The sequence below is a fragment of the Desemzia sp. FAM 23990 genome, assembly GCF_045528485.1.
Classification (GTDB): domain Bacteria; phylum Bacillota; class Bacilli; order Lactobacillales; family Carnobacteriaceae; genus Desemzia.
The window spans coordinates 1-57671 of the sequence record NZ_JBGQQW010000016.1; the positions used below are offsets into that span (position 1 = coordinate 1).

The 57671-nt window shown below is 38.0% G+C and carries 47 protein-coding genes, 1 pseudogene, 1 riboswitch and 1 other annotated feature (1 of these 50 running past the window's edge); of the genes and pseudogenes, 10 read left to right on the plus strand and 38 right to left on the minus strand.

The window, feature by feature from the left end; genetic code table 11:
* Window positions 1-839 precede the first annotated feature (839 nt).
* The 4 genes from ACEN4I_RS07570 to ACEN4I_RS07585 all read right to left on the minus strand — a co-directional run bounded on the left by ACEN4I_RS07570 (window position 840) and on the right by ACEN4I_RS07585 (window position 4986).
* A complete protein-coding gene (locus ACEN4I_RS07570) occupies window positions 840-1664 on the minus strand; it encodes a metallophosphoesterase (protein WP_407097243.1) in 825 nt (274 codons plus the stop codon).
* 26 nt (window positions 1665-1690) lie between these two features.
* Window positions 1691-3208 (minus strand): ABC transporter permease/substrate-binding protein, encoded by a 1518-nt coding sequence (locus ACEN4I_RS07575; RefSeq protein WP_407102632.1) that lies wholly within the window; start codon window positions 3206-3208, stop codon window positions 1691-1693.
* Window positions 3208-4179: an ABC transporter ATP-binding protein gene (locus ACEN4I_RS07580; RefSeq protein WP_407102631.1), complete on the minus strand. Its 972-nt coding sequence runs from the start codon at window positions 4177-4179 to the stop codon at window positions 3208-3210. Before ACEN4I_RS07580 ends, ACEN4I_RS07575 begins: the two co-directional genes overlap by 1 nt.
* 78 nt (window positions 4180-4257) lie before the next feature.
* Window positions 4258-4986 (minus strand): metallophosphoesterase, encoded by a 729-nt coding sequence (locus ACEN4I_RS07585; protein WP_407102630.1) that lies wholly within the window; start codon window positions 4984-4986, stop codon window positions 4258-4260.
* Window positions 4987-5166: 180 nt separating this feature from the next.
* On the opposite strand from ACEN4I_RS07585, the gene ACEN4I_RS07590 reads away from it, so the two are divergent.
* From ACEN4I_RS07590 to ACEN4I_RS07600, 3 genes are read left to right on the plus strand one after another with little or no spacing between them, the layout of a single operon-like run.
* On the plus strand, window positions 5167-6033 hold the full coding sequence (locus tag ACEN4I_RS07590; RefSeq protein ID WP_407102629.1) for an HlyD family efflux transporter periplasmic adaptor subunit: 867 nt from the start codon (window positions 5167-5169) through the stop codon (window positions 6031-6033).
* Window positions 6034-6046: 13 nt separating this feature from the next.
* The gene (locus ACEN4I_RS07595; RefSeq protein WP_407102628.1) at window positions 6047-6736 is read left to right on the plus strand and encodes an ABC transporter ATP-binding protein; all 690 of its coding nucleotides are present in this window, start codon (window positions 6047-6049) and stop codon (window positions 6734-6736) included.
* A 17-nt stretch (window positions 6737-6753) separates the two neighbouring features.
* Entirely contained in the window at window positions 6754-7980 is a 1227-nt protein-coding gene (locus ACEN4I_RS07600; protein ID WP_407097249.1) for an ABC transporter permease, read from the plus strand.
* Window positions 7981-8270: 290 nt separating this feature from the next.
* On the opposite strand, the gene ACEN4I_RS07605 is transcribed toward ACEN4I_RS07600, so the two are convergent.
* The 5 genes from ACEN4I_RS07605 to ACEN4I_RS07625 form a co-directional block, all read right to left on the minus strand.
* Window positions 8271-9662 (minus strand): L-cystine transporter, encoded by a 1392-nt coding sequence (locus ACEN4I_RS07605; RefSeq protein WP_407097250.1) that lies wholly within the window; start codon window positions 9660-9662, stop codon window positions 8271-8273.
* A 217-nt stretch (window positions 9663-9879) separates the two neighbouring features.
* Window positions 9880-12543: a cation-translocating P-type ATPase gene (locus ACEN4I_RS07610; RefSeq protein WP_407102627.1), complete on the minus strand. Its 2664-nt coding sequence runs from the start codon at window positions 12541-12543 to the stop codon at window positions 9880-9882.
* A 156-nt stretch (window positions 12544-12699) separates the two neighbouring features.
* A complete protein-coding gene (locus ACEN4I_RS07615) occupies window positions 12700-14163 on the minus strand; it encodes an NCS2 family permease (protein ID WP_407097252.1) in 1464 nt (487 codons plus the stop codon).
* 186 nt (window positions 14164-14349) lie between these two features.
* Window positions 14350-14449, minus strand: a riboswitch (purine riboswitch).
* An 892-nt stretch (window positions 14450-15341) separates the two neighbouring features.
* Complete coding sequence (gene gor, locus ACEN4I_RS07620; protein WP_407102626.1) at window positions 15342-16694, minus strand: glutathione-disulfide reductase; 1353 nt, start codon at window positions 16692-16694, stop codon at window positions 15342-15344.
* A 31-nt stretch (window positions 16695-16725) separates the two neighbouring features.
* Entirely contained in the window at window positions 16726-17577 is an 852-nt protein-coding gene (locus ACEN4I_RS07625; RefSeq protein ID WP_407102625.1) for a glycosyltransferase family 8 protein, read from the minus strand.
* Window positions 17578-17821: 244 nt separating this feature from the next.
* Here ACEN4I_RS07625 and ACEN4I_RS07630 point away from each other — a divergent pair, with 244 nt between their 5' ends.
* Window positions 17822-18394 (plus strand): chromate transporter, encoded by a 573-nt coding sequence (locus ACEN4I_RS07630; RefSeq protein ID WP_407102623.1) that lies wholly within the window; start codon window positions 17822-17824, stop codon window positions 18392-18394.
* A 3-nt stretch (window positions 18395-18397) separates the two neighbouring features.
* Entirely contained in the window at window positions 18398-18964 is a 567-nt protein-coding gene (locus ACEN4I_RS07635; protein WP_407097256.1) for a chromate transporter, read from the plus strand.
* Between the two features lie 206 nt (window positions 18965-19170).
* Here ACEN4I_RS07635 and ACEN4I_RS07640 read toward each other — a convergent pair whose 3' ends face one another.
* The 3 genes from ACEN4I_RS07640 to ACEN4I_RS07650 are packed head-to-tail and all read right to left on the minus strand — an operon-like array spanning window position 19171 to window position 22761.
* The gene (locus tag ACEN4I_RS07640; protein WP_407102622.1) at window positions 19171-21072 is read right to left on the minus strand and encodes a fructose-specific PTS transporter subunit EIIC; all 1902 of its coding nucleotides are present in this window, start codon (window positions 21070-21072) and stop codon (window positions 19171-19173) included.
* A 26-nt stretch (window positions 21073-21098) separates the two neighbouring features.
* The gene (gene pfkB / locus ACEN4I_RS07645) at window positions 21099-22013 is read right to left on the minus strand and encodes a 1-phosphofructokinase (protein ID WP_407102621.1); all 915 of its coding nucleotides are present in this window, start codon (window positions 22011-22013) and stop codon (window positions 21099-21101) included.
* Complete coding sequence (locus tag ACEN4I_RS07650; RefSeq protein WP_407102619.1) at window positions 21979-22761, minus strand: DeoR/GlpR family DNA-binding transcription regulator; 783 nt, start codon at window positions 22759-22761, stop codon at window positions 21979-21981. Before ACEN4I_RS07650 ends, pfkB begins: the two co-directional genes overlap by 35 nt.
* A 208-nt stretch (window positions 22762-22969) precedes the next feature.
* On the opposite strand from ACEN4I_RS07650, the gene ACEN4I_RS07655 reads away from it, so the two are divergent.
* The gene (locus tag ACEN4I_RS07655; RefSeq protein WP_407097260.1) at window positions 22970-23674 is read left to right on the plus strand and encodes an MgtC/SapB family protein; all 705 of its coding nucleotides are present in this window, start codon (window positions 22970-22972) and stop codon (window positions 23672-23674) included.
* Window positions 23675-24088: 414 nt separating this feature from the next.
* Here the strand turns inward: ACEN4I_RS07655 and ACEN4I_RS07660 are convergent, their stop codons facing one another.
* The 6 genes from ACEN4I_RS07660 to ACEN4I_RS07685 all read right to left on the minus strand — a co-directional run bounded on the left by ACEN4I_RS07660 (window position 24089) and on the right by ACEN4I_RS07685 (window position 31851).
* On the minus strand, window positions 24089-26848 hold the full coding sequence (locus tag ACEN4I_RS07660) for a YfhO family protein (protein ID WP_407102635.1): 2760 nt from the start codon (window positions 26846-26848) through the stop codon (window positions 24089-24091).
* A 25-nt stretch (window positions 26849-26873) separates the two neighbouring features.
* Window positions 26874-27296, minus strand: coding sequence for a GtrA family protein (locus ACEN4I_RS07665; RefSeq protein ID WP_407102633.1), 423 nt, complete (start codon window positions 27294-27296; stop codon window positions 26874-26876).
* A gap of 23 nt (window positions 27297-27319) precedes the next feature.
* Entirely contained in the window at window positions 27320-28297 is a 978-nt protein-coding gene (locus ACEN4I_RS07670; protein ID WP_407097261.1) for a glycosyltransferase family 2 protein, read from the minus strand.
* Window positions 28298-28465: 168 nt separating this feature from the next.
* A complete protein-coding gene (locus ACEN4I_RS07675; RefSeq protein WP_407097262.1) occupies window positions 28466-29371 on the minus strand; it encodes a magnesium transporter CorA family protein in 906 nt (301 codons plus the stop codon).
* 143 nt (window positions 29372-29514) lie between these two features.
* Window positions 29515-30255, minus strand: a complete 741-nt coding sequence (gene truA, locus ACEN4I_RS07680; RefSeq protein WP_407097502.1) for a tRNA pseudouridine(38-40) synthase TruA — start codon at window positions 30253-30255, stop codon at window positions 29515-29517.
* A gap of 162 nt (window positions 30256-30417) precedes the next feature.
* Window positions 30418-31851 (minus strand): SulP family inorganic anion transporter, encoded by a 1434-nt coding sequence (locus tag ACEN4I_RS07685; RefSeq protein ID WP_407102618.1) that lies wholly within the window; start codon window positions 31849-31851, stop codon window positions 30418-30420.
* A 189-nt stretch (window positions 31852-32040) separates the two neighbouring features.
* Between ACEN4I_RS07685 and ACEN4I_RS07690 the strand changes: the two genes are divergently transcribed.
* Window positions 32041-32292, plus strand: a complete 252-nt coding sequence (locus ACEN4I_RS07690; RefSeq protein WP_407097504.1) for a helix-turn-helix domain-containing protein — start codon at window positions 32041-32043, stop codon at window positions 32290-32292.
* Window positions 32293-33055: 763 nt separating this feature from the next.
* Here the strand turns inward: ACEN4I_RS07690 and pcp are convergent.
* From pcp to ACEN4I_RS07740, 10 genes and pseudogenes are all read right to left on the minus strand, one after another.
* Complete coding sequence (gene pcp / locus ACEN4I_RS07695; protein WP_407102617.1) at window positions 33056-33703, minus strand: pyroglutamyl-peptidase I; 648 nt, start codon at window positions 33701-33703, stop codon at window positions 33056-33058.
* A gap of 315 nt (window positions 33704-34018) precedes the next feature.
* Window positions 34019-34942: a DUF979 domain-containing protein gene (locus ACEN4I_RS07700; protein ID WP_407097506.1), complete on the minus strand. Its 924-nt coding sequence runs from the start codon at window positions 34940-34942 to the stop codon at window positions 34019-34021.
* Window positions 34943-34945: 3 nt separating this feature from the next.
* The gene (locus tag ACEN4I_RS07705) at window positions 34946-35650 is read right to left on the minus strand and encodes a DUF969 domain-containing protein (protein ID WP_407097507.1); all 705 of its coding nucleotides are present in this window, start codon (window positions 35648-35650) and stop codon (window positions 34946-34948) included.
* A gap of 158 nt (window positions 35651-35808) precedes the next feature.
* A complete protein-coding gene (locus ACEN4I_RS07710) occupies window positions 35809-35952 on the minus strand; it encodes a hypothetical protein (RefSeq protein ID WP_407097508.1) in 144 nt (47 codons plus the stop codon).
* A 144-nt stretch (window positions 35953-36096) separates the two neighbouring features.
* Window positions 36097-37518, minus strand: coding sequence for a glycoside hydrolase family 1 protein (locus ACEN4I_RS07715; RefSeq protein WP_407102616.1), 1422 nt, complete (start codon window positions 37516-37518; stop codon window positions 36097-36099).
* Between the two features lie 87 nt (window positions 37519-37605).
* Entirely contained in the window at window positions 37606-39552 is a 1947-nt protein-coding gene (locus ACEN4I_RS07720) for a beta-glucoside-specific PTS transporter subunit IIABC (RefSeq protein ID WP_407097510.1), read from the minus strand.
* 162 nt (window positions 39553-39714) lie between these two features.
* Window positions 39715-40554, minus strand: a complete 840-nt coding sequence (licT, locus tag ACEN4I_RS07725) for a BglG family transcription antiterminator LicT (RefSeq protein ID WP_407097511.1) — start codon at window positions 40552-40554, stop codon at window positions 39715-39717.
* 177 nt (window positions 40555-40731) lie between these two features.
* Window positions 40732-41112, minus strand: coding sequence for a VOC family protein (locus ACEN4I_RS07730; RefSeq protein WP_407097512.1), 381 nt, complete (start codon window positions 41110-41112; stop codon window positions 40732-40734).
* A 157-nt stretch (window positions 41113-41269) separates the two neighbouring features.
* Window positions 41270-42187: an ABC transporter ATP-binding protein gene (locus ACEN4I_RS07735; protein ID WP_407097529.1), complete on the minus strand. Its 918-nt coding sequence runs from the start codon at window positions 42185-42187 to the stop codon at window positions 41270-41272.
* Window positions 42188-43015 (minus strand): annotated as a pseudogene (locus tag ACEN4I_RS07740) (ABC transporter ATP-binding protein); the annotation flags it as partial.
* A 224-nt stretch (window positions 43016-43239) separates the two neighbouring features.
* Window positions 43240-43523 (plus strand) — a binding site (T-box leader).
* A 108-nt stretch (window positions 43524-43631) separates the two neighbouring features.
* On the opposite strand from ACEN4I_RS07740, the gene ACEN4I_RS07745 reads away from it, so the two are divergent.
* The 3 genes from ACEN4I_RS07745 to ACEN4I_RS07755 are packed head-to-tail and all read left to right on the plus strand — an operon-like array spanning window position 43632 to window position 48423.
* Window positions 43632-45062 carry an ABC transporter permease gene (locus ACEN4I_RS07745; protein ID WP_407097513.1) on the plus strand — a complete coding sequence of 477 codons (1431 nt, stop codon included), beginning with the start codon at window positions 43632-43634 and terminating at the stop codon, window positions 45060-45062.
* A 17-nt stretch (window positions 45063-45079) separates the two neighbouring features.
* A complete protein-coding gene (locus ACEN4I_RS07750; protein ID WP_407097514.1) occupies window positions 45080-46543 on the plus strand; it encodes an ABC transporter permease in 1464 nt (487 codons plus the stop codon).
* A 56-nt stretch (window positions 46544-46599) separates the two neighbouring features.
* Window positions 46600-48423: an ABC transporter substrate-binding protein gene (locus tag ACEN4I_RS07755; RefSeq protein WP_407097515.1), complete on the plus strand. Its 1824-nt coding sequence runs from the start codon at window positions 46600-46602 to the stop codon at window positions 48421-48423.
* 201 nt (window positions 48424-48624) lie between these two features.
* Here ACEN4I_RS07755 and ACEN4I_RS07760 read toward each other — a convergent pair whose 3' ends face one another.
* The 10 genes from ACEN4I_RS07760 to ACEN4I_RS07805 form a co-directional block, all read right to left on the minus strand.
* On the minus strand, window positions 48625-49005 hold the full coding sequence (locus tag ACEN4I_RS07760; protein WP_407097516.1) for a VOC family protein: 381 nt from the start codon (window positions 49003-49005) through the stop codon (window positions 48625-48627).
* Between the two features lie 110 nt (window positions 49006-49115).
* Entirely contained in the window at window positions 49116-49364 is a 249-nt protein-coding gene (locus ACEN4I_RS07765) for a hypothetical protein (protein WP_407102615.1), read from the minus strand.
* A gap of 68 nt (window positions 49365-49432) precedes the next feature.
* Complete coding sequence (locus ACEN4I_RS07770; RefSeq protein ID WP_407127697.1) at window positions 49433-50227, minus strand: sugar phosphate isomerase/epimerase family protein; 795 nt, start codon at window positions 50225-50227, stop codon at window positions 49433-49435.
* Window positions 50228-50408: 181 nt separating this feature from the next.
* Window positions 50409-51950 carry an ABC-F family ATP-binding cassette domain-containing protein gene (locus ACEN4I_RS07775; RefSeq protein ID WP_407097519.1) on the minus strand — a complete coding sequence of 514 codons (1542 nt, stop codon included), beginning with the start codon at window positions 51948-51950 and terminating at the stop codon, window positions 50409-50411.
* A gap of 367 nt (window positions 51951-52317) precedes the next feature.
* Window positions 52318-52575: a hypothetical protein gene (locus tag ACEN4I_RS07780; RefSeq protein ID WP_407097520.1), complete on the minus strand. Its 258-nt coding sequence runs from the start codon at window positions 52573-52575 to the stop codon at window positions 52318-52320.
* Between the two features lie 134 nt (window positions 52576-52709).
* Window positions 52710-53750, minus strand: a complete 1041-nt coding sequence (locus ACEN4I_RS07785; protein ID WP_407097521.1) for a DUF6933 domain-containing protein — start codon at window positions 53748-53750, stop codon at window positions 52710-52712.
* 284 nt (window positions 53751-54034) lie between these two features.
* A complete protein-coding gene (locus ACEN4I_RS07790; RefSeq protein WP_407097522.1) occupies window positions 54035-55051 on the minus strand; it encodes an aldo/keto reductase in 1017 nt (338 codons plus the stop codon).
* Window positions 55052-55282: 231 nt separating this feature from the next.
* Window positions 55283-56251 carry an electron transfer flavoprotein subunit alpha/FixB family protein gene (locus tag ACEN4I_RS07795; RefSeq protein ID WP_407097523.1) on the minus strand — a complete coding sequence of 323 codons (969 nt, stop codon included), beginning with the start codon at window positions 56249-56251 and terminating at the stop codon, window positions 55283-55285.
* A 15-nt stretch (window positions 56252-56266) separates the two neighbouring features.
* A complete protein-coding gene (locus ACEN4I_RS07800) occupies window positions 56267-57061 on the minus strand; it encodes an electron transfer flavoprotein subunit beta/FixA family protein (RefSeq protein ID WP_407097524.1) in 795 nt (264 codons plus the stop codon).
* Window positions 57062-57066: 5 nt separating this feature from the next.
* Window positions 57067-57671 carry the 3' portion of an acyl-CoA dehydrogenase family protein gene (locus ACEN4I_RS07805; protein WP_188204354.1) on the minus strand. It continues 526 nt past the right edge of the window, so 605 of the gene's 1131 nt are visible here — the last part of the coding sequence; the start codon falls outside the window, past its right edge — the gene reads right to left on this strand; the stop codon is at window positions 57067-57069.

Sequence of the window (57671 nt, forward strand, 5' to 3'; positions counted from 1 at the left end):
ACGAAGCTGAACAAACAGCTTAGGACTAATTTTAACAAATTCGGTCACATTAATGCAAGCTTTTGCGAAGTAAAAGCTTGCATTAATGTGAGCCTTGGTTTTAGGACATTTTAACTTTCGCTTGACACAGAGCGTTTAGACTACTGGCTATAAGAAGATTTTGACCAGTCAGGTGCACTTTCCTGACAGGTCAAAATCTTCTTATAGACATGTAGTCTGCTCTGCGCAACTCGTTTAAGAAGCAGAGAGTGGAGAATGGCGTTTTGCTCATCGAATATAAGATACTCTTCCTACAGTCAGGCGAACTTTCCTGACAGTTAGAAGAGTAACTTATAGGCGTATGAGCAGCCATGCGCAACTCGTTTAATGAGAGAGTGGAGAAAAGCGTTTAGCCTATCGACTATAAGAAAATCCTAACAGGCAGGTGCTCTTTACCTGACAGTTAGGATTAGCTTATACGTCGTATAGGCTGCTTTTCGCAACTCGTTTAATGAGAGAGTGGAGAAAAGCGTTTAGCCTAGAAAGTGGAAAAACCGATTAGATTCCATGAGGTTCGTCGTACTTATTTTGATTGATAGTGGTTCAAAAGATTAAACTAGTCAAAGGCCTTTTTACTGACGATTTAACAGTTCGATTGTCATCTTTCGTTACTTAAAAGTATCATCACTCACAAATGAATCTCTAAATTTTGTTACTTTGTTAAGTAGAGCTCCCATCACTCACATTTCAGCTTCTGAATCTTGCCAATTTGTGAGATAAAACCTCTATCTCTAAAAATCCACGCAAAAAACAGGAGTAAAGCTCAATCAAGCTTCACTCCTGCCATCTATATCTATTATCTAGTCAATTTCAAACATCACCATAGTTCTGGCAATCTCGGTTTCAATATTTTTTTTACGCCAATGCTTTTTGTTGCCTAAACACGCACTGATGTAGGTTCTTTCCTCATCACGTAACGTCTTTCTAAAATGAACATGCCCCATGATGCTGTATTTAATAGGGTATTTTTGATACAGCCATTCATAGGAAGAACTGCCTAAAAAGGCATTAAAATAATCATATACTCGATTAGGAAGCTGCACCACGAATTGCGGATGAGTAGCGATATGGGTCATAAGAATCACGTTGCGATCTCCGATTTTCTCCATATCTTCTTCTATCTTATCCAACATCCACTGCGCAACTTCTTGGTTTTCTTTGCCCCAATGCACATAATATTTGTCGTTCCAAGCACCAATCCGATACTTCATCCGGTCAAAATCTTCTTTTGTATATTGCTCATCATCCGCATATCCGTAATCGTACCATCCCGAATTGCCCACCACAGCCCATTTGTCATTGATGATATAAGGCTTTTCAAGAATGCTTTCTGGTTGTTGTTTGAAAAAATCGTAAATCTTTTTGGTATCTTCTTCCCCATTCTTTCGAGACCAGAAATCATGGTTTCCAGGAATAAACAGAACTCGACAAGTCGTTTCTTCTTTTAACTTATCCATAAAACTTTGCGAAAGATGGTAATCACTACTGATATCTCCAGCCAACAGCAATAGATCAACATCCTTTTGATGAAGTTGTTTAGCTAATGTTTTGGCAAATGTGCTCCCTGCTGGAATAGCCTTTTTATTTGAATCGATATGAATATCAGAAATAACTCCTATCTTCATTTACGTCTTCCTTTACTCATTTTTTGCTAGTTCGGCATTAATCCTTCTTCTACTAAAAATTCATGCGCTACTTCATCTTCCGACTTGCCTTCTACATCTACTGCATAATTCATTTGGCGCATTTGTTCGTCAGTTATTTTCCCACCTAATTGGTTCAATATTCCTTCCAATTCCGGGTATTTTTCCAACGTTTCTATCAGCATCAATGGAGCTCCTTGATAAGGTGGGAATAGGCCTAAATCATCTTCTAGTTGAACTAAGTTATAGGCTTCAATATCACTATCCGTAGAATAAGCATCTACTAGATTGACGTCTCCAGTTTCAACAGCTTGATAGCGGATATTTGGTTCCATTGTTTCCACACTGCCAAATGTTAACCCGTATAATTCTTGAATCCCCGGATATCCATCTTCTCGGTCTGAAAACTCTAATGTAAATCCAGCTTTGATTTCGTCAGCAATCGGAATCAAATCAGAAAAAGTTTCCAAATCATATTGTTCAGCCAACTCTTCAGTGACCGCCAATACATAAGTGTTGTTGAAATCCATTGGATCCAGTAAAGTCATCTCATATTGCTCTTCTAAACCGGTTTTAGCTTGTTCATAAACTGCTGCTTCGTCTGATGACTCAAGCGGTTCATCTAAGAAAGTGGCCAACACCGTTCCAGTGTATTCGGTATAAATATCGATGTCTCCAGATTGGATGGCATTAAAGTTGAAGGTTGTTTTCCCTAGATTAGGTTCTAATGCTACAGAAATATCGGTTTGGCTTTCAATTAAATCTTCATACATATGCATCAGAATAGTGGGTTCAGCACCTAATTTACCACCAATCGTAATTTCTTCTTCAGAATTGGTTAGCCATGAAGCAACAAAACCAATCACCATCAAACCTAACACTACACTTAATACAATAATCGTCTTTCTAAAGGAGATTTTTTCCAAAACACCCAAAAAGACATCAAACAAAATCGCTAGTAACGCGGATGGAATAGCTCCCAACAAGATCAGTGAGTTATCTCCTCGGTCGATTCCTAGTAAGATAAGATCCCCTAGACCTCCTGCCCCGATCAATGAAGCAATTGTAGCCGTTCCGACAATCAAGACCATTGCATTACGGATTCCTCCCATAATGACAGGAAGTGCCATTGGGATTTGGACTTTCACTAATTTTCGAAAGGCATTCATCCCCATTGCATCTGCAGCTTCAGTCATTGAAGGATCAATATCCACAATACCGATATAGGTATTGCGCAGTATTGGCAGCAATGCATACATCACTAAAGCGATGGTGGCGGGAAGTCGTCCAATACCTACCAGCGGAATCAATAACCCTAGTAAAGCTAAAGAAGGAATCGTTTGGAAAATTGCAGTAATTTGAATAATAGGGTTTGCCCATTTTTTTCGATAAGTCAAAGCTATTGCGATGGGAATAGCGATCAAAACGGCTATTAGTAATGAAATCAATGACAATTCGATATGTTCTAATAAAGTGGTCCACAGTTGCTCTCTTCGTTCTACAAATGTATCGATCAATGTTTGCATTAGCGGTTTCCTCCTTCCTGAACGTTATCGGCCAGGTAAGAAAGAAGTTGTTGTTGTGAAATAGTTCCAATCCATTCTTGGTTCTCATTCATGACCTTTACGTTTGATGCTTTAGCTAATACGCCAGTCGCTTCCTCGATGGTCGCATAAATATTGAGGCTTGGAGCACCCTCAACGTCTGCCGTTCTTTTGTCCATATAACCTGCTTTTACTAAATCGCCTACTGTTCGACGTTGTTCTGAAACTATATTCCCAGCTTTTAAAAATTCTCGTACAAAGTCATTCTTAGGCTGCTCTCGGATTTCTTGAGGCGTTCCAATCTGCACAACTTCTCCTTTGTTAAATAAGCAGATACGATCACCTAACGTTAAAGCTTCGCTAATATCATGCGTTACAAAGACAATGGTTTTATTCAAAGTCTCTTTCATATGTAGCAAGTCTTGCTGTAAACTGCTCCGGCTGATAGGGTCCAACGAACTAAACGGTTCATCCATTAAAATAATATCCGGGTCCGCTGCTAATGCGCGAACGATTCCAATTCGTTGTTGTTCTCCACCCGATAATTCAGCTGGTTTGCGGTTCCGATAACTTTCTGGATCCAACCCTACACTAGCTAATAGTTCTGTGACACGTTCTTTCATTTTTTCTTTAGGCCACTTCTTCATTTCTGGTACAACCGTAATGTTTTCCTCAATCGTCATATGTGGAAATAATGCAATTTGCTGCAATACATAGCCGATATTCCAACGCAATTCATTTAATTTGTACTCACTGATCATTTTCCCATCAATCCGAATATAGCCGTTTGTTAATGGAATCAGGCGATTGATCATTTTTAAAGTGGTCGTTTTGCCACTTCCACTAGGTCCAATAAACACAAAAAATTCGTTATCTTGAATTTCAAAGCTTAAGTTGGAGACTACTGGTTTATTTTCTTGGTATTCTTTGGATACTTTCTCAAATTGAATCATTTTTTCTCCCCTTAATTTTTTTTAGACTAAAGCAATTGGTTTGAGACACCATATCCCAAACCATGCTTTTTCTACTTTTTATTCCCACAATCCCTTGTTTTTATTTGGAATAGCGTAATCTTTTACGATCCCTGTTTTATCGAAACGAACTCCATGCAAAGCTCCTCCGTACACAGCACCGCCATCAATACCAATAAGGTCATTTTTGGTCCATACATCAGTAGTTTTATTATCACCATATAGCATTGGAGTTATGGTATGTCCAAAAACTATTTTTTTGCCTGTCTTATTTTTCTGATCGTAAAAACCTTCGCGAATCCATACAAAATCCTTTGCGGCGGTTTTTTTCCAATCTTTCTTAGATAAGTCGACTCCAGCATGCACAAAAATATAGTCTTCCCATTCATAATACAGTAAGCAGTTCTCTAAAAAAAACTCTAACCACGGGTAATGATTTTTGATCATACTGGCTATTTCTACAGCCGAATATTCGTCTTCCGCACCTGGATGCAAAAAGGTTTCAATGGTTTTCCCTCCACCATTCATTGCATACAATGAATAATTTTGTTCCGGTTGACGCAGAAAACCAAGCAGCATCTCTTCGTGATTTCCTCGTAAACAAATAGCTCCTTTTTCGGCCACTAAAGAGTTCCCTAAAGCGAAACACTCTTTTGGATTTTCCCCACGGTCTCCTAAGTCCCCTATCAAAACAAGTTGCTGTGTCTCTTCATCCCAGTTCTGTAACATCTCTTTGAACAAAGTGATTTCTCCATGAACATCGCCTATTGCAAAAATTTCTTGTTTCATAAAGCAACGCCTCTCTTAGCATTTATATACTTTATTATACAGAAAAAATACAAATAGGCTAAAAGATAGACTCTAATTCTTTCTTAAGTTTTGGCAACAAAATAGACGTCTCTATTTTTTCGCTTTATAATAAAGACGTATAGTTAAAAATTAGTCGAATAGTGAGAGGAAGTTTTTTTGATGAATTGGAAAAAAATCATCGGCATCATAGTTGCCGTAGCAGCAGTTGCCTTAATAGGATATACCCTTATTTTTGCAAATAATAAGGAAGAAGTTTTAACAGTACGTACCGATACAGTAACAGAAGAAACCATTACAGAGACATTGTCTTTGACTGGACTGGTTGAGCCTAGCCAAACGCAAGAAGTATCTGGACAAGGTACTGTTTCTGATTTACCGGTTGCTGTGAATGATACTGTTGAAGAAGGAGATACATTGATTTCATTCGATGGAGTCAATATTGAAGCCGATTTTGCAGGTACTGTGACAGCGGTCAACGCTTCTGAAGATGAGCCTGATTTAAGTGCTCAAACTGGGACTCCTGCAGTTGTTTTGTCAGATTTAAATGAATTAGAAGTTGCGATTCAATTAACTAAATCAGATGCTCCTTTAGTAAAAGTAGACCAAGCCGTTGAGTTATCAAGTGGAGACAATACTTATTCTGGTACTGTCACACATGTAGATCCAGTAGCTATAGAAACTACTGGTGCAACAGGATCTACTCAACTATTAAATGCTGTGATTTCATTTGATGAAAATCCAGAAGGCTTGATTGCTGGTTTTGATATTGATGCAGACATCACCACAAATAGTGCTGAAAACGCCTTAACGATTCCAATAGAATCATTGGTTTACAACAATGAAAATGAGCCTTTCGTATATGTGGTAAAAAATGATGTCGTTCAAAATACACCAGTAGAAATTGGACTTCAATCTACTGCGAAAGTAGAAATACTTTCTGGTTTAACTGCTGGCGATACCGTTGTTCTTTCACCAAGTGAAGATGTGACAGACGGCTTGACTGTAACGACTCAAGACAAAGAATAGAGGGTAGATAATAGTGATCGAAATTAAAGGTATTACTAAAACGTATTATACAGGTGGGGAACCTCTAACCGCTTTAAATAAAATTAATTTGCGGATTGAAAAAGGCGAATTTACTTCTATCATGGGACCAAGTGGTTCTGGAAAATCAACAATGATGAACATTTTAGGCTTATTGGATCGCTTTGATGCCGGCACGTATTTTTTAAATGGTCAAGATGTGAGCAATTTGTCGGATAACGAAAGTGCTCTGGTCCGCAACAAGGAAATCGGGTTTATTTTTCAATCCTTTAACTTGATGCCGCGGATGACTATTTTAGAGAATGTGGAATTGCCGATGGTTTATGCTAATATTCCTAAAAAAGAACGACGCGAAAGAGCTTTAAAAGCTTTAGACAGAGTTGGTTTGAGTGATCGAGTGAAACACCGCCCCAATGAAATTTCTGGTGGTCAAAAACAACGTGTAGCTATTGCTCGTGCCATCGTTAATCAACCATCCGTTTTGATGGCAGACGAACCAACTGGGAATTTAGATTCTAAAACGACTTTAGAAATTATGCGTATTTTCCAAGAAATCAATGCTGAAGGAACCACTGTAGTCATGGTCACACATGAACCGGAAGTCGCGGAATACACAAAACGGATGGTCTTATTTAGAGATGGAGAAATCCAAGATGACCACAATCAAACTCAAAAAATAATATAGAAAGGAGCTGTTACTCTTTGAATTTTAGTGAAAATTTTAAAATGGCGATCGATAGCGTTCTGGCAAATAAAATGCGCTCCTTTCTTACCATGTTAGGAATTATCATTGGTATAGCAGCCGTAATTGCGATTTTAGGTGTCGGAAATGGTGCTACAGAAGAAATTACTGGCACATTTAATAACTTAGGCGCTTCAACAATTTCACTTTCTACAACTGACGAAGCCTCTGAAACAGACCCGATTACAGAAAATGATATCTTAGCTTTAAAAGAAGCTATTCCAGAAATTGAACGTATTTCACCAGACAACACAGCAATAGCTTCTATGCAGTCAGATTTTGATAGTCGACAATCCGTTATCTCTTACGGTACACCCGATCTTCAATATACCAATCAAGTTATGGAAAGCACCATCATCAGTGGACGTTACTTTAATCAAAATGACTACGCCGATGGAAAAAATGTCATTGTGATTAGTGAAGATACCGCTGCAGCTTTATTTAATGGACGGACAGAAGTTCTAGGAGAACAAATCAAATTGGTAGGAGATTCAGGAAATCAATTGGATTTGACCGTTATCGGAATTGTTGAAGGAACTTTCCAAGATTTGCAAGGCTCATTTGATTTGAGTCAAATGCCTTTATATGCATCAATTCCTTTGACAACAATGGAAAAATTAAATCCTACTCTGGGCGGAATCAACAGTTTAACGATTCAAGTAGCCGATAAAGATACTATCGAATCGGTTTCAACTCAGATTGTGCGTATTCTAGAAACAAGGCATGATGCTGTAGGGGAAAACTGGTATTCAGCTACCAACTTCCTACAAGCACTCGATCAAGTGGATCAAGTGCTAAGCTTATTTATTAATTTCATTGCCGCAGTAGCCGGAATCGCTCTACTCGTTGGTGGGATTGGTGTGATGAACATTATGCTGGTTTCCGTTACCGAGCGCACCCGCGAAATTGGTACACGAAAAGCTTTGGGAGCAACAACTAGAACCATTTTAGTACAGTTCTTGATGGAATCCGTTATCCTTTGTTTAATTGGCGGAACCATTGGGCTTATCCTAGGTATTTTACTGGCAACAGGAGTTTCAAATGCCTTGAATATCGTTCCAAATATCACCCTCGGCTCTGTTGTACTAGTCCTACTTTTCTCTAGTGCAGTAGGAATCTTCTTCGGACTCTATCCAGCCCGAAAAGCAGCTAAACTAGACCCAATCGAAGCATTGCGTTACGAATAAAGAATAGAGTAAGGCGTTTAGCTCTCCGAACAAAATAGAACCAGCCGTAGTCAGGTAAAGTGCACCTGACTACGGCTGGTTCTATTTTTGGGCGTGTGAGCTGCCTTACGCAACTTGTTTAAAAGAGCAGGAATGTTATCATCTTTAAGACTATTGCTCATTAGGAATACAAAATAAAGAAACATGCCGCTTTCCCCCTAGTTAAATCAGGAGAAAGCGGCATGTTTCGTTTCTATCAAGACTAGAATGGATTTCTTAACCTAGCCCATATCTTTAAATCATCTATTTTTTTATGCTTCGCTAGTCACAACTGCATTTTTATCATTTAAGATATCATCATCTAATGTGTGGACAACTCTAGAAGAAACAACTCCAGCTAACATGCTGTCATTTACGTTCAACATCGTACGAGCCATATCAATAATCGGTTCAACCGAAATCAACAATCCAACAATGGCAATCGGTAAATCCAAAGCACCTAAAACGATCAAAGCAGCAAACGTTGCTCCACCACCTACACCAGCAACACCAAATGAGCTGATGGTTACTACTGCAACCAACGTAATAATAAATGAAGGACTAAATACATCGATTCCAACAGTCGGTGCAACAATGGTTGCTAACATCGCAGGATAAATCCCTGCACAACCGTTTTGCCCAATAGATAAACCAAATGATCCAGCAAAGTTAGCTGAGGCACTATCTACACCTAAAGCTTTTGTTTGTGTTTCAATGTTTAGCGGCAATGCACCAGCGCTTGAACGAGCAGTAAATGCAAAACTTAATACTGGGAGTGCTTTTTTCACATATGTGAATGGGTTTACTTTAAACCCTGATAAAATCAACATATGAATAATAAACATCACGGCAATAGCTGAATAAGATGCAATGACAAATACCCCTAAGTTTACTAAGGCATTGAAATCACTAGTAGCTAACATTTTTGTCATTAAAGCAAAAATACCATATGGAGATATGCGCAATACCAATGTTACGATACGCATCACAATGGAATACAAGCTATCCATGATTTTTTTGAAGAAAGAAGCATTTTCCGGATCTTTTCTAGAAATTCCTAGATAAGCAACTCCTACAAATGCTGAAAAGATTACAACTGCAATGGTACTTGTATCTCTTGAATCAGCTAAATCTGCAAATACATTATTCGGAATAAAATTAACAATTTGTTCTGGAAGAGATAGATCTTCTACTTGGGCCGAAGTTTCGGTTATTTGTTCGATACGAGCTGTTTCAGCATCTCCTTGAGTAAATTCAGCTCCATCTAAGTTAAACAGTAAGACGCTTCCGATACCGATCAAAGCAGCAATCGCTGTAGTGGCCAACAAAGTCGTCAATACTGAAGTACTGATTTTCCCTAGGTTTTTACTGTTTTCAATTTTTGTAAATGCTCCAATAATAGAGACAAAAATCAATGGCATGATCAACATTTGCAAGAATCTTACGTATCCTTGTCCAACGATATTGATCCAACTGATGGTTTCTGTTGTAACTGCTCCATCAGAACCGAATAATAATTGCAAAAGACCACCAAAAGCTACCCCTGCTCCTAAACCCGCAAATACACGAGTTGAAAACTTCACATGTTTTGTTTGCATTTTCCATAGCCCAAACAAAACAGCGACAAATAATACCAATACTAAAATAATAGATACTGTTGTCATATAAACTCTCCCTTTAATATCGCTCTCCCATGACTGGAAAGCATTTTTTGATCATAGGATTAAAGGTCCCAGACTACCTAGTTTTCCGACTGGTAGTCCTAGAATCTGATAATGACAAAATTCTAGAGACTTATAAATAGTAACTGTTTTATGTGAAAAAAGCAACCAAATTACATAATAAGCCCCATCCTTTTTCACAAAGAATGGGGCTTATTAGTTACTTCATAAATTTTCGGATAAAGAACTTGATGATTTCTACAATTGGTATAATAGAGAACGATGTACCTAATACTATTAACCATTGTTCAAGATTTAACGTTGCTACACTGAACCAGCTATTTAATCCAGGAACCAATATGACTATTCCTAAAAGGGCAGCTGAAGTAACAACCGCCAAATTAAACATTTTATTTTTAAATATTCCTACTGTGAATATAGACTTTTCAATCGACTTTACGTTAAAAGCATGGAAGATTTGCAATAAACCTAATGTTGCAAAAGTCATTGTTAAAGCATCTAAATGAATCAATTCTTCATTGCCTACATGTACAGGATTGTGTGTTGCCCACCAATAAACACCTAACGTAAGAGCTCCTTCTATAATTCCTTGGTACACAATACTAGGAAAAACACCATTGGAGAAAAATGTTGCTTCTTTTCCACGCGGTTTCTCTTGCATGATGTCTTTTTCACCCGGTTCCAATCCAAGTGCGATAGCTGGAAAAGTGTCAGTTACTAAATTGATCCATAAGATGTGCACTGGTCCAAGTACGCTCCACCCTAGTAAAGTAGCAATGAATAACGTCAGCACTTCTCCCAAGTTGGCAGATAATAGGAATTGAATCGCTTTTTGAATATTGGTAAATACTTTTCGCCCTTCTTCTACGGCAACTACAATAGTCGCAAAGTTATCATCTGCAAGGACCATATCACTGGCTCCTTTAGATACTTCGGTTCCCGTTATTCCCATACCCACACCAATATCTGCGGTATTTAAAGCTGGAGCGTCATTTACTCCGTCTCCTGTCATGGCTACGATTTTACCCGCTTTTTGCCAAGCTTTGACGATTCGAACTTTATGCTCTGGCGAAACACGTGCATAAACAGAATATTTTTTGACCGACTTAGCAAATGCAGCATCATCGATCTGATCTAATTCCGCACCTGTAATAACGGCTTCTGACTGCCCTTTTTCAATGATCCCTAATCGTGCAGCAATCGCAGCTGCAGTGTCTTTATGGTCTCCAGTGATCATGATCGAACGGATACCAGCTGTCTTAGCCACGCTGATGGAATCCTTAGCTTCTTCTCTTTCAGGATCTATCATCCCGACCATACCAGCATAGATCAAATCCGTTTCCACCGTTTGAGTATTTACTTCTGAAGGAACCGTGCTAACCACTTTATAAGCCATCGCTAAAACCCGTAGTGCTTGAGTAGCCATATCATGATTCGTATCTAAAATAGCCGTTCGACTGTCTTCTGTCAATGGTTGCAATTCTCCATTGATATCAATCTTGGTACATCTTTTCAGTAATTCATCCGGTGCTCCTTTAGTAGCAATAAAGTACATTCCATCCGCCATCTTATGAATCGTTGACATCAATTTACGCTCCGATTCAAAAGGAACTTCTGCTTCACGCGGTTCATTTTCCAAAGCTGTTTTAACATCCAGCTTTTTATCTAATGCAAATTGAATCAAGGCTGTTTCTGTTGGATCTCCAATCAATTCTCCTTCGCCAGATATATTGGTGTCATTTGCATATGTCATAACTTTCATGACCGGCGAATCCATACCTATCTCTTCACTTGCGTCTTGCAAAACATTATTGGTATAAATTTTTTCCACGGTCATTTGATTCATAGTCAATGTTCCAGTTTTATCTGAACAAATAATATCCGTACTCCCTAATGTTTCCACCGCTGGCAGATTTCGAATCAAAGCTTTTCGCTTCGCCATCTTTTGGGTTCCCAGTGATAAAATAATCGTCACGATCGCTGGCAATCCTTCTGGAATAGCCGCTACCGCTAAAGAAATAGAGGTCAATAGCATTTCTACCCAATCACGTCCATTGGAAAGCCCCACCACAAACATCACAACAGCAATAATAATGATGGCAATTGTTAAATATTTTCCTAATCGGTTTAAATTATTTTGTAGTGGTGTCATCGTTTCTTCCGAAGAAGCTAACATAGTCGCAATTTTACCAACTTCTGTCGCCATTCCCGTTCCAACAATAATCCCTTCACCACGTCCATAAGTGACATTGCTGTTCATAAAAGCCATATTTTTTCGATCACCGATACCGACTTTCTCATCCTCTATCAGCGTCAACTCTTTTTCAACAGGAACTGATTCTCCAGTGAGGGCTGATTCTTCTATTTTTAAGGAAGCATTTTCAAATAAACGCATATCTGCCGGTACCACATCACCAGCTTCTAGTAAGACAATGTCACCCGGAACCAACTCTTCACTTTTGATATGTACTACAGAGCCGTTCCGTCTTACACGTGCTTCTGGAGAAGACATTTTCTTTAAGGATGCGATAGCTTCTTCAGCTTTCGCTTCTTGAAACACACCTAAAACAGCATTTAAAATAACAACCGCTAAAATAATCACCGCATCAGCTACATCACCGAAAAATGCTGATATCAGAGCTGCTGCAATCAAAACCAAGATCATGAAATCTTTGAACTGTTCAAAGAATTTGACGATGACACTTTTTTGTTTTTCTTCATTGAGCTGATTATGCCCATATGACTCGATCCGCTTTTCTGCTTCTGAAGTTGATAAACCTTCTTTGGATGTTTCAAATTTGTTAAAAACCGTTTCTACATCCTGAGCGAAAAAAGGCTCTTTTATTTGTTCTTTATTTGCCATCCTACTCATCCTCTCATTCCAACTGTTCTTCGTACTTACCGTTATTATAGGCTGTTCTTGTTTTTTATTCAAAGAAACCGCCACGGTTCTGTAAAATATTCAAAAAAGAGCTGAAGCAATAAAAATTTGCTTCAGCTCTGTGATTAAAAATTAAGTTTAAATGAAAGCTAAAATCAAGAAGTTCAAAACAAATAGTCCTGCTGAAAACCACAATACTGGATGGATTTCTTTTGTTTTGCCTTTTGCTACTTTAACAATGATATAGAAAATAAAGCCTGCTGCGATACCATAAGAGATACTGTATGCCAATCCCATAAAAATAGAAGCGAAGAATGCTGGCACAGCTTCTTCCAAATCATCCCATTTGATTTCCATGAACGATGACATCATTAAAACTCCGACCATGATTAAAGCTGGTGCAGTTGCTTGAGTTGGAACGATGGACACTAATGGAGAAAACAGACTAGTCAATAAGAACAAGAGCGCTATTACTACACTTGTCATACCAGTTCTTCCCCCTGCACCGATACCGGCTGCACTTTCCACGTAAGTAGTGGTATTAGATGTTCCTAAAATAGCTCCAACAGAAGTTCCGATGGCATCTGCAAAAAGAGCTTTATCCATTTTTGTTTTAAATCCAGCACTGTCATCTAAAGCCATTTCATCTTCTTGTGAGAAGATACCTGTTTTTCGACCAGTACCAATAAATGTACCGATCGTATCAAATACATCTGACAAACTAAAAGCAAAAATAGTCATCAACACTAAAGGCATACGAGAAAGATCACTGAATAAAGAACCTAACCCTTGTGAGCCTAATGCCACACCAAATGTTTCCCCAAGTTCACTAAATGCATTTCCTAAAGAATTAGCCGGATTAGAAATACTGGAGATGTCTACTACTCCCATTGGAATACCAATAACGGTGGTTGCAACGATTCCGATTAAAACAGCACCTTTGACATTCATGACCATCAAAATAACTGTAACGATCAACCCGATTAAAGCTAAAAGAGCGCCTGGACTTGTGAAGTTAACTAACGCAGGAACGATCCCGCCACCGCTTACGATGCTGGAGATTCCTCCTTCATAAGCTGAATTTGCAGCGTCAAATGGAGCATTGTTGATGGTTTGGATGTTTCCTGGTTCAGAAGTAAATTGAAGGAAACCTGCATTTTTGATTCCAATGTAAGCGATAAAAACACCGATTCCTCCACTGATAGCGTGTTGTAATCCCATTGGAATAGAGTGAATAATCATTTTGCGGATTTTTGTGACAGTAATTAAAATATTGAACAATCCACACAAAAATACCATCGCTAGTGCTTCTTGCCATGTAAATCCTAAGGCAAATACAACCGTATAAGTGAAAAAAGCATTTAAGCCCATACCGGGTGCCAATGCATAAGGTACATTAGCAAATAATCCCATGACTAAAGTACTGACTGCTGCAGAAATCAATGTTGCTAGGAAAACTGCTTGTGAAGGCATTCCAGTTAAAGACAAAATTGCCGGGTTGACGAAAATGATGTATGACATAGCAAAGAAGGTTGTTAATCCTGCAATGATTTCTGTAGAAAGAGTTGTGTTATTTTCTTTAAATTTGAAAAAATTTTCCATTGTCTTGTAGCCTACCTTTTTCTTATTTACAAAAGAAAGATTGATACTATTTTTCTTTATAAAATATAAGCTACAGCAAGTTTGAATTTAAACTGGTCAAAGAAATAAGAGGCGGCTGTGGGGAATAAACAAAAATAAGGTCCGTTTAATAATCCACAAATACACTTTTATAGCATGGAAAAATGTTCCACACTTTATTTCTCTAATAGTTGACCGTTTACGGTGGTCTGTAGAAACTCAAAGCCCATATCGCTTAAATTATATTAGAAGTTTTCTTTTGCTTCCTCATTATAGGAGCTACATCATAAAATGACAAGGAAAAATCATATAATGAGTGATTAAAAGTTTCTAATGTTCGTGTTTTGCAGGTTGTTTTAAATAACCGACTGAATACATTGTGTGAAAACGGATTTTTTAACTATTATTAGTTATTTGGGATATTTTCATCACTTAGCATTGGTAGAAAGTCTAAGTTGGTTCAATTTTGAATTTAAAAATTTCTAGCTCACAATTCAACTGCTTTTTCCACTTCTTTTGTGAGCTAGAATCCCTATAGCTCACAATTCAACTGCTTTTTCCACCTCTTTTGTGAGTTAGAACCCCTATACCTCACAATTCAACTGCTTTTTTCACCTCTTTTGTGAGCTAGAACCCCTATACCTCACAATTCAACTGCTTTTTTCACCTCTTTTGTGAGCTAGAACCCCTATACCTCACAATTCAACTACTTTTACCACTTCTTTTGTGAGCTAGAACCCCTATAGCTCACAATTCAACTGCTTTTTTCACCTCTTTTGTGATATACGGTACCTGAATACTATTTTTTCCCATTCCGTACAATAAGCCAAAACAAACTACTTCTAAAACGAGGTGTGTAGGACAGAGCATATGCCAAACAATAGAACTAAACGCCTTACTTCACTCTCTTTTTAAAACGAGCTGCGTAAGGCAGCTCACACGCCCAAAAATAGAAGCAACACTAGTCAGGTAAAGTGCACCTGACTAGTGTTGCTTCTATTTTGTTCGGAGAGCTAAACGCCTTACTCCGCTCTCTGCTTTCTAGACGAGCTGCGAATGACTGCTCATACGCCTATAATTTACCCCGCCACTGTCAGGAAAAAAGCCTGACTGTGGCGGGGAAAGTTATATTCGATGAGCAACACGTCATTCTCCACTCTCTATCTCATTGTAACGAATTCTTCTGCTCCGGTTGGGTGGATGGCTACTGTGTTGTCGAAGTCTGCTTTGGTAGCTCCCATTTTGATGGCCACGGCAAATCCTTGCAGCATTTCGTCCATTCCATTCCCTAACCCATGCAAACCAATCACTTTTTCTTCTGGCCCTTGGCAGACTAATTTCATATAGGTTTTTTGGCGATTTTTTGTGATCGAACTGTGCATTGAAGTAAATTTCGCTTGGTACACTTTAATGTCTTCTGATCCGTGTAAATCAATCGCTTCTTGTTCTGTGTAACCAATTGTTCCAATCGGCGGGTGACTGAAAATAACGGATGGGATATTTGTGTAATCCAATTTCTCCGTAGTTTTCCCATTAAACAATCGTTCCGATAAACGACGTCCTGCTGCGATAGCTACAGGTGTTAATTCAATTCGGCCTGTAACATCTCCGATTGAATAAATCCCTTCAACCGTTGTGTTTTGGTATTCATCCACTTTGACATGTCCTGCTGGAGTCAATTCAACATCGGTAGCTTCTAAATTGAGGTTTTCAGTATTGGCTTCACGTCCGATAGCCCAGATAATGGTATCTGTATTATGAGTAGCGCCATCTTCAAAATGAATCGTTAAACTACCATCTGCTTCTTTTTCAACTTTTTTTGGAACGGCAAATGTGTGTAACGTAGCGCCTTCTCGTTCCATCGTTTCTACCAATCCCTCACTAATAATAGAATCAAATGTTCTTAATGGAGCGTGTTTGCGGACGAATAAATGCGTATCTACTCCAAATCCATGGGTTACTCCAGCTAATTCTACAGCAATGTATCCTGCTCCAACTATAGCGATTCTCTCAGGCAGTTCATTTAATGCAAAGAAACCATCGGAATCGATACCTAATTCTGCTCCTGGAATGTTAGGTTTTGAAGGACGTCCTCCTGTGGCAATCAAAATATGATCCGCCGTATACTGTTCACCATTTACTTCGATCGTGTGGTTATCTACAAAGGTAGCAAATCCTCTGATCAAGTCTACATGATTGCTGTTCAAGCCGCTTTCGTATACAGTATGCAAACGATCAATGTATTTTTCTCTGTTCAAGACTAATTTGGCAAAATTGAATTTTTTTTCAGGAATGCTGATTCCGTAATCTTCAGCATACAAATTCATTTCATCCAATAATTGGGCTCCATGCCACATAACCTTTTTAGGTACACAACCGACATTGACACAAGTTCCACCCAGTTCATTCGCTTCTACTAAAGCTACCTTTGCTCCATGCATTCCTGCTCGGTTGATAGAAGCAATCCCTCCACTACCGCCACCGATAGCTATATAGTCATAATGTTTTGTCATCAAGTATTCCTTCTTTCTTATTCTCATTCTGTTATTGTTCTTCCAGTGCCAGATCCAAAGTATCTCCTGCTTTGTGTTCCATTTCATATTGGTGATAATACTCACCTAATTTGTATTTGTAGTCTTCTCTTTTATTCCATGGTTTTTGCTTTCCACAATAATGGATAAAGACTACTTCCTGTTCTACCCATTCCACATTGTAATCTTTTGGGAAGAGCACATTAGCTTTTGAATAATATCTCGGATCCAGATTATAAATTCTCCAGTCCGCTTCTAAAATAGAATCCCAATACAAGTGATTAAAAACATCTTGATCCGGTAACAACAATCTTTTTTTGTACAATTCGATCACAGACAAAACGTCTTCTTGTTGTTTGCTTGCACGAATGGCAGGCAAATTCATCAGGATGATTCCAGTATTAAAATACCCTTTTGATTCTAACATATTCAATCGAATATTGTTGATCGGCTGGATCCATTTCGTCAAATAATCATGTGTAGTTGCCACAAATAAATTCTGTTTAAAATCTTGATAATAAAAATCCGTTATAGGATTCAGATTGACAATATCTGGATCTAAATACAGAATCCTGTCCAAGTCTTCTGGCAACACAAATGGAGCTAATAAACGATAGTACATTTCAATTGAATAATACCGATTAACCGTCGTTTCCATTTCAAATAAATCATGGCAATTAATTGGAAAAAACTCATGTCCGTTAGCCACAATGAAGTCATTTATCTCTTGCAGTTTAATGTTGCGCATGTCATTGTGCATAAAATAAACAGCGAGCGTTTCTTCTGTATTTGTTTTAAATACTGACCACAACATCGTTCTGAGAGGAGGTAAGTAATTTTCATTGCAAGTCACTAATAAATTCATCTGCTATCTCCTACTATACATAATCTTACTACCATTTTACCGCATTTTCTTTTTCAGCTTAAGAGCAAATATTCACTTTATCCATGCGGTTTTCTTTATTAAGCATATCATATTTAGATTGAAAGAGAATTCTTTTGTTTTTTATTCCCTTTCAAAAATCATTTGTTTTCTTAAAAGGTTGAAATGATTCGCGGTGTTGTTTACAGTATAATGTAGTAAGTATCAGATTTTTTAGGAGGTTCAAATGGAAAAAGATATTAAGTTTTACTGGACATTGTTTCTTTCTACATTAACATTAAGTGCTTTTACATTTGGCGGAGGATATGTAATTGTTCCACTTATGCAAAAACGATTTGTAAAAGAGCTTCAATGGATCGATGAAGAAGAGATGTTGGATCTGGTAGCTATTGGACAATCTGCTCCAGGCCCTATTGCTGTTAACACCTCCATTATTGTTGGGTATCGAATGGCAGGTATATTAGGCTCTTTAATAGCCGTTATTGGGACAATTCTCCCCCCATTGTTCATCATTACGATTATTTCTTTCTTTTACCAAGCTTTTAGAGATAACCCTGTAGTCAGCGCTTTGTTACTAGGAATGCAAGCTGGTGTTGCTGCAGTTATTGTCAGTGTAGTGATCGATATGTCTGCGAAAATCATTAAAGGTAAGCAAGTTTTACCTATTGTGATGATGGTACTAGCCTTTATTGCTGCGATATTCTTGAACATCAATATCGTGATTATTTTACTTATTTGTGGTGCTGTTGGAGCTTACACTTCACTACAAGGGCCTCATAATCAAAAGGGGGATTCATAAAACATGGTTTACTTAAAATTATTTTGGAGTTTCTTTCAAGTAGGTCTCTTTAGTTTTGGTGGCGGCTATGCAGCTTTACCTTTGATCGAAGAACAAGTGATCCATCAAAACAATTGGTTATCGAGTACAGAGTTTATTGATATCGTTACAATATCTCAAATGACTCCTGGACCTATTGCCATTAATACATCTACTTTTGTAGGTACAAAAGTAGCAGGTCTCCCTGGGTCTGTTGTCGCAACTCTTGGCTGTATTGCTCCTTCCTGCATTATTGTAGTCCTGCTAGCTAGATTGTATTATAAATATAAAGGAATCCCACTTATGGATGGTATCCTTAAGGGTTTACGTCCAGCTGTAGTGGCGTTGATCGCTTCTGCTGGGTTAACCATCTTTTTGACGGCTATGTTTGGAGCAGCAAACTTCCCTATAGCTCTCGGAAACCTAAATTGGATTTCAGTTATACTCTTTATGATTGGGTTAGTACTTTTACGCAAGACAAAACTAGGCCCCATCCATGTGATGATTCTTTCAGGAATAGCAGGCATTATGATTTACTATGTGATTCTGTAATCAAATTAAACAGTTGCTCAGCAGGAAGAGACGATTCTTCTTACTGAGCAACTGTTTTTATATAGAGAATCATCTGATATAAAACAAGGTACTATACTTGGTTCACTCTTCCAAAGAAAGTTTTTTCTTAGAAGATTAGACCCTTAAAAAAAACGTCAGCAAGTTTTCACCTGCCGACGTCATCTTTCTCTTATGCACCTATTCTTCTATTTAAGATCTAAAGCTGAATCTTCGTCTGCTACTGGTTTTCTCCATAAGCCAAGAATCACAGCAGCTACTACCATTCCGATTACAATGGATAAGACAAACAATCCAACATGGTTAGATAGTCCTGCTACAAATATTCCACCATGAGGCGCTGGAACTGTTACATTCCACAATTGAGTCAAGCCCCCTGCAATAGCAGAACCTACTACTGAAGAACCAATTACGCGCATTGGGTCAGCTGCAGCAAACGGAATGGCTCCTTCAGTGATAAACGAAATTCCCATCACATAGTTTGAAAGAGCTGATTTTCTTTCATCAGCGTTGAATTTATTCTTGAAGAAAGTGCTTGCTAAAGCGATAGCTAAAGGCGGCACCATTCCACCAGCCATAACGGCTGCCATCAAACTTCCATCGCCAGTATCTGTAAAGATTCCGATTGAAAAGGCATAAGCAGCTTTATTGAATGGGCCTCCCATATCAATAGACATCATACCACCAAGTAAAGCACCTAATATAACAGCATTTCCAGTTCCTAAGTTTTCCAAGAAACTGATCATCGCTGCATTGATCGAACCAAATATCGGTCCTACAATGAAATACATCAATAATCCAATAAGCAATAAACCAAGTACTGGGAACAATAAAATCGCTTTGATACCTTCTAATGACTTAGGCAGATTGCTCAAACCTTTTTGCAAACCGATCATCAAATATCCTGCTAAGAAACCAGCTACCAAACCGCCTAAGAATCCTGCGTTACTTGCTACAGCCATTACTCCACCGACCATACCAGGCATCAAAGCTGGTCGATCGCCAATACTAAGGGCAATATACCCTGCTAAAATCGGGATCAAGAACCCAAATGCATGATTACCGATAGAGTTTAAGAATAGAAATACTTCACTTTCTTTACCTAACAGGTTCTCAAACAAGAATGACAGACCCATTAAGATCCCACCACCAACTACAAATGGCAGCATGTGTGAAATCCCATTCATTAAATCTTTATAAACCCGGTTCCATACAGATCCTTTTTCTTCGTTATCTACCGTTGACTCGCTTTTTTGTCCGCCAGATGAAAAAATCGGCGCTTGTTTATTGATGGCTTTTGTAATCAACTCTTCTGTTTTTCGAATACCGTCACTTACCGGACGTTGCAATACTGGTTTACCGTCAAAGCGAGCCATTTCAACTTGTTTATCCGCCGCTACGATAACACCCACAGAACGTTCGATGTCTTGAGTCGTTAGGCGGTTTTTGATTCCACCGCTTCCGTTTGTTTCTACTTTGATGTCTACGCCCATTTCAGCTGCTTTCTTTTTCAAAGCATCCTCAGCCATAAACGTATGTGCTATACCTGTAGGACAAGCTGTAACAGCTACGACAAAGGGTCTTTCAGAAACAGTATTTTCTTCAGGAGCTTCCGTAACAGCATCCTGATTTTCTACTTCTTCTGCTTTTTCAAACAATTCTTGTACTTCATCAGCACTTGAGGCATTTTTTAACGATTCTACAAAATCTGGACGAATCAAAAAGCGAGATAAATTAGCTAAAGCTTGCAAGTGAATGTCATTTGCGCCTTCAGGAGCCGCTATCATAAAGAATAAATAAACAGGTTGGCCGTCTAATGAATCATAATCGATCCCTTCATTGCTTTTAGCAAATAAAACCGTTGCTTCATTCACAGCTTTATTTTTTGCATGAGGCATAGCGATTCCGTCTCCAAGACCTGTAGACGTTTGTTGCTCTCTCTTCATGATTCCTTCTTTAAATGTTGCTACATCGCTGATTCGATTATGTTTCTTTAAATTGCTGATCATTTCATCAATAGCACTTTCTTTGCTCTGTGCTTTCAGATCCATGATCATAACATCTTTGATCAAAATATCGTTGATCTTCATACTCAATTCCTCCTATTAAAGTTCCACTAATCTATTTTAGAAATCTGTACTTCGTTGATGAGCGATTCGATTTCAGCTTTTGTTGCCAAGTCGTCAGAAAAAGCTGTTGCACTACCTGTCGCGACGCTTCTCTTGAAAGCTTCAAGTTCATCGTTTGTTTCTACTAGTGTTCCTATAAATCCTGCAACCATTGAATCTCCAGCACCAACTGAATTTTTCACTTTCCCTTTAGGTACATTGGCTTGATAAACAGCTTCTTTCGTAAAGAATAAAGCTCCGTCTCCTGCCATAGAAATAACTGCATAGGTTGCTCCTAAAGAAAGCAATTTTTTCCCATAAGGAATCATTTCTTCTACCGACTGGAATGAAACATCAAATAAATCAGCTAGTTCGTGATGATTCGGTTTTACTAGCAACGGATTAGAACTAAGGGCATTCAATAATTCTTCTCCCGCTGTATCAATAATAAATTGAGCGCCATGAGAAGTGATTTTTTCAATCATCTTTTGGTAGAAATCAGCTGGAAGTGTTGGCGGTTTATTTCCCGATAACACAACTACATCCTCAACAGTCAACTCATCTAGTTGCTGCAGCAATTGATCTGCTTCTTCTTGAGTGATAGCTGGTCCCGCAGCATTGATCTCTGTTTCTACATCTGCTTTTATTTTTACGTTGATTCGTGTGTCTTCCTTGATTTCAATAAAACGGGTTTGAATAGCTTCTTGAGTCAGCCAATTTGAAATGAAATGACCTGTGAATCCTCCAAGAAATCCTAAAGTTGTTGTGGCTTGGCCTAGGTTATTGAGTACACGAGAGACGTTTATACCCTTTCCCCCTGGAAGCTTTATGTCGCTCTCCATCCGATTTAATTCTCCCGCTTGAATAGCTGGAATTTTAACAATGTAATCAATCGATGGATTCAATGTTACTGTGTAAATCATGTTTTACCTCCATTATAGTTGTGGCTTTGAAGTAGGCTTCAAATTCTGTTCGGTCCAGTTCATTACTGACAATAATAGAATTCTCAAGGTTATCCACTTTATCAAATGTAACCTTATTGAATTTCGTTTTGTCAGCCAATACGAAAACTTTTGCACTATTTTGAATAGCTTGTTTTTTGATAGCTGCTTCTTCGGGATCTGGCGTAGTTAGTCCATATTCAATATCGATGCCGTTAATGCCTAGAAAAACTTTATTGAATCGGTATTGGCTCAGTTGAGTTAATCCAATAGCCCCGATGACCGCTTTAGTGGTGTTTTTTAATACTCCGCCAATCAATATCACATCATTGTTCTGATCAGCCAACAAACTGGCTTGCTGTACCGCATTAGTGACAATACGGATATTCTTATGCTTTAAGAATGGAATCATATACAACGTTGTAGTTCCAGCATCAAGAAATATCGTATCTCCATCTTTGACCAGCATTGCTGCATACTCGGCGATTTCTTTTTTCTCTTGAACGTTTTTGAGTGTTTTTTCTACTACAGGAAGTTCTCGTTCAACTTCATAAATCCGTTTGGCTCCGCCATGCACACGAACCAACAAACCTCTTTCTTCCAAGACATCCAGATCTCTTCGGATAGTAGACTCTGAACAGTCTGTTTCCTTCATTAAATCTTGTGATTTGACTAGACCACGCTGGGCTAATCTGTCTAATATATATTGATAACGTTCTTCTGTTAACATTATACACACCTTCTTCACCATTACTTTACCACCATTATCGTTCAAAAACAATCAAAATATAAATCGGTTTCAAAATTTTAATCTTTTTTTAATTTCTGTTTATTCTTACGTTCCTTTTTGACAAATTTACACCGTAAAGCTATATTAAAAATAAGAGCATAACACCTTTTTAGTGCTTTATTTTGAGAAAATAGAAAGGGGGATCTGCATGTATGAATTAAGCAATATAGAAATTCTCATTCGCATTAGCGTAGCTATCCTGTGCGGAAGTGCTGTCGGTTTTGAACGCGAAGCAAAAGGGCACGACGCAGGTCTAAGGACCCATATGCTGGTGTGTGTGGGTGCTGCAGTGATGGCGATGGCTCAAGTTGAGGCCAGTTTTGATATTATTGAAACTGTGATTGAAAATCCTGATCTAGCCGGTACGCTTAGTACAGATTTTATTCGTTTAACAGCTCAGATCGTCAGCGGTATTGGATTTTTAGGTGCTGGAACCATTATTGTCACTAAAAGAAATGTCTCTGGTTTAACAACTGCCGCTTCTATTTGGGCAATTGCCGGAATTGGCATCTCTGTTGGAATGGGGTATTACTTCTTGACGGTTGCCAGTACAGTCGCTGTTTTGCTCGTATTAAGAATTATTAAACGTTTATTCGGTTCCCCCAATATGAATCTGATTTATATCAAATATATCGGCAAAGAAACCCAAGAGGCCATAAAACAGTATTTCATTGAAAACAACATCAAACTATTCAGTGAACAGCATAGTTTAGACAGCACTGAAAATCAGGCTCCTGCCTACTCCAATTACTATACTGTTGGACTTCCAGAAGATTTCCCTTTATCTCGTGTAGTAAATGAAATCATTGATTTGGAGAATGTACAGCATATCAGTACGTTAAAAGAACGCTAAATAAAAAGGTTCTATAATATTTGACGTTAATGAATAAAAACAGTTTCCTTTTCAATGCTAAACCTTTTAAAAACTCATTCTTAGAAATTTATGGAGGAGTATGGGGTTGCTTATAGCCATGAATAAGGATGCAAAAAAAAGGAAACACTGTGGCGTACGCCCAAGGGTACCATGCTTGTAAGCTGCTGAAGCAGCAACAATCATGGCAATTACTTAGTGTTCGGCTTTAGCCGTTACACTAAGTTTGACGCTTGCAAGCCTTGAGATGCGGTATTCGGCCAAGGCGTTCCCATGGCTTTCCACAAGTAACCCCATAGGCCGGAGGAAATTTCTTTACCAACGTTAGAAGATGAAGAGTCAATAAAAACAGCACAGAAGACTAGTCCATTTTACCTAGCCTTTTGCGCTGTTTTATTATGACTGAACTTTCTTCTTAAATCTCCACCATTCAAAACCATACAATGCAAAACCGATCACACTAACGACTAAACCTGTTTTAAAAAAAGGAGTCTGGTAAGAGAATAGTACCTCAGATTCCCCAGCTTCAAGTGGAATCCCGATAAAGCCATAATTCACTTTGATCGGATCTATTTCTTCTCCATTGATCTTTGCTGACCACCCTATTGAATACGGCATCGAAGTTACTAACACGGTGTCTTCTGTTGAAGAAATCGTACCAGAGACTCGTTCATTTTCAAAGTTCGTAATCATCAACTGGTTTTCGCGCTTCTCAGCTACTTTATCATCGTAGGCTTCATCCATTGGCAGAGCATAGACCGTAATCTCTTCCAAGTCATATACTCCCGGCTTTTCAAACTGAAGCGTGATTGTATCTGATTCATCTCCAGATTGATAACCTAAGTTGAACAACATTTTTTCTCGATGAATATACGAACTAAAGCTTAATTCGTCGGATTGATGGATAATTTTATTTCTGTCATTAAATGCTACTGTTGTATTAAAACTCGTATTCACTCTGTTTAGAGATTCTCTCGGTTTTGGTTCATGATTGAGTCCTTCTAAATAAACATACACTTCACTGTTACGAATATTTTCCAGATCATTGATGCGAATCGCTATTTTTCCATCACTGTCTTGAACGTAAATTTTATCGCCGTCTATGGTTATTTTTTCTTCATCTTGACTGCTGATCGTTGTATCCACAGATTGAGTCGTTAAACGATCCTCAAATAAAGCCAGTTTAGCGGAGTCCACCTTTTCTTCATCAGCCGTAAAACCAGTCGAAAGAAATTCTTCTTTTTCCACCGGATTCAACTTCTCGAACTCCGTATTGCTCATAAAAGCGTCATTCGCATAAGCAAATGGATATGCCTGATCCGTTTCAGCTACTAAATGAGCATTGTCTCCTTCTGAACGATAAACCACTTCATAACCGTATGGCAAGTATTTTTCATTCTTTAAAGCTGTAACGATATATTGGACTCCCATGACATGATTCGCAATGCGGCGATCGTCAAATCCATTACGGACCGGTTGGATCAATTGAAACGATCCAACTTCTAATTGGCTGGCAAATTCAGCCACAGCACCATTAGTAATCGATAAATAAGAAGTCATCCCCATTCGTTCCAAGTAAATCATATGGTTTCTGATGTGATTGTCTTTTGCCGTTAAACCAATTCGAAACGGCTCTTCTTCGACATCAGGAATTTCTTCTTCCACACCATCAAATACCTGTGCGTATTGCTCATCAGCTGTTCCGTAATCCAACAAGGCGGACATTTTATTTTGACCAAATGGATAATAATACTGTTGCGCATTGAAAATCACATTTGCGATGATCGATAAAAGAATGATCGAAGAAGCGAGACTACTCTGCTTCGTTGCCCATTTGCCAACATGTTGGAGTTTTGCAGCTGTCACGATGACAGCCAATGCCACTAGTGCCGCAATCAAAGGTACTGTTCGAGCAAGCGAAAAACCGTCTATCACTTGCGGAACGATCGATAAGACGCCAAAAATAAGTGCACCTATCGCCATTGCTCGCCGATCTTTTTTTGTCCAATCAAATCGGTGTTGATAAAATTGTGCCACTGCTATCCCTAAGAATAATGGAATAGCAAATGTCCAGCGATTATATGGGCCAGAGAACCCATTCATAATCGATCCGAATAGCGGAAACAGCAGCATAACTGTAAACAGGATCAACATAAATGGAATAGAGCCGAATAACTTCCGTCTGGTGAACATCAGCGGGATGACAAGCATGACTATCCCAGCAAACCCAAGTACAGTCCATAAATAGCTTTCTGAAATAAATCCATTCGCTAAAAGAGCAATGTAATATTGCAGTGGGTATAATGTCATACCGCTCGCCATTTCCCCTGATCCTCTTGATGATTGCAAGAATCCCCAAATCACCGGGAACAACACAACCGCAGACATGCACACACCCACTAAATAACTATATAAAGCTCTGAAGAAATAACTCCAAAACTCTTTGAATGGTTTTTCTAAACGGTATAGATCAAGATATCGAAAAATAGCGTAGATAAAAATCAATATCGTTAATTTATAGAAGAAATAAAAATTGCTCGCCGCACTCACAAATACAACTCCAGCGAATAAAAAGGCTGTTTCATTGCGCAATATTTTTTCTACACCCAGGCAAAGAAGCGGAAAGAACACCATCGGCATCAAAAAGAAAGGATGTCTTGTAGCATTCAATGTTACATAATGGGCGAAAGTATAGACGAAAACCCCTGCCAATATCCCAGAATTACTGAAACCCAATTTCCGAGCATAAAAAATAAACGCTAATCCAATACAGTAAATTCTGAGCACAATCAAAAAATGAAAAGCAAATTCCATCATACTAGATGGAAATAGCAGTCCTAAATACACAAACGGGTCTCCTACTACATAATACCCGTAAGAAGTGATCACATCCGCACCTAAACCGATCGTCCAATCCCAAAATTGAAATCCACCAGTTGGATGCAGTAAAAATTCCCGCCACATACTTACATAGTCTTCAAACAATAAATAGTGTTGGGTAAATCCGTCACTTTGCCAAATAAAAGAAGTCCCGCTGTACACAAAGTACCCATAAATCGAAGTCATTATGACGATAAAGAAAAGAGAATACCACAAAAAGAGATTTGCGGTATTCTTTTTCTGTGTCATTCCTAGTTGTTTCATAACATTAGTCACCAATCTCTTTCTTCCTAATTATTTTTCAATCTGATTTCTTTTGTTTGAAGACAAAGAATTTACTGAAAAAATAATTTAGTACGACCACAATAAATTGGGTGGCTATTTTAGCTATATTCGTGTCTACTAATATAAAATCAACTAGTATCCACATGCTCAACATATCAAATATTCCAGAAACAGCTCTAAATCCACTAAATAAAACAAATTCTTTCAACCAACTTTGAAAACTTTCAGATTTTGATTTAAACACGTACTTTTTATTGGTGAAGAAAGCAAATAATATCGACAGAATAATAGCTACTGCATTTGCGATCAAATACTGTACTCCCAAAACAGAGTCCATCACATAGAACACGACGATATTGACGACTGTTGTCAGTACACCAAAAACTAAATAAACAATTACTTCTTCATACTTCACATATAATTTTTTTACTAATTCCATCATGCAAAACCAACGCTTTCTGCTTATTCTTTTTCTTTTTCATTACTAGTAGCAGCTTCTTTTTTCTGACGTTTTTCTTCAGAAGTCTCTTGTACAAAATAAAGCGGCCGGTCTTTGGTTTCCACAAATACGCGTCCCAAATATTCGCCAATAACCCCTAAAGAAATCAGTTGGATTCCGCCTAGGAAAAGCACCCCCGCTATCAATGATGGATAGCCGGCAACTGTATTTCCAAAGAAAATCGTCCGCATAATCTCAATAAACAAGTAAATGAAACCAAGTAAAGAAATAATCATTCCTACCAAAGACCATACTTTCAAGGGAAGTGTGCTGTAAGAAGTGACTCCATTGATGGCAAGAGTTACCAGAGAACCAAACTTCCATTTTGTTTCTCCACCTGCTCTAGGATCAGCATCAAAAGTGATTTCTTTCTTTTTGAATCCGATCCAATTGTACATCCCTTTAGTGTAACGGGAATGTTCTCTCAACTGAGATAAGGCTTCGATACATTTTTTATCTAGCAGGCGAAAATCTCCGGCATCCGGAATGATTTCTTCTTTGGAAACTTTTTGCAATAATTTATAATAGGTTTTTGATGTCCATTTCTTGAGCTTGCTTTCGCCTTCTCTTTTTCTGCGAATAGCGTAAACATCGTCATACCCTTGTTCCCACCAATAGAGCATCTCTTCAATAGCTTCTGGCGGATGCTGCAAATCGGCATCCATGATGATCATCGCATCTCCACTAGCATAATCAAAGCCTGCCGACATAGCGACTTCTTTGCCAAAATTCCTGGAAAGGTCCACATATTGCACACGCTCGTCTTTTTCTTTAAGTTGTTTAACAATTTCAAGCGTTCTATCTTTACTCCCATCATTGACAAAAAGAAACTCGAAGTGATAGTTGGTTAATCGATTGCATACTTCAACTAACACATGATACATCTGTTCAAGGACTTCTTCTTCATTGTATGCTGGAACTAATATCGTAATAGTTTTCATTCTTGACTACCTTTCACTTTCTGTCTTTCTAAAATAACTTATCCATCAAATTATACCTTAGTAACATTAGAACGTCTATTAATGTGCTATGTAGTCATCTAGATAGACTCACAAAAAATTATCTTTATTTTAGGAATTCGATGCCTTTTTTTGGATATTCCGGCCATCCTAATTCATTAACTTTCGCAAAATATAAGATAGCCCAAACCAAAGTACCACACTAATGCCAATAGTAACCAACCAGCCAGCAGGATTATTTTCTAACGGAAGAGGCATGTTCATGCCGAAAAATCCCGTAATGATTGTAGGCACTGTCAACAAAATAGACAATGCAGTTAAAATTTTCATCGTATCATTCAAATTATTGTTTAGAACATTGTTATAGGTTCCGGATAATTGCTGCAAAATTTGTGAAGACACTTGTGTCATTTCAACTAGCTGCTTCGCTTCTATTAACGCATCTTCAAACTGTTCTCTTTCGCTTTCGTCTAACGCACGGTAAATCATATGCGTTCTAACTTGTTCCAGCAACACCGTATTTTGTCTTGAGGCTGAAACAAAGTAAACTACTCCAGTCTCTAGATTCGATAAAGATAGCAAATTTTGTTTTGTTGTCTTTATTTTCAACTTATCATTGATCCATTTTCTGTCACTATTTATTTCCTCTACCAAAGGAAAATAAGAGTCTGTAATCAACAATAAACTGCTGAATAAAAACTTAAATATAGTAGTATCTGGATTACGTTTTAAATACTTCTCCATTTTCGAGATGACATACTGATTATTACTATTCGAGATAGTGATAAAACGAAGATCCTTAATCAAAAACGTCATAGGAATGGTTTCGTAATGATCATCTATTTTGCTTTGATTAGGTACATTAAAAATCAATACAAAAGTATCCGTTGGTTGATCATAATCCAAATGAGCACGTTCGTTTTTATCAAGTGAATAAGCGGCTATTTCATCATCAATTTCGTAATCTTGATAAAGGTTCTTTAATTCTTCGGAACTATCAGTGTTTATATTAATCCATTTGTTTTTTTCGTTGTTAAAAAGTGTTTTAGTAATCATAAGTTCATCTCCTCGTATAACAGCACTTAATAGTATAGCAGTAGATTCATATAAAGCTAGAAACAAGGGCCTCTCAAAAACTTTTATCTCGTTTTTGGGAGGCCCTTGTTTCTTATAACTTGATTTTTTAAAGTGACTTCTCTTTAATTGTAATACACTTCATCTAGGAACAGACCTTGAGCAGGCACCGTCATCCCAGCATTACTTCTAATTTTACTCTCGAAGATAGTATCAATATATTCTGGTTCTGTCATCCCTGCTCCGATTTCAAGAAGCGTCCCCATCATGATTCTAACCATTTTATGCAAGAAACCTTCTCCAACAAATGTAAAGTGCAGCAGGTTACCTTCCTTCTGAATCGAAATTTCATTGATGGTTCTAACCGTTGATTTTTTCGACTTTTTAAGCGATGAGAATCCAATAAAGTCATGAGTTCCGACAAGTTTATTGCAAGCCTCATTCATCTTGTCGATATCCAATTTTTCAGGATAATGGAAACTGTAATTGCGTTCAAATGCAGAAGGCACGACACTATTCCAAATATAGTAGCTGTATTGTTTACCAACAGCGTTATATCGAGAGTGGAATCTTTCCGGAACCTCTTCTAACTCTTTTACAACAATATCTTGCGGGAGGTAACGATTAAAAAACGCCTGCATCGTAACCAGTTCCATATCAGATACTGTCTTGAAATTAGCTATTTGTCCCTTAGCGTGGGTTCCGGCATCTGTACGCCCAGAACCCACGATTTCAGTTTTAGTTCCCGTCATTTCACTCAGGATATTCTCTATTTTTCCTTGAATGGTTTTATTCGAGTCTCCAAGCCTTTGCCAACCCAAATACCTTCCGCCATCGTATTCAATCGTCATTTTGATATTTCTCATGTTGTCCCTCTCAGTCATCTGATTCTGTTCCTATTTTCGTACACTATACTTCATTATTATACCTAATACTAGTTTAAATTCAGTTCAACTACTTGATTCTACTAAATATATCACTGATGATAAGATAAAAAAGATCCCTTTGCAGAGGTCCTATCTCTAATACTATTTCATCTTATGAGTAGAATTCTTCTGAAATAATTTTTTGCTTTGATTATCCGCATTAATAAAAGTTACACCGGATTCTTTGTTTTTACTGATTAATTTATCAATCGCTTCGACAGCTGTTGAATCCCATAAAGTCATGGCACTAACATCGATAATTAATTCACCTTCATGGTCAAAGTCACGGACAAAAAAATCTAAAAACTTCTCCGCTGATGCGAAATAAAGATGCCCGTGTGCCTTATAATGATACTCATCTTGTTCTGTACCTTTTTCTACTTGAAGATGCGTCATTTTAAAGGCTGCAAAGACAGCACTGACTAAGGTTCCAGCAACTACACCATAGGCTAAATTATGTGTAATTAATACAATCGCCACGGTTAAAATCATAACCAAACTGTCATCTTTGGGCATAACAGTCAAACGTTTAATCGATCTCCAGTCAATGGTTTCAAAAGCTACGACTACCATTACCGTTGCCAAGGCTACTACTGGAATGTCTGACACTACTTCATTGAATAAGACTACGGACATCAACATGAAAAAACCAGACAAGAAAGTAGCTAAACGACCAATCCCACCATAATTAAGGTTAATAATGGTTTGACCGATCATACCGCATCCAGCAATACCACCAAAGAAACCAGATAGCATATTTCCAATCCCTTGACTCATAGACTCACGGTTTTTATCACTTGGTTCATTTGTCATTTCATCTACTAATTGTGCGGTCAATAAAGATTCTACTAAACCGACAATAGCTACCGAAAGTGCAGTTGGTAAAATGATTCTCACTGTTTCTACATTTATTGGCACACTTGGAATACCAAATTTAGGCACCTCACTTGAAATAGACCCTAGATCACCTAATAATTGTGCATTCAAATCCAATCCTAGTACGAGAGCTGTAATGACTACAATTGAAATAATAGGTGCAGGAATTTTTTTCGTTAGTTTAGGAGCTAAAAATATAATAGCAATCCCAATCACTCCAAGTACTAGTAAGATGGGGCCTCCTTTGAAATGATCCAACTGAGACAAGAACATCATGATCCCTAAAGCATTTACAAAACCAAGCATAACAGGCTTAGGAATGTAGCGCATTAGTTCTCCTACCTTAAACAAACCTAATACAAGCTGTATAATTCCGGCTAAAATAGTTGCAGCAAAAAGGTATTCTACCCCATACTCAGCAACTAAATGAGCCAACACTAATGCAACTGACCCTGCAGCAGCTGAAATCATCCCTGGCCGACCACCGAAGAATGCAGCAGCAGCTGTAATAAAGAAGGTTGCATAGACCCCGACAATGGGCTCTACACCCGCAACCAACATGAAGCCGATGACTTCGGGGAATAAAGCTAAACAAACGACAATTCCCGCTAAAATATCCCCTTTAACATTACCAAACCATTCTTTTTTATACTTTTGCATAAATACCGTCCTCTTCAAATTCTTAAAAACTCATATCGAATAATATTAACATGTAGATGAAAATAATAAAATAAAAATTTATCTATAGGTTTACAAAACAACTCATAGGTTTCTTTATGCTGTAATGCCAACTAAAATAGGTCTCGACGCTTAAAGAAAGCTTTCTATATGAAGATGAAGGAGGATAAAATGGATATAGGACACAGAATTCAAGAACTACGAAAATTAAGTGGTATGACAACAAAGGAATTATCAGAACAAATCGCTGTTTCTCCGTCTTTTGTTTCAGCGATCGAAAACAATACAACGAAATTGTCCCTAAAAACACTCACACATATTTGTAAAGTTTTAGGCGTAGCCCTTTCTGAATTTTTCAATTCAAAGTTAAGCCCAGTTGAACAAAAACTGATTACTCAAATTAGGCATTTGCCCGAAGAATAATAGTATAAGTTAATGACTTTTCTAACCGGATTAGTCTAACCGGATTCCAACTTTTTTAGACAGCCTTATCTGTAGTACCCAGCTCATGTTGTAAAAAGATTTTAAAAGGTCTTCCTCTGCTAAGAGAGTTCTTCATTTTCTAGCGTTAATAAAGTAATTTCCTTTGCCCTATGAGATTGCTCATGGAAAGCTGTGGGAAAAACTTGGTGCTGTCCCCTTAAAAGTGTGTTTTTTTATTATGCAGCTGATTGGCTGGTTTGAGTTCGGTGTTTAACCGGATTTCAACCAGCCAATTTGCTTTTGTTCGAACATGGTCATACAATTTACTGGCTTCCTCAAACGGAAGTCTCTATTCACATTGAATAAAGACTTTTGTTTGAGGAGTAAACAAAGTTTATTCTTCAAGTGAGAAGTGAATGATTCGCGACTTGAAGAATAAACTGGACTTATTTATCAAGTGGCGTTCAATTAAGTTCTCACTTGACTAGTAAACGGTATTTATTCTTCAAGTGAACATAAAATGAAGCCTCACTTGAAGAATAAACAAAAACAACAGTGCTATTGGCTGTCTCAGACTCATTGATGTCCTACTTCGAGCAGCTTTTAACGAAGAAAATTAGTTTTTACTTACTAACGTCAACTGTTTTAGAATCGCTAAGGGCTTTAATTCTATTAGGTTTTAACCAGTACATTAAAACTAAAGAACCACTTCCACATTTGTTAGAAAAATGTGGAGGTGGTTCTAAAAACTTGTAGTGTTCTCTTAGTGAATCGCTCCGCCAACTTGTTTCAAGTCTGCTTTGCCATCAAATTCAACGATAGCCTCGATGGCTGCTGTAAGTCCTTTAGTCATATCTGATAAGCTCATTGCCGGCTGTCCTGCTTTATCCACAACTTGTTCTGGGATGAATGGAACGTGGATGAAACCACCTTTGATTTCAGGGTAGTTTTTTTGGGTCATGTATTGCACTTGGTACATGATGTGGTTGCAGACAAATGTTCCAGCTGTATTGGAGACTTCTCCTGGAACACCAGCTTTTTTAATAGCTGTTACCATGGCTTTTACAGGCAATTGAGTAAAGTAAGCTGATTCTCCATCTTCTTTAATGGCCACATCGATCGGTTGATTGCCTTCATTATCGGCAATACGTGCGTCATCTACATTGATTGCTACACGTTCAGGAGAAATAGCAAATCTTCCTCCAGCTTGTCCAATATTCAATACATAATCCGGTTTAAAATCTTCAATAGCTGCTTTTACAACATCAGCCGATTTTCCGAAGACTGTTGGGATCTCTAATTTTTTGATTTCTGCACCGTTGATTGTATCTGCTAATCCTTTTACAGCTTCTAAAGCTGGATTGATTTTTTCTCCGCCAAATGGGTCAAAACCTGTTACTAAAATTTTCATATTCTAAAATCCTTTCTATTTACTTTAATTTTTGAAAGTTGAACTATAAAGACTCTTCGCATCCTGTTTTTAGTAGAGCTACGAGGCCTAGCAATTTTGCAAAAAAGATAAATTCTGATTGGGGTAAAAAGCACCCCATTCAAAATCCCCTGTTTTTGCTTCATTGTTCCCAAGGCCTCTCCGCATCCTGTTTAGTTGAGCTGCGGTCGCTTGGCTCTTGGTAAAATCATTCTCTTTTTTGAGGACCAAGAGCGTCCTCTAAAAAGAGAATAGATTTTCCTGTCGGGCCAGAACAGCGACCTCCGCATCCTGTTTTTAAAATGCCCAGAAGTACATCAATGCGATGTGGACTACAATCATGATAATGGCCATTGGTGATTGCTCTTTGATAACGCCATTTTCATTTTTCATTTCCAATAAGGCTGCTGGTAATGCGTTAAAGTTGGCTGCCATTGGAGTAATCAAGGTTCCACAGAAACCAACTGTCATTGCTAAAGCTCCAGCGATAACAGGATCAGCACCTTGAGCAATCACAAACGGAATACCGATTCCTGCTGTGATGACTGTAAAGGCTGCAAAAGCATTTCCCATAATCATCGTAAAAATAACCATACCTAAACAGTACGCTACAACGCCTAAGAAACGATTTCCTTCTGGAAGGAAAGTAGAAATTCCCCCGGCAATCACTTCACCAACACCGGCAGCTGTAAAGATCACACCAAGAGCTGCAAGCAGTTGAGGTAAGATCCCCGTTGTTCCTACTTGTTGAATCATACGATTACTGTCATCCATGACAGTTTTTGGTCCTGCTTGAGTGATGAACATACCAATCACTAAAGAACCAGCAGCTCCAATACCGATCCCAACTTGTCCGCCAAGCGGAGTAAATTGGGCGATTCCTACTGCTATTGCAGCTAAAGCGATAACCGGAACGAAAATCATATTTCCAATGCGATCACTGGCTTTTTCTGCTTCCACTTCTTCAATAGGACGAATGTGTCCAATCCTAACTTGTTTGAAGAGCGTCAATACTCCGATGACCAACAACATAATCCCACTAAGAACATAAGGGATAAAATTCCCTAATGCAAATATTACACCTAATAGCAGCCAAAATAAAGTTGTACCCAATCTTGTGGGATGAGTTTTATCCATAAATACTGATCCTGCTGTATAGATCAGCAAGAATCCAGTTAAGATAAAGAAAAATTCCAATAAATTATTGATTAATGTTTCCATCGATTACTCATCTCCTTTTTTAGATGATTTAGTGGGGTTCTTCCCATATTTGTTAGCCATTTTCTTATCAAATAGAACATTTGAAACAGCTACAAGAACCAACGCAATAATAGCGATCAGGAAAGAGGCTTGAGCTACTGCAACTGCAGAAATGTTATAACCTAAAGATTCCATCGTACCTGTAATCAACAATACTCCTGAAGCTGCAATAAACGTATTTTGAGCGAAGAAGTTTCCGAAGTTTTCAGTAGCTGCTGAACGAGCTTTGATGCGTTCTTTATCTTCTTCATTAACTTCTCCATATTTTGCTTCGGCTGAAGCTTGTGTCATAGGTTCTATTAAAGGACGAATAAATTGTGTGTGTCCTTGCATACGAATAGAGAACAGACCAGCCATCTCACGAATCACCATATAAAGAGACAGCATCCGGCCTGGGGTCAAACCTTTGATTCTTTCAATTAATTTAACAGCTTGTTGACGCAATCCGAAACGTTCCGTCATTCCGATCATTGGCAATGTCAGTAAAAATAATGTTACTAACCGATTGGATACAAATGCCTCTCCCAATAATGTTAGGAATTCTGTAAATGAGATTCCTGAAACTAAAGCTGTTGCAAGTGCTGCAACTAAAACTACAGCTATGGTATCAAATTTAAAAATAAAACCAACAACAATAATGACAATACCGATCAATTTAATTATTTCCAACTGTATCACTTCTTCCTTTTTTAACAATTTTATTCACAACATTAAATGTGCGTTAATATCTAGATTAATTCTAAATGAGAATCATTGCAAGGCCTTTTTCGATGTAAGCGAAACCACTTCCTGCTTTTTTGTATGATAAATAATTGACTCTTTTTTAATTAGAGACCCTTATAATCAAACCAATTGAAAAAAGCCTTATTCAAACTCCTATCACCATTTCCTGTGACATATAGACCAAAAACGTTCCTTGTAAATCCGCCTGCAACTTCTTTTGACAACAAACCGCATTCTCCACTCTGCAAATTCTTGGATCTGGATAAAATTCGCTGATAATCGGGTTTTTAAATTTCATGTTTTTTCGCTTTCAAAATAAACCAGCAAAACCAGCTTCTTTTACAGTAAAAAACCAGTTTGCAGATTGGAATCTGCAAACTGGTTTCTATTTTTTATTCAGCTCTTAAATTTGCTCCATTTGATTCAATAATATCTTTATACCAATAGAAACTTTTCTTCTTGTAACGATCCAATGTTCCTGTACCGTCATTATTACGATCCACGTAAATAAAGCCATAGCGTTTTTTCATCTCTGCAGTTGAAGCACTCACTAAATCAATACAGCCCCAAGAAGTATATCCCATTACTTCTACGCCGTCTTCAATCGCTTCACCGACTTGTGCTAAATGGTCATTCATATAATCGATACGGTAATCATCGTTGACCGTTTTATTGCCGTTTTCATCTGTGATCAATTCATCGACAGCACCTAGACCATTTTCCACAATAAATAACGGTTTTTGATAGCGATCATAAAATTCGTTTAAGACAATATATAATCCTTTAGGGTCAATTTGCCAGCCCCATTCGGAAGCTTCTAAATGAGGATTGAGGATTCCTCCAAGAATGTTTCCTTCTCCTTGATTGTATTTTTCAGGATCTGCTGCCGCTGTTGAACTCATATAATAACTAAACGAGATAAAATCAACGGTATTTTCAGCCAACAATTCTTCATCTCCTGCCTCGAAATGAATCTCAATGTCATTGTCACGGAAGAAGCGCTTGATGTAACCAGGGTATCTTCCACGTACATGAATGTCTGAGAACAAGTAATTTTGGCGTTCCGCATTCATAGCAGCTACCACATCATCCGGATCTGGTGTCATTGGATAAGTCGGCATAGCCAGAACCATGCACCCCACTAGGAACTCAGGGTTTATTTCCCGGGCAATTTTAGTAGCTGAAGCACTCGCTACTAATTCATGGTGAACTGCTTGGTACAAGTCTTGCTTAGACAATTCTTCAGGTGGCGTAGCAATGCCACCGCTCATAAATGGCGCATGTAAAACCGAATTGATCTCGTTAAACGTCAGCCAGTATTTTACTTTATCTTTGTATCGGTTAAATACAGTCCGTACATATTTTTCATAAAAACCAACCAAGTCTCTGTTTGCCCAACCATCGTATTCTCTTGCCAAGTGCAATGGTGTTTCGTAATGAGATAACGTTACTAACGGCTCGATACCATATCTGTGTAATTCATCGAAAACTTTATCATAAAAGGCTAGACCTGCTTCATTTGGCTCACTCTCATCTCCATTAGGAAAAATACGCGACCAAGCAATTGAAGTCCGATAGACTTTAAAGCCCATTTCCGCAAATAACGCAATATCTTCTTTATAACGATGGTAGAAATCAATACCTTCTAATTTCAAATTATCTTCAGTCGGTCCATCCGTAATAGAACCAAAACCGCCTTTTGGAGTGACGTCTTGTACAGATAGACCTTTCCCATCTGCATTATAGGCCCCCTCATATTGGTTGGCAGCTGTTGCGCCACCCCATAAAAAGTTTTCCGGAAATTCTTTTATCATTTTATTCTTCCTCTCTGAACTCTTTTTTTGATTGTATCACTAATGAACTGCCTCTTTCTTCTACTAACCTTTCCATCAAAAAACACATTAACCCACAATCGACAATAAATAATCTCCATTTGTTAGTGATGTATCTTTGGTGGATAAAATATCCATATAATCATTTGTGTTGGTTACAATAACTGGAGTGACGGTCTCATAACCTTTATTCCGTATAACTTCTAAATCGACAGTTAACAATAATTGCCCTGCAATCACTTTGTCTCCTTGTTGCACATGAGAGGTGAAACCTTCTCCTTCTAATTGAACCGTATCCATTCCTACATGAATCAAAATTTCTGTTCCATTTTCTGTTGTGATTCCAATCGCATGCAGCGTTGGGAATAAAATAGTGATTGTTCCATTAGCTGGAGCATATACTTTTCCATCAATCGGTTGAATCGCGATCCCTTTGCCTAAAGCGCCTGTTGCAAAAGCTTCATCTTGTATAGTAGCTAATTCAACAGCTTCTCCAGTCATGGGGCTAGCGATCAAATCCTTTTGTGTTGCATTTTCAATGTTTTTTGAAGCTGATCCTGAAACGGACGATGCCAATGCATCATTTACTGATACTTCTGCTGTTTCACTAACTGTATCTTCATATAAAGTAGGTATTTTTGTAAAGTATACGAATAAGAATCCCAAAACTAAACCAGCTACCATAACTATAAGCAGTTCCACAATATTGAAATTATTGACACCAGATGGATCAATAGCTGACGGAAGTAAGAATATTCCTAACCCTCCCATTGTGTAACTTGTTAATTGGAAGAATCCGGCCAACATACCCGTAACTCCCCCTGCAATACAACTTAATATAAATGGTTTTTTCATTGGTAACGAAATCCCATAAATAGCTGGCTCTGTTACACCAAACATTCCCGAAATAATCGCTGGGATACTCAATTGTTTCACTTTTGCTTCCTTAGTCTTCAATAATATGGCGATAATAACTCCAACTTGAGCAAATGAAACTCCAGCAGTAGTAGCAAGGAAAGTATCAAATCCAGTTGTCGCTATATTGTTAATCGCAATTGGCACAAGACCCCATTGCAATCCGAACATAACGAGTACTTGCCAAAATCCTCCCATAATAGCTCCTGCCACAATTGGACTTAAATTGTAAACAGCTGAAACGCTCGCTCCAACCAATGTAGATAACCAAGTCGCGATAGGTCCAATGACCAAAATAGCTGCTGGTACAACAATCAATAAAGTGAAAAACGGTACTAAGAATAATTTCACTACATCAGGGATGACACGTTTTACCCACTTTTCAACAATTGACCCTACATAAGTGGCTAAAATAATGGGAATGACGGAAGATGCATAACTCATTAAAATAACTGGAAGCCCCAAGAACGTCAGATAGATTGGAGATTCAAAAATAGTGCCTCCAAATAATGTGTACAATGGTGCAATATCTGTTGGAACAGCCAAGCTTGGATAAAGCATCGCAGCTGCTATTGCCATACCAGTAAAGTGAGTTAACCCAAAACGTTTACTTGCCGTATAAGCAAGAAAAATCGGTAAGAAATGGAATAAACCATCTCCAGCAGCTTGGATCAATAGATACGTTCCACTAGTAGACGCAACTCCAGCTGCCACTAAGACTGCCGCTAACCCTTTTAACATCCCAGCAGCCGCTAACGGACCTAAGATAGGTTGGAAAATTTTGGAAACGATATCAATAAACTGGTTTAAAATATTTCCTTTTTCCTCATCAGCAGGAACTTCTCCTCCATCACTCAAATTTCCCACTTTAACAACTGCATTATAAACATCAGGTACATGATTTCCAATAACCACTTGGTATTGACCACCACTTTTAATAACGGTTACAATTCCTTCTTGCTTTTTCAAATACTCCGTATCTGCTTTACTTTCGTCTTTTAATTTGAAACGAAGTCTCGTAATACAGTGATGAAGACTATTTACGTTTTCGCTGCCGCCAACGTGTTCTAAGATATCTTTTGCTAAATCTTCGTATTTCATTTGAATCCCTCTTTCTTTTCTCTATTTTTTTATTTTATTGAAAATAAAAAACCTAAACGGATAGCAACGAATGAGCGCAGTTTCCCTTACTCCATTGTGCTATCTGCTTAGGTTTTGCCTGATTGAACAGTAACAATCCTTTAAGATCAGATGTGTATTTAATTAGATATGGTTTACTACTCGATGAATGTGAATGGTTAAGTAGACTTTTTCGTCTGGAGAGACTTTGAACTGATAACTTTCATCAATATAAACAGCTACTTTTTCTGTACAGTTTAATGCCTCCGGATAATTAGCTTTAATTTGTTCAAGCAAAAAGGTATCTTGAGAAGTTTGGTAGGTTTCTTTGGAAACTACCCGTTGGCTGAAGTACTGCAAATGAGTTAAAAAACGATTATAGGAGATAGAATCTTCATTAAAGACCATTCCAAAATGCAAGCGAACGATATTTAATATGTCTTGTACAATTCGTGTTACTTTGATCGTTTCTTCAATCATTTGCCCTTCTTTTTGAGCATTGACAAAATGTAAGGCAATCGAAGCTGCTTCATCTGCATCTAGCATTGTGCCGGTATATTTTTCAATAATAGCTAAACTTTCTTTCCCTAATTCGTATTCTCTCCGATAAAATCGTCTTACTTCCCAAGCCAAAGGATTTTTCAAATTGATTCCCTCAGCCGTTCTTTGGATAGCATAGTGAATATGATCTGCCAATGTCAGATAGACATTTGACTCGAAAGTCTGCTGCAGATCTTGTTCAGCCTTCACAATAATGGCGAAAACAGCATCTGACTCTTCAACGGGAAGATTTTGATAGACAGCCTTTAAATGGTCTGCCGGCTCGTCTTCTTGGATGACAAATTTCTTTTCAATAAAATCTTCTTCGATATCATCTCCGGATTTCTTTTGAAAGCCGATTCCTTTTCCCATGACGATCAATTCGGATTGTTCGTTTGTTGCTGCAAGCACTACATTATTATTAAATACTTTTTTGACTCGCATGCAGAGAACATCCCCCCTTCCAAATAAAAAAACCTAAACTGATACCAAATGACAAAACATTATCATTTCGTAGCAATCTAGGTTTTGCCTGCACAACCAGTAACAATCCTTAATTGAATAATAGCACAAGAATTTTAGTCATGCAAGCCCTTTCTTTATTTATTTAATTTTGTTTTTTTACACTGTAATTTCTATCCAATTTCCTTCAGGGTCTTCAATCACACTTTCATAATAACCATCGCCTGTTGTGCGTGGCTGTCCTTGGCAGCGGTAGCCGTCTTGGATCAATTGTTCTGTCAGTTGATCTACTTTTTCTTTACTGCCTACTGAAATCGCCAGATGTGCCCATCCTAACATTGCTGGTTCATGAGCTTCTGTCACATCTGTACGCGTCATCAATTCCAATCGAGCACCTTCCGCAAATGTTAGAAAATAAGATTTAAATCCTTTTGTAGGGTTGTAGTAAACATCATTTGAAACAGCTCCAAAATAATTGCAGTAGAAATCTTTTGTTACTTCTAAATCTTTTACCCATAGTGCTATATGTTCGATGTGCATGCCGACACCTCTCCTTTATCCTGATTTTTAATTTCATATAAGAAAGCGCTCCAAAAAAATTATCGCTGATTTTTGTTAGAAAACAACGACAATCTTCTTTGATGATTAGAGCGGACCATTTTTTCTTGTTGCTTAACCTCATATCTATCTAGCCATTTTATTCCCTTTCAGCTGTTTGTGCTACCCAATGATGAGCGGCAACTTCTTTAAAGACACTATTTTTCGGATAAAAGTCAGCTTTTTCATCGGTCACTAAACTCGTCATTTTTTTAGAAGTCTCATAAACTGGATCTGGAACTGGAATAGCCGACAACAATTTTTTCGTATACGGATGAATAGGGTTAGAAAATAATTCTTCCGCATCCGCCAGCTCTACGATTTGGCCATTGTACATCACAGCTACTCGATCTGATATCTGTTTGACCATGGCTAAATCATGGGCAATAAACAAATAGGTCAATCCTAATTTTTCTTGTAACTCTTCTAAAAGTTCCACAATTTGAGCTTGAATAGAAGCATCTAAAGCAGACAATGGCTCATCGAGCACAATAAATGCAGGATCTACTGCTAAAGCGCGCGCAATACCAACCCGCTGCCTCTGCCCTCCTGAGAATTCATGTGGGTAACGTTGTGCAAATATTTCATCCAACCCAACTAAACGCAGCAATTCTGCTACTTTTTCATTTCGTTCTTTCTTATTTTTTGCTAAGTGGTGAATATCCAAAGCTTCTCCAATAATATCTTGAATTTTCATTCGTGGATTTAAGGAAGCGTAAGGATCTTGAAAAATAATCTGCATGTGTTTGCGCATGGTTTTTAATTCTTTTGGAGACAGATGGTACAAGTCAAAGCCTTTATACAAAGTTTCTCCGCCAGTCGCTTCATGTAAACGAAGAATCGTTCGCCCAGTAGTAGACTTTCCAGAACCCGACTCTCCAACTAAGCCTAGAGTTTCTCCTTCGTAAATGGCAAAGCTGATATCATCCACAGCTTTCAACAGACCTGTTTTGCCTAATGGGAAATGCTTTTCTAAATGAGATATTTCAAGGAGTTTTTCTCGTTTTCCTGAATGGATTTCTGCAAGTTTTTTCTTCTGTTGTGCTGTCTTTTCTTTATGCAAATTTGGAATGGCTGCTAGAAGCATTTTAGTATACGTTTCTTTTGGGTGCTGAAAAACGTCTTTTGTTTCGCCCGTTTCTACTACTTGCCCGTTTTTCATAACAAGGACTTGGTCGCACATATTTGCCACAACGCCAAAATCATGAGTGATCAAAATAATCGCTGTCCCAAATTTCTCTTGAACCTCTTTCAGTAAATCTAAAATTTGTGCTTGAATGGTCACATCCAACGCTGTTGTCGGTTCATCTGCAATCAATAATGCCGGCTTGCAGACTAACGCTAAAGCAATCATCATCCTTTGACGCATACCGCCTGAAAATTCATGGGCGTATTGTTTGTACCGCACATCTACATCAGTTATTCCAACATGACGCATAATATCTTTTGCTTGGGCTTCTGCTTCTTTTTTTGATAGTTTTTCATGAAAAAGAAGAGTCTCCGTAATTTGGCTGCCAACTGTCATCGTTGGGTTCAATGAAGTCATCGGATCTTGAAAGATCATCCCGATATCTTTCCCACGTATTTCCTGCATTTTTCGTTCAGTCATGTTAAGTAAGTTCTTTCCCATAAATACAATATTGCTCTCAGGATGAACATATGCGTTTGGGGCTAACAGCCCCATAATAGAGCGAGCCGTTACACTTTTTCCACTGCCAGATTCGCCAACAATTCCAATCGTTTCTCCTTTTTGAACTGAGAAAGAAACTTCAGATGTGACTTGCTGTGTGTTGCTGCCTGTCGTAAAAGAGACAGACAAATTAGTTACATTCAATAGAGTTTCCATAATTGACTCCTTTACTATTTTTAACCGAAACCAAGAAAAATGATACCCATAAAATGGATTCCAGTGCTGAACGGCAGTTCTTTTGCTTAGCAATGTAACACGATTCAATTGAAAAATAAACCTCTTTTGCTTATTACTTACTAAATAAAAGTTTTTTTCATATTCGCTTGACGAATATAAAAGCGTTTGCTATACTTATGGCTAGTTAGACAATTGAACACATCTGAAAAACTATGAAAAGAAAAGTACAAGTTGGATGATAGTATAGAGAGTCCCGTCTGGTGGAAAGGGATCTAGAAGAAAACTTGGAAGTGCATCTTGGAGTTGTATGGTTGAGGGAATGATTCTTTAGATCATATCGGGGTTGCCCGTTACAGCAAATCGGTATACCCGTCTGAATGATATGGCGCCGTACCGAATCAAGCATACAAAGAAAACAAGAATGGCAGTTCTTTTTTCTTCGTACCCATTAAGGTGGAACCGTAAAATAGTGCATTTTGCCCTTAAATAGCTCTTCATTCGATGAAGAGTCATTTAAGGGCTTTTTTTGTATATTTTTCAGAAAACATGTCTAACGAATCTTTGACAACTAAAATAACTGGAAGGAGGAAATAGCATGCACACCAAATCAAACTGGCTGCAAAAAGTCAGTCAATCTTATAAGGAAGCTTCACAGCAACCCTTTGTCGCTTTAGGATTATGTTTACTCAGCTTCCCTTTTCAGCTTCTTGTGCTCATCCGCTACTTACTAAAAAGCCAACCGTTTGAAAAACGCACTGTGGAGCATGAAATCAAAACTGAATTTGAAGAAAGCGGCGCGGCAACATCTTTAAAAGACAAGCTGCAGGCCCAGGAAAAACGGAAGGTTGCTTTTCTGAAACAACATAGCTCACAAGCACAGATGGAAAAAAAGGTCAACGAACTTTATCGAGTGGGTTACCAGAAAGAAACACAGGAACGCGTGGAAGCTTACTACAAAGAGTCAAACCGCGAGCAGCCGATTTTCTTGAATGAAACCGCACACTGGTTAGAACAACCTCTTTGGTTTGTACTGTCTTTACTTCTAGGTTTTCCTATGTATTTTCTATTATTGGTCGTATCCATTCCTACTTTGCGCTACATCGTTAATCGTTTAGTTATGATGGTGTTCGTTATTATCGGAGTCACCATTATTGTCTTTACATTATTGTATTTGTCGCCTTCCGATTCAGCGACGAATATTTTAGGGGAACAAGCGACACCTGAACAAATCGTTAATTTTAATGCTGTTCATGGGTTGGATGACCCCTACCTAACTCAATTAGGCCGAACCATCAAAGGTATTTTTACGTTTGATCTAGGCAATGCTTTTGAAGGAAATGAGCGTGTCGTAACAACCATCATGCGCCGCTTTCCTGTCACTTTACAATTGACCTTATTTGCTTTGATACTTTCCATTGCAGTTGCTTTCCCTGCTGGAATTTATGCTGCGGTTAAAGCCGATACAACTTTCGATCACCTTTTCATGTTAATCGCTTTGATTGGAATATCCATTCCTAGTTTCTGGCAAGGATTGATTTTTATTTTAACCTTTTCCATTAACTTGGGTTGGCTGCCGGCTACTTACAATGCAGACAACATCGCTTCTCTTATTATGCCAGCCGTTGTTCTTGGAACCGGCCTGATGGCTTCCGTCGCTCGTATGACTCGTTCATCGACACTGGAGGTCATCAATGAGGATTACATTTTGACAGCCCGAGCAAAAGGACTCTCAAATAGAAGAGTCATTCTTCGACATGCTGTACCGAATGCTTTGATTCCTATCGTGACCATCATTGGTTTACAATTTGGCGGCATGCTTGGCGGCTCCTCTGTTACGGAAAAAGTATTTAACATCAATGGTGTGGGAAGCTACATCGTTGACAAACAATTTGTCCCAGATATTCCAAGTGTTATGGGTGGGGTCGTTTATATCGCGATTATCTTATCCATCGTCAACGTATTTATTGACTTACTTTACAGTTTTATTGATCCAAGAATTCGTTCCCGGATCAAAAGCGGACGATGAAAGCAGGTGACTTTTAAGTGAGATCCTATCAAACAAATTTAATTTACCAACAAATCCGTTTCAACAACGGATTGACTTGGGGCTATGCTGCATTATGGATACTGCTAAGTATTCAATTTCAACCATTAGGGTTCAAACCGGTGATTCTGGGAATAGGTATATTGAATTTATTCATCAGCCTAGTGCATCAAAAATTGCTCCAAACAGTTAAAAAAGATGGTTTCCATGCTGAAGCAAGCCTTTCTTCCATTAAAGTCAGCTCGTTGATTTTGATGGCTAGTCTTTTAGTAGGGAATATCTTTGCTTTTATTTCAGGAATTACCACGTTTAAAAAAACACTAACGACTGGCCTGATTTATTCAATTTATATGGTATTAGTTGATATACTGGTCATTGCTGTAACGGCTTTGAACCTATTTAAGCCGTTTGTATCGAACACTTTTCTACCGTTATTTTACCTCATGATAGTTATCGTGCTCTTTCACAGCTTCATTTTAGCTTTTGGGCAGAAATGGTTTGACTGGAAACCAACAACTCAAAAAATAACCTTATTCATTCTTGCATTGACTGGTCTTACAGGAAATATACTCGTCTTTTTTGTAGCAGCTTCTTTTTATCAAAACAACAAACCCGATCATATGGGCAAACGTCAGACAAGTATTCGTGAAAAGCTGATTAAAAACCAAGCTGCTTTGCTCGGACTGTTGTTCATTGCTTTCTTAATTATGTTAGCAGTTACTTGTAATTGGACGTTTAGTTATTCTTTTGCTGTTCAAAATGACTACAGTTCTATTTTACACCCCCCTTCTTTACGTTATCCATTCGGGACGGATAATTATGGGCGTGATGTTTTTACGAGAATTGTTTATGGTACTCAAATCTCACTATCGGTTGGGTTGATTGCAACAGCTATTCCTTTAGTAGTTGGCGGTATTTTAGGCGCAGTATCGGGCTTTTACGGCCGTACGACTGATAACGTGATCATGCGATTGTTGGATGTGCTGTACGCCATTCCCGGCATGCTGTTAGCCATTACGATCATAGCTTCATTTGGAGCTTCAACAACGAACTTGATCATTGCATTAAGTTTAGGGTCGATTCCCTCTTACGCTAGAACGATGCGCGCAAATGTGATGCAAGTCAGCAACTTGGAATACATTGAATCTGCTCGAGCTTTAGGGCAGACAAACAGCCGCATCATCTCCAAGCATGTTATTCCAAATGCTATGGCTCCAATGATTGTGCGTTCAACGTTAACTATTGGGACTGCTGTTATCTCGACAAGTAGCTTAAGTTATCTTGGACTCGGTGTGGAAGCACACATCCCAGAATGGGGAAACATTTTAAGAATTGGCAGCCAATATTTAGAAACCAATCCCTATTTGGCTATTTATCCAGGCTTAGCTATTATCTTACTTGTTTTATCCTTTAATTTTTTAGGAGACGGTATTCGAGATGCAACTGATCCAAAATTAAACTAGCCGGTATTCTTTATCATTATTTTCTCACAACAAAAAAAATTTGGAGGTTAAGTACAATGAAAAAACGATTATTATCTTTCCTAACTCTTACCACTAGTGTGATTTTATTAGCGGCTTGTAATGTTCAAACAGAAGAACAAGCAAACAATGACAATTCTGATGTTTCCACGGGTGAAACAACGGAAAAAACGACCATTGAATTATTAGGGTCTTCAAGCAATGAAACCGACATGAATATTGTTAGAGATCAATTGATCAAAAATGGTTTCGATGTTACCTTGAACACACAGCCAGATTACGCTAGTTTCCAAACACAGAAAGAAGCTGGTAATTATGACCTAGCTATTTCAAGTTGGACAACGGTAACCGGAAACCCGGATTATGCTGTCCGTTCTTTATTTACCACAGGTGGTGACAATAGTGATCTGTCTAATAGCGAAATTGATACTTTGATCAATGAGGCTGCTTTGCAAACTTCTGACGAATATACCGAAACGTATAAAGAATTAGAAGATGTTTTAGTTACTGAAAATGCTTATATCGTCCCACTTTATACTTCTTTAAAAGCTCAAGCATTTAATCAAGATCTTTTAAACACAGATTCTATTCGCCTAGCAAAATCACGTGCTTTCCCTTGGGAAACGGTACAATTTAATGAAACTGCTTCAAACGACACAGAACCATTAATATTGACGCAACAAATAGGTGATTTGACTTCATTAGACCCTATCAAAGGCAATGATGGATCAATCAACCAATTGAATACTAATATGTATGTCCGATTAGTAAATTTAACAGATAATGACCAAGTGGTTTCTGATGGTTCTTTGAGTTACAACCATGCGATTGCAGAAGGTAATTCAGATTACTATTTCATTTTACGCGACGATATTAATTTCGCAGCCGTTGAAGATGGACAAGCCGTTGATACTGACAAAATGGTCAGTGGACAAGATGCTGTTTTCTCACTGAATCGTGCTAAAGATTCCAACTCTGTTCCAGATCACCGGACATACAGCTTACATGAGCACATTGATTCAGTTAGTTTAGTTACCGATCTTGCGGAACTTGAAAATACTTCTTTATCTGATGGAAACGGAACTGTCAAAGAAGCTTTAGAGGCTAATTTAGAGTCTCCTATTGCTAATGTTGTAGAAGATGCAGCGCAAGTCGATAATGCTTCAGGTCAATACCAAGTTGTTAAAGTGACCACTACAGAACCATTTCCACAAGTCTTGAATTATCTTGCACACCAATCTGCTGGAATCGTCTCACAAGAGCAAGTTGAAAGCATCAACACATATGATGTGGAAAACTTTGACATCTCTACTGACATTCCTTATGGAGATCAAAGAGTCGTAACAGAAGGCGAAACATACGACAATCATTTGTACGCTAGTGGACCTTATATCATGACTCAGAAAAATGATTATGAAGCTACATTCCAAAAAAATCCTGCTTACATGGCTGGCACAGAACATGCAGCTCAAATCGCTAACGTAACGGTTCGTTTCATCGGAGATGCAGATAGTGCTTTATCTGCCTTACGTTCTGGCGAGATTCACTTGTTAGCTGGGTTAGATGAAACAAAATATGACGTTGTTGAAGGAGAAGACAGTTTATCGTTACAAAGTATGCCAAGTAACGGTGTAGCTTATATGCTGTTTAATGCCAACGGACGTGAGGTTTCTGACAGTGCTGATTTGCGTAAATCGATTCTTTACTCCATCAACCAAGATGAACTCAGCACTGCTTATGATGGGTTAAAATTGAAAGCTTATTCTACGGTTAGCCCATTAGTAGACACTGGAAATGAACTAGTAGCTGATCCAGCTAAAGTAGAAGAATTCTATCAAACGTATTTAGACTCAATAAAATAAGCTGAAATACTTTATCAGTAGTAAGGATCCTGTAAAACACAGGATCCTTACTACTGATTTTTATTTGTTTCAACCTATAGATTATAGCTGCAACTACTTTCCTCGATCTTCATCTTAAAAACATTATATATCCAGAATAATTCAGGATAACAGCACTGTATTAAAGCGCTGTTAACACTAAAGCATAAGGGCTTACTATTTCTATTTTGTGATCTCTATCCAATTTCCTTCAGGGTCTTCGATCACACTTTCATAATAGCCATCGCCTGTTGTGCGTGGTTGTCCTTGGCAGCGGTAGCCGTCTTGGATCAATTGTTCTGTCAGTTGATCTACTTTTTCTTTGCTGCCTACTGAAATCGCCAGATGTGCCCATCCTAACATTGCTGGTTCATGAGCTTCTGTCACATCTGTACGCGTCATCAATTCCAATCGAGCACCTTCCGCAAATGTTAGAAAATAAGATTTAAATCCTTTTGTAGGGTTATGGTAAACATCATTTGAAGTGGCTCCAAAATAATTGCAATAGAATTCTTTTGCACCTTTCAGGTCTTTTACCCATAGTGCTATGTGTTCGATGTGCATTTTATACTCTCCTATTCATCACTTTATATTTTCGCCAACGGTTTTTATTGATATAATCAACTCAACGTAACCGTTACCAATAGTATAATAAAAACACCTTTTATTGTCACTTATCTTTCTATCCATCCATCCAGAATAGGTTCATAGACCTCATCTTGACTATCCTCATTGACGAGTATCGTATTGAACATCGTTTTTAATTCATTATTGAAACCAATAGTTTGGTAATTCGTATCTACTAATGAAAACTGACTTCCGATAATTTGAGCGAAGGGAATTGATTTGGTAAAAATGACTTTTTCAGTTATTTTTACCGTTTGACCATTGTAGTCAAAATAGTAAATTAGTAATCCAAGCATAAATATCAAATTAAAAAAGTCGAATCCTTAAGCTAAGGATTCGGCTTTTTTAGAATCACCAATATGTTTTACTTTATGCCATTCATTACAAGATAATCGTAGCTTTCTTTTAAACATTGGAAAGGCTCTTTCTCAAAGGTCTCTTGTTCAGCGAAAGCGTACTTTACACCCGTTTCAATTGTAGCGTCAAAGATGGGTTCCCATGGGATTGAACCTTGTCCAACAGGCATAAGCAACTGTTGGCCTTTTGGTTCCTCAACCCCATCCTTGAAGTGGACCACATCATTTCGTCCTTGCACCTTATAAATCCATTCAATCGGATCTAAACCGCTGTGAATGATCTGATAGATGTCTAATAAAAACTGGAATTCGTTTCTCGTATTTTCGAAAATGATTTCAAGAGAATTTTTATCCCCATATTGAAACACATCCTTTTGTCTTGGATGGAAGTTTAAAATTTTCTCTTTGGTTTCAAGAAATTCTGAAAGCTTGTTCAATTCCTTTGCATACTCCAGACAGCCCTCATAAGATTGGTAGCGCTCTGGTAGCCCACTGACGGTAATATAAGTACCACCCCAGAGGTCGTTCATTTCAATGACCTCATCCAAATGTTCCATGACCACATCGTAATAATCCTGTGTCCCTATACATTTCAAATTCGTTTCTTTCAAAGCAGCCTGAATGAATTCGATTGGGACTTCAGGATTGATCCATTGGATTTGAATGGTATCATAACCGATGTCGCTGACTTTTCTGAACGATTCTAATACTCCCTCAGGGGTTTGAAGATATTTTTTAACGCTTGAAATCTGTATGCCTAGTTTGGTCATAGTACCTCTCTTTTTTAATGTATCCGTTTCCATGAACTCCTCTATTATTATAACATAGCGTACAACTTTTATTAATACATGTTTTTGGATAAAATCATGTATACGTTTTGTGAGAAGAGAATCCATTTAGTTGATATTCAATGTATAACTGTTAAAAAAACGCCAGATTCGTAAAAAATTCAACGTATAAATAAGTTAGGTTGTGCTCGACTCATTACAATTGTGCTTCTACTCTGACCAATTCATCTTCTCTCAATTCATACACTTGATCGCAGACTTCTTTCAAAAACTTCCTATCATGTGAAACGGTAATGATGGATCCTTCGAATTTCTTGAAGAGCTTTCTTAGTTCCAGTTGGGAAAGCGGCGAAAAATTCCGTGTAGGTTCGTCTAGGAGCAACACATTTTGCCCGGATAAATCAATTTTCAGTAACAACAGTTTAGCTTGTTGTCCCCCCGATAAAGATTGGATTGAGTGGTGCATCTCATCTGCAGTGAAACGCATGCTTCCCAAATAAGTCATTACTTGAGTGCGTTCATCGCTTTCCCCAGTTTCACTCAAAAACTCAACTGGTGTATCTTCTAAGTCTAAATAATCTGCATAGTTTTGTGGCATATATCCAGCTTCAATATCCGTGCGCTGGCTTAATGTTGTCCACAATTGTTTCAACAGGGTACTTTTCCCTACTCCATTTTTCCCGATAATGCCTATCTTTTGGGGCGTTCTTACTAATAAGTTTAGTGATTGTGCTAACACTTTATCTCCTAATTTTATATTGGCATCTTCCAAATGAAGAATGATTTTATTTGCAGGCAACGGTTTAGTGTTTGAGAATTTCACTAAAATAGCGTCTTCTTGAATTGGAATGTCTTCAAAATTTTCTTTTTCTCGTTCAAATCGTCTTCCCATTGATTTTACGGCGTGCATTTTCTTTTTCAGCAAGCGTCCCTCTGCTGCGGCTGCTCTAGAAACACTCCCTTGTGCGTGGTGCACACTGCTTTCGATTTGGCGATATTTTTCCATTTGCTTCTGGTGTTCTTCACGTTGCTTGTTGGCGACTTGAGATTGGTGTTCAAAGCGCGCTTCTCTTTGCTCAATGTATTCTTTGTAGGACAAATTTGATACAGTCGCAACTGGAATTGTCTTGTGCTGTAACAACTCAAGTTGGATAACTTTTGTTGCTGTGGCCGCCAGTAAAGATTCGTCGTGTGAAATAAACATTACGGTTAAAGGAGTTGATTTGATAAAGTGTTCCAACCAACGAACTGTATCCAAGTCTAAGTCATTAGAAGGCTCATCTAGCAATAGCAGATCAGGATCTTTCGCAAGTGCTTTTAACAGTTGGACTTTAATCTTCTCTCCCCCAGACAGACTGCTTAACCGTTGAGAACTTGTTAAACTATCTGCATCAAAGCCGAGCTGGCCGACCACTTGATACAATTGCTGGTAGTCCATATCGACAACGTCACTTTGTCCAAAGAAATACTTATCCAGAGTAAGCTCTTCAAATTCTCGATGTAAAGACTGTGGCAAATAAGCGGTGCTACTGAATTGATTGATCACCTCTCCATCTGCTTGAATATAGGATTCAATACTTTCATTTCCCATGATCCATTTCAGTAAGGTTGACTTTCCATTTCCTTCCTCACCGATGATGGCTACTTTGTCTCCAGGATTGACGGTAAAACTCAGTGCTTTAACAATCTCTTTCAAATCCATTAAATGATGCAAGGTCAAATTTTTCACTTGTAGCATACTGATTCCCCCTGTCTAATAAACAAAAACGACCGCCAGCAAGTTTCTGCAGACAGTCGGGTAATTTCATTTAAACGGTAGAAGGATGGTGCGCCTATGACGGAACACCATTTCCGATTCAAAAGTTGTTTAAATGAAGTATCTAAAAAAACCGTTGCAAAGAAACCTACTTTGTCAGCAGAATCTGTTTCTTCTTCAATTACGATTTGTTTAGATAGTGTACATTTAGGCACAACCTTTCGATTTATTGGGTACATTATATCAAGGACAGTCCATTGATTCAATGGATAGGATATTAGTCAAATATTCGATAGAAAGTTTTTTAACTTGTAATAAAATAGTTTCTAGTTTTGCCGTAATTAAAATTTTACGGTTTATATCCCGTTTTGTCTTCCTCGGTGATTTCTCGAATCACTTTATACGGCACTCCCGCTGCAATCACATTAGACGGAATATATTTGGAGACAACACTCCCTGAACCAATAACCGCGTTGTCTCCTATTGTGAAGCCTTGATTGAGATGAGCTCCGGCTCCAAATGGACGTTTTCTCCGGTAGACTTGATTACCTTCTTGAGAATGGTTCTCTTTCAACAGATGATTTTCCAAATCTGTTATTGTTTTCATTGATAAGCAAAATGACTGTTTCTCTTGCTTCAACTATCTCATTCGTCAAATCGTTGTATATAAGTCCAGTTAAAATACGCTGCCTTTATTCTTCCAAATTCATCTATAAACAGTCCCTTTTCATTTTTCTATTCCTAAAACCAAAGATCATCATCGTCCATAATAGAGCTTAGCAGTTCTTCTCCTTCTTGAATTCCGGATTTGATAAATTCATTAGTGTCGTCTAAATCATTTTCAGAAATTTCACCAGCTTCATACAAAAACTGGTAAAGTTTTTTCAGAGCTGAACCGGTTTGTTTCAATGATGTCTTTGAACTCATTAAGTCTTTTCGCACAATGAAATCGCCTAGAAAAGAGTCTACCGAATCACCAGAGTCAACAGGAGTTGCTTTTTCGTAATCCGTTAAATAAATATTAAGATAAAAATCAAGCTGGTCAGCATGACGTTTAGCTGTTTTTTTACTTAAGCCTTTTCCCTCTACCAGATATCTTTTGAACTCCATTAACATTTTTTCATTGTGTTCCACTAAAAGATCTCTAAATTCCTCCCATTTTTCTTCAGATATATTCCAATCATCTAATAGAGGAACCTGACTGTAATCCCATGTCTTTTCAATGAAGTAAGGGGACTTTTCAACAGCCTCTTCTATTCTCAATGGTTTATTCAAAGCCTCTTTCAGAGCTTCCACACTACTCCCATACCCTTGTTTAAATAATTGAGTATGAATATAATTACTGAAAAAAGTCATGGCTTCACTGTTTATCGTTTGATTCATGTTCAATCTAAAAAAACTTAAATCTGCTATCACCAAATTGACACTTCCAAGTACCGAACGATTAGATGTAGTGGTTACTTGAATTTCTCCAGCAACCTTTAAATATTCTTCCGTTTTCTCATTGGAAACCCCAGCGATATCAAAGGCCACGTGAATCGCTTCAGAAATCAATTCCGGCAATTGCTTTTTCTTTTGTGCATTAATATCATGTAGAATAATAGGTGTATAGGTTTGATCATTGAGAAGAATCAGAATCTTCTTTCGATTGACGTTGATATAGTTCGCGTGCCACGAAAATAATGGATTAACTTGTGCAAATCGTTTCCCATTTTCTTTATCCTCGATAGTTGGTAAAGCAGAAAATAAAGGCTGTGTTTTTTTAGTTACACCAATAATCATCTGTATTCCCCTTTTATATTTATTATGTAGCATTAAAACAATGTCTTATTTTATTGCCACTGCTAACTTGTTACAAGTTTCTATATCTCTCAACAAAACTTCTTGAAGAGTTTCTACAATGAGACACTCTCAAATTTATTCTAAAACTCCTTTTTAGTTTATCATACCGCAATCAGCTTTTTAACTTTATTAAATCCAATTCTGGAATAACCAAAAAGGCTTAATCGCTATATGGATCAAGCCTTTTAAATCTTTATTTGAGTACAATCGAAAAACGCTTTATTTTAATCGTTCTTATTTTTTATCCTTTTTCCAGGCTGTGTCTGAGCCATTACGCCAACTAACTCATGGGGAACATATAACTCTTCAAGATAGATGATCTCATCAGTAGATAATTGCAGATTTACAGCATCAACAGCTGTTTCAATGTGTTTTACTTTAGTTGCTCCTACTACTGGAGAAGTCACTTTAGTCAACAGCCACGCAATAGAGATTTCACTCATTGATACTTGCCGCTTTTCAGCCAATTCTTCTACTCGTTTAATGATTTGATGATCTTGTTCCCAAGTGGAATCATATTTTGATTTTGCATACGTATCTTCTTTTTGCCTTTTTGAAATCTCGTTTGAGTGTTTTGCAAGACGACCAGAGGCTAGTGCACTGTATGGAGTCAAAGCAATATTATTTTCCTGACAATATTGAAACATTTCACGTTCTTCTTCTCGAGCAATCAAGTTGTAATGTCCTTGGACAGAAACAAACTTAGGAAAACCTTCTTTTTCAGCTAACGCATTGGCTTGAGCTACTTGGTAAGCAAAGCAATTTGAAATGCCTATCTCACGAACCTTTCTTGATTTTACAGCTTCTGCTAGTCCATCTAAAATTTCGTACATAGGTGTTCTATAATCCCACATATGATAAATGTACAAATCTACATAATCCATACCAAGATTTTTCAAACTCTGGTCCAAAGAATTTAAAACATGTTCTTTTCCAGAAATATTTTGTTCGATTTCTTGATCTGTACGAGGCAAAAACTTGGTCGCTACAACTACATCTTCCCGTTTAGCAAAATCATTTAAGGCTCTTCCGACGTATTGTTCACTCGTCCCATTTTGATAAGCAATCGCTGTATCAAAAAAGTTGATTCCTTTATCTAAACTATACTTGATAATCTCACGCGTCTGCTCCTCATCAATTACCCAAGAATGTTGTCCCGCTTTTGAATCGCCAAATCCCATACAGCCTAAGCAAATTCTTGAAACCATTAAGTCTGAATTTCCAAGTTTTGTGTATTTCATTTGTTCTTCCTCCTGTTTGCTTCATTATTTATTTAACTTCTGTATTTCTACTATTGATGTTCTGTTGTTCGTCGTTCAAAGTGCCGATTAGATTATTTGAACAACTTTAACCTTAATTTCTCCCTTATACTGTACCATAAAAACAACCTCCAAAAGTTTAGATTGTACTCTAACTTTTGGAGGTTGTTATTTTTATTTTTTCATTCGAAAGGTTTACTCATCAAAACATTTTTACTGAACCACTTTTAAAAAGCCTTCTAAAAATTCGGCTGAATCTCCAATATAACTAAAGTCTGAATAATTAAAAATAGGCGCTTCTGAATCTTTGTTAACAGAAATCACCAATTCGGCATTTCCAATCCCTGTTGTATACTGTACAGCTCCATGAATACCCAAGTTTATCAATAGTTTCGGTGAAATCGTATTACCGGACTGGCCAATTTGATCATCTCCGCTGAATTTAGGATGATCTGTTAAAGGACGAGTAACTCCGATTTTTGCTCCCAGTTTCCGAGCTAGTTCTTCTGCTAAAGCAAGCACCTTATCATCAACTGCACCGCGTCCCAATGCAATGACCCGATCCGCATTGGCAATACTGTCGCTTTTAGACAATAAAGGAGTTTCTTCGATAATTTTCACACGTTTTGCTGCTTTAAAGGTCAGGTCCGTCACTTCTGTTACTGTGACTGATGGATCACTGATTTTCTTAGCTTCAAATGTATTTGGTCGTACAGAAGCCATTTGCGGACGATGATCCGGACAGATGATTTCGCACATGATATTATCGCCATAAGAGGGTTTAGTTTGGACCAATAAATCCCCATCAAATGCTAAGTTCAAGCAATCAGAAGTCAAACCTGTATTCAACTTAGCTTGTAAACGTGGTGCTATTGAGCGGCCAACAACTGTTGCGCCAAATAGAATGCTATTAGGCTGACGTTGTGCTGCCAACTCTGCCATTAAGCTGGCAATTTCAGAATCCGCTGCATCTTTCAAACGGTCATCCTTTACTACAATGATTTCATCGGGACCATACTCTTTGATGTTTTCTTCCAGATTTTTATCTGTTGCTTCAAATAAAATGACCACTACTTTTTTATCGCCGGCAATTTCTTTTGCTTTTGTAATTAATTGATACGTAACCGGCTGGATGATACCTACATGTTTTTCTGCGTATACCCAAACTTCTTGACTAGACATTTTTTTCCACCTCTCTTAGAGTAAATTATTGGCTCTCAACTGAATCAACAGTTCACGAATAGCTTCATCAGCTGTACCTTTTAGCACTGTTGTAGCTTTCGCTTCTTTTTCGGGTGCCCATACACTGCGTACAACAGTTGGGGAACCTTTCAAGCCGATTTTATTAGGATCAACAGTCAAACTGTTTTCATCCCACACACGAATCGTTTTTTGATAACTTTGTTGAATATTGCGAGGCGTTGGGTAACGCGGTACGTTCATTTCACTGCGTACGGTTACTACTGCTGGTAATTGGAACTCAATTTTTTGTTGCATATTCTCTAACAAGCGAGTTGCAGTCATGGCTTGATTATATTGGCTGTGCAATTCACTGACAAAGGTAATCTGCGGCCACTCTAAAAGTTCAGAGACAATCGGACCGACCTGGCTAGTATCAGCATCTACAGACTGACGACCAAATAATACCAAGTCTACATCTCCTAATTCTTTGATGGCTTGTGCTAAAACATATCCTGTTGCCAAAGTATCCGCTCCGCCAAATTGTCGGGAGCTTAGCAATATAGCATCATCACACCCCATAGCTAAACCTTGACGCAATGTCATTTCAAAATCTGGAGGTCCCATAGACAATAGTATGATTTCTCCACCCCATTCGTCTTTTAGGCGCAATGCTGCTTCAATGGCGTTTTTATCGTAAGGATTCATCACTCCTGCTTCTCCGGAACGAATCAAATTTTTTGTATTTGGATCAATTTTCAAATTATTGGAAACCGGTACTTGTTTAATACACACGACGATTTTTAAGCTCATTTATCTCAATCCTCTCTCTCGTTTACAACTTCTTTGCTGATCTCGATCATCATTTTTTCTAACGATCCTTCTGCAAGTTGTAAAGCTCGTGCATCACGAATCAGATGTTCAACTGGGTATTCTCTGCTGTAACCATATCCGCCTAGTACTTGTAAGGCATGATCAGCTGCAGTAACTGAAGCCCGACTACCATATGATTTTGCCATAGTGGCTACTTTCGCATAGGATTTGCCTGCTACTTTCAATCTAGCTGCTTCTTGATACAATAATTGTGTGTTCTCTTTCGCAATAGCAATTTCGGTGATTTTTGTTTGGATAGAATGCAATTGAATGATCGGTGTATTGATCGCTTCACGTTGTTTTGCATAATCTACCGCGATCGATAATGCATGTTCAGTGATACCAGCAGCGATCGCTCCCATCGAAATACGAGCATCATAGTGGGCATTATCCCCAATTTCTACACCTTGACCTATTTTCCCGAGCAAATGATCTTCAGTGACCACAACATTTTCCAAGAAAATTTCTGCTACAGGTGTCCCGTTCATTCCAATAAATTCTTCTCGTTTACCATGTTTAAACCCAGGCATATCTTGGTCTACAAGGAAGC

What these genes read in the sequence shown, in the direction of transcription:
- ACEN4I_RS07570 (WP_407097243.1), bottom strand. Translation starts at nt 1,664, where the DNA reads ATGAAGATAGGAGTTATTTCTGATATTCATATCGATTCAAATAAAAAG.
- ACEN4I_RS07575 (WP_407102632.1), bottom strand. Translation starts at nt 3,208, where the DNA reads ATGCAAACATTGATCGATACATTTGTAGAACGAAGAGAGCAACTGTGG.
- ACEN4I_RS07580 (WP_407102631.1), bottom strand. Translation starts at nt 4,179, where the DNA reads ATGATTCAATTTGAGAAAGTATCCAAAGAATACCAAGAAAATAAACCA.
- ACEN4I_RS07585 (WP_407102630.1), bottom strand. Translation starts at nt 4,986, where the DNA reads ATGAAACAAGAAATTTTTGCAATAGGCGATGTTCATGGAGAAATCACT.
- ACEN4I_RS07590 (WP_407102629.1), top strand. Translation starts at nt 5,167, where the DNA reads ATGAATTGGAAAAAAATCATCGGCATCATAGTTGCCGTAGCAGCAGTT.
- ACEN4I_RS07605 (WP_407097250.1), bottom strand. Translation starts at nt 9,662, where the DNA reads ATGACAACAGTATCTATTATTTTAGTATTGGTATTATTTGTCGCTGTT.
- ACEN4I_RS07610 (WP_407102627.1), bottom strand. Translation starts at nt 12,543, where the DNA reads ATGGCAAATAAAGAACAAATAAAAGAGCCTTTTTTCGCTCAGGATGTA.
- ACEN4I_RS07615 (WP_407097252.1), bottom strand. Translation starts at nt 14,163, where the DNA reads ATGGAAAATTTTTTCAAATTTAAAGAAAATAACACAACTCTTTCTACA.
- gor (WP_407102626.1), bottom strand. Translation starts at nt 16,694, where the DNA reads ATGACAAAACATTATGACTATATAGCTATCGGTGGCGGTAGTGGAGGG.
- ACEN4I_RS07625 (WP_407102625.1), bottom strand. Translation starts at nt 17,577, where the DNA reads ATGAATTTATTAGTGACTTGCAATGAAAATTACTTACCTCCTCTCAGA.
- ACEN4I_RS07630 (WP_407102623.1), top strand. Translation starts at nt 17,822, where the DNA reads ATGGAAAAAGATATTAAGTTTTACTGGACATTGTTTCTTTCTACATTA.
- ACEN4I_RS07635 (WP_407097256.1), top strand. Translation starts at nt 18,398, where the DNA reads ATGGTTTACTTAAAATTATTTTGGAGTTTCTTTCAAGTAGGTCTCTTT.
- ACEN4I_RS07640 (WP_407102622.1), bottom strand. Translation starts at nt 21,072, where the DNA reads ATGAAGATCAACGATATTTTGATCAAAGATGTTATGATCATGGATCTG.
- pfkB (WP_407102621.1), bottom strand. Translation starts at nt 22,013, where the DNA reads ATGATTTACACAGTAACATTGAATCCATCGATTGATTACATTGTTAAA.
- ACEN4I_RS07650 (WP_407102619.1), bottom strand. Translation starts at nt 22,761, where the DNA reads ATGTTAACAGAAGAACGTTATCAATATATATTAGACAGATTAGCCCAG.
- ACEN4I_RS07655 (WP_407097260.1), top strand. Translation starts at nt 22,970, where the DNA reads ATGTATGAATTAAGCAATATAGAAATTCTCATTCGCATTAGCGTAGCT.
- ACEN4I_RS07665 (WP_407102633.1), bottom strand. Translation starts at nt 27,296, where the DNA reads ATGGAATTAGTAAAAAAATTATATGTGAAGTATGAAGAAGTAATTGTT.
- ACEN4I_RS07670 (WP_407097261.1), bottom strand. Translation starts at nt 28,297, where the DNA reads ATGAAAACTATTACGATATTAGTTCCAGCATACAATGAAGAAGAAGTC.
- ACEN4I_RS07675 (WP_407097262.1), bottom strand. Translation starts at nt 29,371, where the DNA reads ATGATTACTAAAACACTTTTTAACAACGAAAAAAACAAATGGATTAAT.
- truA (WP_407097502.1), bottom strand. Translation starts at nt 30,255, where the DNA reads ATGAGAAATATCAAAATGACGATTGAATACGATGGCGGAAGGTATTTG.
- ACEN4I_RS07685 (WP_407102618.1), bottom strand. Translation starts at nt 31,851, where the DNA reads ATGCAAAAGTATAAAAAAGAATGGTTTGGTAATGTTAAAGGGGATATT.
- ACEN4I_RS07690 (WP_407097504.1), top strand. Translation starts at nt 32,041, where the DNA reads ATGGATATAGGACACAGAATTCAAGAACTACGAAAATTAAGTGGTATG.
- pcp (WP_407102617.1), bottom strand. Translation starts at nt 33,703, where the DNA reads ATGAAAATTTTAGTAACAGGTTTTGACCCATTTGGCGGAGAAAAAATC.
- ACEN4I_RS07700 (WP_407097506.1), bottom strand. Translation starts at nt 34,942, where the DNA reads ATGGAAACATTAATCAATAATTTATTGGAATTTTTCTTTATCTTAACT.
- ACEN4I_RS07715 (WP_407102616.1), bottom strand. Translation starts at nt 37,518, where the DNA reads ATGATAAAAGAATTTCCGGAAAACTTTTTATGGGGTGGCGCAACAGCT.
- ACEN4I_RS07720 (WP_407097510.1), bottom strand. Translation starts at nt 39,552, where the DNA reads ATGAAATACGAAGATTTAGCAAAAGATATCTTAGAACACGTTGGCGGC.
- licT (WP_407097511.1), bottom strand. Translation starts at nt 40,554, where the DNA reads ATGCGAGTCAAAAAAGTATTTAATAATAATGTAGTGCTTGCAGCAACA.
- ACEN4I_RS07730 (WP_407097512.1), bottom strand. Translation starts at nt 41,112, where the DNA reads ATGCACATCGAACATATAGCACTATGGGTAAAAGATTTAGAAGTAACA.
- ACEN4I_RS07745 (WP_407097513.1), top strand. Translation starts at nt 43,632, where the DNA reads ATGCACACCAAATCAAACTGGCTGCAAAAAGTCAGTCAATCTTATAAG.
- ACEN4I_RS07755 (WP_407097515.1), top strand. Translation starts at nt 46,600, where the DNA reads ATGAAAAAACGATTATTATCTTTCCTAACTCTTACCACTAGTGTGATT.
- ACEN4I_RS07760 (WP_407097516.1), bottom strand. Translation starts at nt 49,005, where the DNA reads ATGCACATCGAACACATAGCACTATGGGTAAAAGACCTGAAAGGTGCA.
- ACEN4I_RS07765 (WP_407102615.1), bottom strand. Translation starts at nt 49,364, where the DNA reads ATGCTTGGATTACTAATTTACTATTTTGACTACAATGGTCAAACGGTA.
- ACEN4I_RS07770 (WP_407127697.1), bottom strand. Translation starts at nt 50,227, where the DNA reads ATGGAAACGGATACATTAAAAAAGAGAGGTACTATGACCAAACTAGGC.
- ACEN4I_RS07775 (WP_407097519.1), bottom strand. Translation starts at nt 51,950, where the DNA reads ATGCTACAAGTGAAAAATTTGACCTTGCATCATTTAATGGATTTGAAA.
- ACEN4I_RS07780 (WP_407097520.1), bottom strand. Translation starts at nt 52,575, where the DNA reads ATGAAAACAATAACAGATTTGGAAAATCATCTGTTGAAAGAGAACCAT.
- ACEN4I_RS07785 (WP_407097521.1), bottom strand. Translation starts at nt 53,750, where the DNA reads ATGATTATTGGTGTAACTAAAAAAACACAGCCTTTATTTTCTGCTTTA.
- ACEN4I_RS07790 (WP_407097522.1), bottom strand. Translation starts at nt 55,051, where the DNA reads ATGAAATACACAAAACTTGGAAATTCAGACTTAATGGTTTCAAGAATT.
- ACEN4I_RS07795 (WP_407097523.1), bottom strand. Translation starts at nt 56,251, where the DNA reads ATGTCTAGTCAAGAAGTTTGGGTATACGCAGAAAAACATGTAGGTATC.
- ACEN4I_RS07800 (WP_407097524.1), bottom strand. Translation starts at nt 57,061, where the DNA reads ATGAGCTTAAAAATCGTCGTGTGTATTAAACAAGTACCGGTTTCCAAT.